Annotated in this window: 51 protein-coding genes and 1 pseudogene (1 of these 52 cut by a window edge); 28 read left to right on the plus strand and 24 right to left on the minus strand. The window is 53.7% G+C overall.

Annotated features, from left to right (window positions below):
• Positions 1-38, minus strand: partial view of an ATP-dependent DNA helicase gene (locus tag NTH01S_RS00475; RefSeq protein ID WP_068167690.1) — the start only. Its footprint begins 2905 nt before the window's first position; the window shows 38 of its 2943 coding nt (coding positions 1-38); the start codon lies at positions 36-38; the stop codon falls past the left edge of the window.
• Positions 39-216: 178 nt separating this feature from the next.
• Here NTH01S_RS00475 and NTH01S_RS00480 point away from each other — a divergent pair, with 178 nt between their 5' ends.
• From NTH01S_RS00480 to NTH01S_RS00490, 3 genes are read left to right on the plus strand one after another with little or no spacing between them, the layout of a single operon-like run.
• Entirely contained in the window at positions 217-1836 is a 1620-nt protein-coding gene (locus NTH01S_RS00480; RefSeq protein WP_068167691.1) for a lysine--tRNA ligase, read from the plus strand.
• Between the two features lie 5 nt (positions 1837-1841).
• Complete coding sequence (locus NTH01S_RS00485; RefSeq protein ID WP_068167694.1) at positions 1842-3950, plus strand: lysylphosphatidylglycerol synthase domain-containing protein; 2109 nt, start codon at positions 1842-1844, stop codon at positions 3948-3950.
• Positions 3947-4645, plus strand: a complete 699-nt coding sequence (locus NTH01S_RS00490) for a MarC family protein (RefSeq protein WP_068167696.1) — start codon at positions 3947-3949, stop codon at positions 4643-4645. Before NTH01S_RS00485 ends, NTH01S_RS00490 begins: the two co-directional genes overlap by 4 nt.
• A 20-nt stretch (positions 4646-4665) precedes the next feature.
• Here NTH01S_RS00490 and thpR read toward each other — a convergent pair whose 3' ends face one another.
• Entirely contained in the window at positions 4666-5232 is a 567-nt protein-coding gene (thpR, locus tag NTH01S_RS00495) for an RNA 2',3'-cyclic phosphodiesterase (protein ID WP_068167698.1), read from the minus strand.
• 167 nt (positions 5233-5399) lie between these two features.
• On the opposite strand from thpR, the gene NTH01S_RS00500 reads away from it, so the two are divergent.
• The 5 genes from NTH01S_RS00500 (at position 5400) to cyoD (ending at position 10528) form a co-directional block, all read left to right on the plus strand.
• A complete protein-coding gene (locus NTH01S_RS00500) occupies positions 5400-6170 on the plus strand; it encodes a Bax inhibitor-1/YccA family protein (RefSeq protein WP_068167699.1) in 771 nt (256 codons plus the stop codon).
• Positions 6171-6636: 466 nt separating this feature from the next.
• Positions 6637-7557, plus strand: coding sequence for a ubiquinol oxidase subunit II (cyoA, locus tag NTH01S_RS00505; protein WP_245642016.1), 921 nt, complete (start codon positions 6637-6639; stop codon positions 7555-7557).
• 5 nt (positions 7558-7562) lie between these two features.
• Entirely contained in the window at positions 7563-9554 is a 1992-nt protein-coding gene (gene cyoB, locus NTH01S_RS00510) for a cytochrome o ubiquinol oxidase subunit I (RefSeq protein WP_068167704.1), read from the plus strand.
• 18 nt (positions 9555-9572) lie between these two features.
• The gene (cyoC, locus tag NTH01S_RS00515) at positions 9573-10193 is read left to right on the plus strand and encodes a cytochrome o ubiquinol oxidase subunit III (RefSeq protein WP_068167706.1); all 621 of its coding nucleotides are present in this window, start codon (positions 9573-9575) and stop codon (positions 10191-10193) included.
• Complete coding sequence (gene cyoD, locus NTH01S_RS00520) at positions 10193-10528, plus strand: cytochrome o ubiquinol oxidase subunit IV (protein WP_068167707.1); 336 nt, start codon at positions 10193-10195, stop codon at positions 10526-10528. The genes cyoC and cyoD overlap by 1 nt, the downstream gene beginning before the upstream one ends.
• A gap of 142 nt (positions 10529-10670) precedes the next feature.
• Here the strand turns inward: cyoD and fdxA are convergent, their stop codons facing one another.
• From fdxA to NTH01S_RS00535, 3 genes are all read right to left on the minus strand, one after another.
• Positions 10671-11003, minus strand: coding sequence for a ferredoxin FdxA (gene fdxA / locus NTH01S_RS00525; protein WP_068167709.1), 333 nt, complete (start codon positions 11001-11003; stop codon positions 10671-10673).
• A gap of 79 nt (positions 11004-11082) precedes the next feature.
• On the minus strand, positions 11083-11379 hold the full coding sequence (locus NTH01S_RS00530) for an RNA-binding S4 domain-containing protein (RefSeq protein ID WP_068167712.1): 297 nt from the start codon (positions 11377-11379) through the stop codon (positions 11083-11085).
• 11 nt (positions 11380-11390) lie between these two features.
• Positions 11391-13991 carry a helicase-related protein gene (locus NTH01S_RS00535; RefSeq protein ID WP_084366826.1) on the minus strand — a complete coding sequence of 867 codons (2601 nt, stop codon included), beginning with the start codon at positions 13989-13991 and terminating at the stop codon, positions 11391-11393.
• Between the two features lie 77 nt (positions 13992-14068).
• Between NTH01S_RS00535 and NTH01S_RS00540 the strand changes: the two genes are divergently transcribed.
• Positions 14069-15442 (plus strand): leucyl aminopeptidase family protein, encoded by a 1374-nt coding sequence (locus tag NTH01S_RS00540; protein WP_068167714.1) that lies wholly within the window; start codon positions 14069-14071, stop codon positions 15440-15442.
• Positions 15443-15751: 309 nt separating this feature from the next.
• The gene (locus NTH01S_RS00545; RefSeq protein ID WP_068167716.1) at positions 15752-16153 is read left to right on the plus strand and encodes a MarR family transcriptional regulator; all 402 of its coding nucleotides are present in this window, start codon (positions 15752-15754) and stop codon (positions 16151-16153) included.
• Between the two features lie 72 nt (positions 16154-16225).
• On the opposite strand, the gene NTH01S_RS00550 is transcribed toward NTH01S_RS00545, so the two are convergent.
• On the minus strand, positions 16226-17191 hold the full coding sequence (locus NTH01S_RS00550; protein WP_068168116.1) for a glycosyltransferase family 4 protein: 966 nt from the start codon (positions 17189-17191) through the stop codon (positions 16226-16228).
• 145 nt (positions 17192-17336) lie between these two features.
• On the opposite strand from NTH01S_RS00550, the gene NTH01S_RS00555 reads away from it, so the two are divergent.
• The 3 genes from NTH01S_RS00555 to NTH01S_RS00565 are packed head-to-tail and all read left to right on the plus strand — an operon-like array spanning position 17337 to position 20840.
• Positions 17337-19259 carry a polysaccharide biosynthesis protein gene (locus NTH01S_RS00555; protein WP_245642035.1) on the plus strand — a complete coding sequence of 641 codons (1923 nt, stop codon included), beginning with the start codon at positions 17337-17339 and terminating at the stop codon, positions 19257-19259.
• Positions 19252-20397 (plus strand): DegT/DnrJ/EryC1/StrS family aminotransferase, encoded by a 1146-nt coding sequence (locus NTH01S_RS00560; RefSeq protein WP_068167718.1) that lies wholly within the window; start codon positions 19252-19254, stop codon positions 20395-20397. Before NTH01S_RS00555 ends, NTH01S_RS00560 begins: the two co-directional genes overlap by 8 nt.
• Positions 20394-20840 carry a hypothetical protein gene (locus NTH01S_RS00565; protein ID WP_174523591.1) on the plus strand — a complete coding sequence of 149 codons (447 nt, stop codon included), beginning with the start codon at positions 20394-20396 and terminating at the stop codon, positions 20838-20840. Before NTH01S_RS00560 ends, NTH01S_RS00565 begins: the two co-directional genes overlap by 4 nt.
• Here NTH01S_RS00565 and NTH01S_RS00570 read toward each other — a convergent pair.
• Both NTH01S_RS00570 and NTH01S_RS00575 read right to left on the minus strand, forming a co-directional pair.
• Positions 20788-21588, minus strand: a complete 801-nt coding sequence (locus NTH01S_RS00570; RefSeq protein WP_068167721.1) for a MerR family transcriptional regulator — start codon at positions 21586-21588, stop codon at positions 20788-20790. The genes NTH01S_RS00565 and NTH01S_RS00570 overlap by 53 nt on opposite strands.
• Positions 21589-21661: 73 nt before the next feature.
• A complete protein-coding gene (locus NTH01S_RS00575) occupies positions 21662-22786 on the minus strand; it encodes an AI-2E family transporter (RefSeq protein ID WP_157070807.1) in 1125 nt (374 codons plus the stop codon).
• A 115-nt stretch (positions 22787-22901) separates the two neighbouring features.
• Here NTH01S_RS00575 and NTH01S_RS00580 point away from each other — a divergent pair, with 115 nt between their 5' ends.
• Both NTH01S_RS00580 and NTH01S_RS00585 read left to right on the plus strand, forming a co-directional pair.
• Positions 22902-23234: a TfoX/Sxy family protein gene (locus NTH01S_RS00580; RefSeq protein ID WP_068167724.1), complete on the plus strand. Its 333-nt coding sequence runs from the start codon at positions 22902-22904 to the stop codon at positions 23232-23234.
• Between the two features lie 41 nt (positions 23235-23275).
• Positions 23276-23578 (plus strand): annotated as a pseudogene (locus NTH01S_RS00585) (VOC family protein); the annotation flags it as partial.
• A gap of 63 nt (positions 23579-23641) precedes the next feature.
• Here NTH01S_RS00585 and NTH01S_RS00590 read toward each other — a convergent pair.
• Entirely contained in the window at positions 23642-25564 is a 1923-nt protein-coding gene (locus NTH01S_RS00590) for an ABC-F family ATP-binding cassette domain-containing protein (RefSeq protein ID WP_068167725.1), read from the minus strand.
• Between the two features lie 126 nt (positions 25565-25690).
• Between NTH01S_RS00590 and ndk the strand changes: the two genes are divergently transcribed.
• Both ndk and NTH01S_RS00600 read left to right on the plus strand, forming a co-directional pair.
• The gene (gene ndk, locus NTH01S_RS00595; protein WP_068167727.1) at positions 25691-26113 is read left to right on the plus strand and encodes a nucleoside-diphosphate kinase; all 423 of its coding nucleotides are present in this window, start codon (positions 25691-25693) and stop codon (positions 26111-26113) included.
• 57 nt (positions 26114-26170) lie between these two features.
• Complete coding sequence (locus NTH01S_RS00600) at positions 26171-27571, plus strand: DUF2142 domain-containing protein (RefSeq protein ID WP_068167729.1); 1401 nt, start codon at positions 26171-26173, stop codon at positions 27569-27571.
• A gap of 190 nt (positions 27572-27761) precedes the next feature.
• Here NTH01S_RS00600 and NTH01S_RS00605 read toward each other — a convergent pair whose 3' ends face one another.
• From NTH01S_RS00605 to purM, 4 genes are all read right to left on the minus strand, one after another.
• Positions 27762-28430 (minus strand): DJ-1/PfpI family protein, encoded by a 669-nt coding sequence (locus tag NTH01S_RS00605; protein ID WP_068167731.1) that lies wholly within the window; start codon positions 28428-28430, stop codon positions 27762-27764.
• A gap of 86 nt (positions 28431-28516) precedes the next feature.
• Positions 28517-29947: a hypothetical protein gene (locus NTH01S_RS00610; protein ID WP_068167733.1), complete on the minus strand. Its 1431-nt coding sequence runs from the start codon at positions 29945-29947 to the stop codon at positions 28517-28519.
• Positions 29948-29974: 27 nt separating this feature from the next.
• A complete protein-coding gene (purN, locus tag NTH01S_RS00615; protein WP_068167735.1) occupies positions 29975-30550 on the minus strand; it encodes a phosphoribosylglycinamide formyltransferase in 576 nt (191 codons plus the stop codon).
• A complete protein-coding gene (gene purM / locus NTH01S_RS00620) occupies positions 30550-31632 on the minus strand; it encodes a phosphoribosylformylglycinamidine cyclo-ligase (RefSeq protein WP_068167737.1) in 1083 nt (360 codons plus the stop codon). Before purM ends, purN begins: the two co-directional genes overlap by 1 nt.
• Before the next feature lie 161 nt (positions 31633-31793).
• On the opposite strand from purM, the gene NTH01S_RS00625 reads away from it, so the two are divergent.
• From NTH01S_RS00625 to NTH01S_RS00635, 3 genes are all read left to right on the plus strand, one after another.
• Complete coding sequence (locus NTH01S_RS00625) at positions 31794-32495, plus strand: P-loop NTPase family protein (RefSeq protein WP_157070808.1); 702 nt, start codon at positions 31794-31796, stop codon at positions 32493-32495.
• Positions 32496-32623: 128 nt separating this feature from the next.
• Positions 32624-34939 carry an RNA degradosome polyphosphate kinase gene (locus NTH01S_RS00630; protein WP_084366790.1) on the plus strand — a complete coding sequence of 772 codons (2316 nt, stop codon included), beginning with the start codon at positions 32624-32626 and terminating at the stop codon, positions 34937-34939.
• 19 nt (positions 34940-34958) lie between these two features.
• Positions 34959-36437, plus strand: a complete 1479-nt coding sequence (locus NTH01S_RS00635) for a Ppx/GppA family phosphatase (RefSeq protein ID WP_068167741.1) — start codon at positions 34959-34961, stop codon at positions 36435-36437.
• Positions 36438-36488: 51 nt separating this feature from the next.
• Here NTH01S_RS00635 and NTH01S_RS00640 read toward each other — a convergent pair whose 3' ends face one another.
• From NTH01S_RS00640 to NTH01S_RS00650, 3 genes are all read right to left on the minus strand, one after another.
• The gene (locus NTH01S_RS00640) at positions 36489-37370 is read right to left on the minus strand and encodes a peptidylprolyl isomerase (protein ID WP_068167744.1); all 882 of its coding nucleotides are present in this window, start codon (positions 37368-37370) and stop codon (positions 36489-36491) included.
• Positions 37371-37519: 149 nt separating this feature from the next.
• Entirely contained in the window at positions 37520-38251 is a 732-nt protein-coding gene (locus NTH01S_RS00645) for an NADPH-dependent F420 reductase (RefSeq protein ID WP_157070809.1), read from the minus strand.
• Between the two features lie 6 nt (positions 38252-38257).
• Complete coding sequence (locus tag NTH01S_RS00650; protein ID WP_068167749.1) at positions 38258-38851, minus strand: cupin; 594 nt, start codon at positions 38849-38851, stop codon at positions 38258-38260.
• 176 nt (positions 38852-39027) lie between these two features.
• On the opposite strand from NTH01S_RS00650, the gene NTH01S_RS00655 reads away from it, so the two are divergent.
• The 3 genes from NTH01S_RS00655 (at position 39028) to NTH01S_RS00665 (ending at position 41233) form a co-directional block, all read left to right on the plus strand.
• Entirely contained in the window at positions 39028-39750 is a 723-nt protein-coding gene (locus NTH01S_RS00655) for an AzlC family ABC transporter permease (RefSeq protein WP_068167751.1), read from the plus strand.
• A complete protein-coding gene (locus tag NTH01S_RS00660) occupies positions 39750-40049 on the plus strand; it encodes an AzlD family protein (RefSeq protein WP_245642036.1) in 300 nt (99 codons plus the stop codon). Before NTH01S_RS00655 ends, NTH01S_RS00660 begins: the two co-directional genes overlap by 1 nt.
• Positions 40050-40135: 86 nt before the next feature.
• On the plus strand, positions 40136-41233 hold the full coding sequence (locus NTH01S_RS00665) for an oxidoreductase (RefSeq protein ID WP_068167755.1): 1098 nt from the start codon (positions 40136-40138) through the stop codon (positions 41231-41233).
• Positions 41234-41440: 207 nt separating this feature from the next.
• On the opposite strand, the gene NTH01S_RS00670 is transcribed toward NTH01S_RS00665, so the two are convergent.
• Together NTH01S_RS00670 and lysA are read right to left on the minus strand one after the other, a co-directional pair.
• On the minus strand, positions 41441-44191 hold the full coding sequence (locus tag NTH01S_RS00670) for a DUF4175 family protein (protein WP_068167756.1): 2751 nt from the start codon (positions 44189-44191) through the stop codon (positions 41441-41443).
• Positions 44192-44199: 8 nt separating this feature from the next.
• Entirely contained in the window at positions 44200-45546 is a 1347-nt protein-coding gene (gene lysA, locus NTH01S_RS00675) for a diaminopimelate decarboxylase (RefSeq protein WP_068167758.1), read from the minus strand.
• Positions 45547-45766: 220 nt separating this feature from the next.
• Here lysA and NTH01S_RS00680 point away from each other — a divergent pair, with 220 nt between their 5' ends.
• Entirely contained in the window at positions 45767-46162 is a 396-nt protein-coding gene (locus NTH01S_RS00680; RefSeq protein WP_068167760.1) for a cytidine deaminase, read from the plus strand.
• A gap of 49 nt (positions 46163-46211) precedes the next feature.
• Complete coding sequence (locus NTH01S_RS00685) at positions 46212-47639, plus strand: glycosyltransferase family 2 protein (RefSeq protein ID WP_169802025.1); 1428 nt, start codon at positions 46212-46214, stop codon at positions 47637-47639.
• A gap of 72 nt (positions 47640-47711) precedes the next feature.
• On the opposite strand, the gene infC is transcribed toward NTH01S_RS00685, so the two are convergent.
• From infC to NTH01S_RS00710, 5 genes are all read right to left on the minus strand, one after another.
• On the minus strand, positions 47712-48233 hold the full coding sequence (gene infC, locus NTH01S_RS00690; RefSeq protein ID WP_068167764.1) for a translation initiation factor IF-3: 522 nt from the start codon (positions 48231-48233) through the stop codon (positions 47712-47714).
• A 142-nt stretch (positions 48234-48375) separates the two neighbouring features.
• Positions 48376-50319 carry a threonine--tRNA ligase gene (gene thrS, locus NTH01S_RS00695; protein WP_068168128.1) on the minus strand — a complete coding sequence of 648 codons (1944 nt, stop codon included), beginning with the start codon at positions 50317-50319 and terminating at the stop codon, positions 48376-48378.
• A gap of 137 nt (positions 50320-50456) precedes the next feature.
• On the minus strand, positions 50457-51521 hold the full coding sequence (locus NTH01S_RS00700) for a glycosyltransferase family 2 protein (protein ID WP_068167767.1): 1065 nt from the start codon (positions 51519-51521) through the stop codon (positions 50457-50459).
• Positions 51518-52426, minus strand: a complete 909-nt coding sequence (locus tag NTH01S_RS00705; RefSeq protein ID WP_068167770.1) for a glycosyltransferase family 9 protein — start codon at positions 52424-52426, stop codon at positions 51518-51520. The genes NTH01S_RS00700 and NTH01S_RS00705 overlap by 4 nt, the downstream gene beginning before the upstream one ends.
• Positions 52427-52495: 69 nt before the next feature.
• The gene (locus NTH01S_RS00710) at positions 52496-53131 is read right to left on the minus strand and encodes a nucleotide exchange factor GrpE (RefSeq protein WP_068167772.1); all 636 of its coding nucleotides are present in this window, start codon (positions 53129-53131) and stop codon (positions 52496-52498) included.
• Positions 53132-53350: 219 nt separating this feature from the next.
• Here NTH01S_RS00710 and NTH01S_RS00715 point away from each other — a divergent pair, with 219 nt between their 5' ends.
• Both NTH01S_RS00715 and NTH01S_RS00720 read left to right on the plus strand, forming a co-directional pair.
• Positions 53351-54100, plus strand: coding sequence for a response regulator transcription factor (locus NTH01S_RS00715; RefSeq protein ID WP_068167779.1), 750 nt, complete (start codon positions 53351-53353; stop codon positions 54098-54100).
• Between the two features lie 180 nt (positions 54101-54280).
• Positions 54281-56050 (plus strand): stimulus-sensing domain-containing protein, encoded by a 1770-nt coding sequence (locus NTH01S_RS00720; protein ID WP_245642038.1) that lies wholly within the window; start codon positions 54281-54283, stop codon positions 56048-56050.
• Between the two features lie 27 nt (positions 56051-56077).
• Here NTH01S_RS00720 and NTH01S_RS00725 read toward each other — a convergent pair whose 3' ends face one another.
• Entirely contained in the window at positions 56078-56428 is a 351-nt protein-coding gene (locus tag NTH01S_RS00725) for a RidA family protein (protein WP_068167781.1), read from the minus strand.
• Between the two features lie 130 nt (positions 56429-56558).
• On the opposite strand from NTH01S_RS00725, the gene NTH01S_RS00730 reads away from it, so the two are divergent.
• On the plus strand, positions 56559-56990 hold the full coding sequence (locus NTH01S_RS00730) for an HPr kinase/phosphorylase (protein WP_084366796.1): 432 nt from the start codon (positions 56559-56561) through the stop codon (positions 56988-56990).
• Positions 56991-57056 lie beyond the last annotated feature (66 nt).

Here is a 57056-nt window from a genome sequence, read left to right on the forward strand (position 1 = left end):
AGATGAGCGGGCGGAGTATGGGAGACGGGCGTGGACATTGTTGGGAGTTTACCCTGAGGGGCAGAACACTGCGAGGGAAAAGCAGAACGGATCGTGAAAATGGTACGATTTGAGAAAAATGACGCGTTTTGATACCTTGGAAAGGGAACTAAATGCTGTGTTACTCTGCGTATTGCTTGACCGGAGAAACGTGGCTCCCTATTTTTTGGGGTAATCATGGAAAAGCAGAACTCTTCTACAACCCCCCGCCCCGCTGCGTCCGCGCCGCTCCCGAAAGCATGGCCTTTTGAGGAGGCCCGCAAGATTGCCGAGCATGTTGGCAAACGTGATGCGGATAAACCTGCATTGCTGGAGACGGGCTATGGCCCCTCTGGTTTGCCGCATATTGGTACGTTTGGCGAAGTTGCCCGTACGACATGGGTGCGTAAGGCCTATGAAGCGCTGACAGGTCGCCCGACGCGTCTTTTGGCATTTTCGGATGATATGGATGCCTTGCGTAAGGTGCCAACCAATGTGCCGCAGCAAGAGATGTTGGCGAAGCATTTGGGCTTACCGTTGACGCGGATTCCTGACCCATTTGGTGAGTATGATAGTTTTGCCGCGCATAATAACGCGCGTTTGCGTCAGTTCCTCGACAGCTTTGGTTTCCAATACGAATTTGCATCCGCCACAGATTACTACACGAATGGCACTTTTGATGCGGCGCTGCGCCGTATGCTGGAAGTGCATGATGAAGTCGTAGCCACCATTATCCCAACCCTAGGCCCAGACCGTCGGGCGACGTATTCTCCTGTTTTGCCGATCCACCCAGAAACAGGGCAGGTCATGCAGGTGCCCATTATTAAGGTGGACCCGGATGCGGGGACCGTGGTGTGGGATGATGAAAGCGGTAAGCGCTTTGAGACGTCTGTGCTTGGCGGTAATGCCAAGATGCAGTGGAAAGCGGATTGGGCTATGCGCTGGTATGCGCTGGGCGTTGATTATGAAATGTCCGGTAAGGACTTGATCGACAGCGTGCGTTTGTCGTCCAAAATATGCCGTATCTTGGGTAAAGAGCCGCCCGCTGGTTTGACTTATGAACTGTTCTTGGATGCACAAGGGCAGAAGATCAGTAAGTCTAAGGGCAATGGTTTGTCCGTTGAGGAATGGCTGCGTTACGGTACGCCGGAAAGCTTGGCGCAGTATATGTTCCAACAGCCGACCCGTGCGAAGCGTCTGTTCTTTGATGTCATTCCGCGAGCGACAGATGATTACCTGACCTTGGTGGGTAAGGCTGGGCAGCAAGAAGGCGATGACCTCAAGGCGAACCCGGTATGGTCGATCCATGGTGGGACTATTCGCCCGGAAGATACTAGCCCCGTCTCCTACACGGCGCTGTTGAACCTCGCGAATGTGGCGAATGCGCGTGATACGGACACGTTGTGGAAGTTCTTGCGCCGTTATGATCCGACCTTGTCGCCTGAGACGCATCCTTATGTGGATCGCTTGGTTGGCTGCGCGTTAACGTATTTCACTGAGCAAGTTTCACCGAATAAGACGTATCGTGATCCGACGGACCGCGAACGTCGTGGTCTTGAAGATTTGGCGGATGAGTTGGCCAAGTTGGATGTCTCTACACCGCCAGTGGCCGTGCAGGATGTCGTTTTTGAGGTGGGTAAGCGTTACTTTGAGAAGTCTGAACTGCGGTCGTGGTTTGGTTGCCTTTACGAGGTGCTTCTGGGCCAGAGCGAGGGGCCGCGTTTTGGTATTTTCGCGTCGTTGTTCGGCTTGAAAGAGACGGTTGAGTTGATCCGTACTGCGCTGGCGCGTCCGTCCAGCGAGGGTGAGCAGGGTTAAGGCCTATGAGCAAGTCCGCTGACGAGGCGTGGTCGGTGACGCCGGCAGCACCAGAGGAACCGGACTTGGTGTGTGAGGGGGAGGAATGTGTTGCCCCCCCTCGGTGGCGGCGCCTTTTGGCGCGGGCTCCGGCATTGGTTGGCGTGGTACTGCTTGTTGCCGCTGTGACGGTGATTTGGCGTGAGTTAAAGCACTTATCGCTGAAGGATATTGGTCATAGCCTTGCGGCAATACCGCACCATGCGTTGATGGCGGGGGCTGCTGCGACGTTTTTGTCGTATTTCGTGTTATCGTTTTATGATTATTTGGCCTGTGTTCATGTGCGGGCTGATGTGTCGTATCGGCGTTCGGCCTTTGCGGCATTTTGCTCTTATGTGCTTTCCCATAATTTAGGCTGTGCTGCGATTTCTGGGGCGGCGGTACGCTTTCGTTTATACCGTAGCTGGGGCGTTGCACCTGGGCAGATTGCGCAGATTATAGGCTTTTGTTCCGCGACGTATTTGCTCGGAACATGTGCGTTAATTGGCTCGATTTTTCTGCTTGAGCCGCATGCTGTGCCCTCCTTCATTCATATGCCGGCACCGATTTTACAGGCTATTGGTGTGGGATGCTGGCTGGTTTTGGGCGCGTATTTGATCTTGTCCCGTTTGGGGCGGGCCGTGACTATTCGCGGTCATGTGATTGAAGTGCCGCGTACGCGTATTGCTTTCTCTCAGATTGTTGTGAGTGCTGCGGATATGGCCGCGACCGCGCTGATTGCGTATGCGGTTTTGCCACATCTGCCGCCGCAAGCTCATTTCGGTTTTGGGACATTTTTGGCCATTTATATTGCTTCTTACACGGCAGGTTTGATGGCGAATGTACCCGGTGGGTTGGGTGTGTTCGATGGTGCGATGATTTTTGCGCTACGACCATATTTACCGGTTGCAGAGATTATGGGCGCCATTCTGGTATTCCGTTTGTTTTACTACATCATTCCGCTCGTGATGGCGGGTTTGATGTTCGCTGGGCATGAGCTGTTCTTGCGGGGTGAGCAAGCACTTGTTTCAGCCGGGCAAATTCGCCAGAGGATGCGGCCCAGTCAGGTGCTGTTGGAATCTGAGGCTGATTTCTCGGTAGCGGTTGCTTCTGGGGTGCAAGCGACCATTGGTGTCGTGTTGGTTGTCTATACCTTATGGGCGCGGTTGCCGCCGTTGCACGGGGTGTTTTGGGCGGCTGTTGTCCAATTGTCGGGTCTGTCGTTGACCGTGATGGGGGTTGCGCTTTTGGGGCTGGCCTTGGGGCTTCAACAGCGTGTGGCCTTGGCATGGAAAGTGTCCACAGGCGTTCTGTTGGCCTCTATTGTGTTATTGCTGTTACGTGGCGCGCCTGTACTGGCTGTACTGGGGCCAATTATGGCGTTGGTTTTGTTGCTGCCGTTCCGAAATTGTTATTATCGGCGTGCTCATTTGCTCTCTGCGCCGTTGACGCCTTTTATGCTCGCGCCGGTCACATTGTGGGTGTTGGGCCTTGTGGGTGTTGCATGGGTGGCGATGGAGCGTCATTTGGGGCCAATCTGGTGGCGTGCCATGATTTATGATGCGCATACGGCTGTTGGGCGTTGGTTTTTGGCATTGTCGGCTGTGTGTGGTCTGGTGGCGCTGCGGGTTGGGATGCGCCGTGCGCGGATACGTTTTGAAGACTGGACGCAAGATAACGAGGCTCTTTATCGTAATTTGCCACGTGCCTTGCAGGAGTTCACGCCGCGTCGTCCTAATGGTCTATTATTGGATGAAGCTGGGAAAGCGGCCATTCCTTTCCTGCGGGCAGGTCAATTTATTATTGGTTTAGGGGACCCTGCCGGTGCAGAGCGGAATGCGATTGCTGCCATTTGGCGTTTGCGGGATTTTGCGCTGCAAGAAGGCAAGCATTTGGCTTTCGTACAAGTCGGTCCTTCTCTGGTGGCCGTTTATAATGATTTGGGTTTGACGGTTTGCCCCTCAGGGGAGCGCGGTGCTATATGTTGCCTTACCGAGGACTACCGCCGTGTTAAAGCTTTTCTCATGGGAGAAGAGCGTTTGGCACGCCGTCGAGCCGCTCGGTCGGATGATTTTGCGCGCGCGGTTCAATCGTGACTTTGTCTTCTAGTTTTGCAGATGCGGTAACAGCTTGGCTCATCGCATTCCCTGCGTTGTTTTCGATCATTAACCCTTTTGGGGCGTCCATGATCTTCGCGCAGGCGACAGAAGGCCGAGAGCGGCGGGATGTGCTGGTTTTAGCCCGCTCAGTTGCTCTCAACTCGCTCATTATTTTGTTGGTATCATTATGGGGGGGAGGCTGGATCCTCCATTTTTTTGGTATCAGCATGGATGCTCTGCGTGTAACGGGCGGCTTGGTTGTTGTGGCGCGTGCATGGGTGATGTTGCAGCAGCCTAAAGCAAATGAAGAGCGGAAAGAACGTCAAGCCTTGCAAGGTGGGCGGACGGCATCAGCCTTGGATTTGCAGGAACACGCTTTTTTCCCATTGGCGATGCCTTTTACGGTGGGGCCGGGGAGTATTTCCGTTGCAATTGCACTGAGTACATCACGGCCCGATGCCATGCCTGAGATGCATTATCTCATCGGTATTTCTGTGGCGGCAACGGCCATGGCGTTGTTGATAGCCGTTTTATACTCGTATGCTGAGCGCGTTGTGTCGTTCTTAGGTGTGACGGGGGCGCGTATTGTGAGCCGTTTGGCGGCTTTGATCTTGCTGGCGATTGGTGTGCAGATTCTCGCCTCTGGCGTTTCTGGATTCGTGACGGCTGCGGTGCGTCAGGCGTTGCATTAGGCGCCTGACGCTTAGGGGTATTAGTCTTCGTATTCTGGGACAAGTGGCATATCTGGGCACCAAGCATACTCGGCTTGTGGGACATAGGTGTGCTGGCCAAAGCCTTTGAGGCTCTCAAAGAGCGTGACGTGCTGCACATTCATGGGAGCGCTGCGGAAGAGATTATGCGCTTGGACCCAGCGTGCTGCTTCTTCGCGGCGTGAAGAACTGAGGTGACCAAGGGCAATCTCGGGGTGAAAGCGTTTACGTAGGGTTGTGCATCCTGCGCGGCGAAGGTGCCTTTCAATGTTGGTTTGAAGGTTGGTCAGTGCCTCGCTGCGCTCTACGTGAATTGTGAGCGTGTCGTTGGTTGTATTCTCGCGCAGTCCCGCACCGAGAAGAGAAAGGTCAAACGGTTCCCATGATAAGCGTGAGAGGGCGAGGTCTATGTCTTCTTGGTCTGCGCGTGAGGAGACTTCACCGATGAATCGTAGGGTGAGGTGATAATTCTCTTTAGGAATCCACTGAACATTGGGGAGTGATCCACGGAGGAGGGCGAGTTCCTCACGCAGGGCGTCGGAAAGGTCGAGGGCGACGAAAAGTCTCACTGTGGCGCTCCCTAAAAAGGCTATAACCGCAAAAAGACGGTTTATGGATGCAGGATTTCTTGACGAGGATCAGAAAAACCCCACATTCATAGAGTGTACCGGCGAGCCAGCAGGGTTCGTCAAGCGCCCTTGTGTTACGATAGGGCCCAACTGGAAAATAAGGTGTCATGGCGTTTAATACCAATTTCGGCAGAGCTGGCGTTCAAGCCGGGGTCGGCAATCTTGATGAAGGTCTGCGGGCCTATATGTGTCGCGTGTTTAACTGGATGGCCCTTGGCCTCGTGATAACGGGGGCTGTCGCTTATGCAGTTGCGGAGACGGCGCTGAAAGCGTTGTTTTTTCATGGCGTGGCGTTGCCGAACGGTTTGGTCGTGCAGCGCCCGACACTGCTGGGTGATCTTGCGATCTTTGCGCCGATGGTTTTTGTGTTTGTGATGTCATTTGGGATCAATCGTTTGTCCCGGCCGGCCGTGCAGGCGCTTTTTCTCGTGTTCAGCGCAACGATGGGGGCGAGTCTCTCAAATATCTTGTTGAGTTACACGGGTGTTTCGGTCGCGCGGACTTTTTTCATTAGTGCAACCATGTTCGCGGCGATGGCGTTGTGGGGTTATACCACATGTACGAGCTTGGCGCGTCTTGGTTCGTTTTTATTGATGGGGCTGATTGGCCTTGTGGTGGCGTCTTTAGTGAATATGTTCCTGCATAGCTCAGGCCTGAGCATGTTGTCGTCTGTTGTGGGGGTTGGTGTATTCACGTTGTTGGCGGCTTATGACACGCAGCGTATTAAGGTTAGTTATCAAAATATGGCCTTTAATTATGATGCGGAGACTGTTTCACGCCTCAGCATTTATGATGCCTTGTCTATGTATCTAAACTTTATCAATCTATTTCAGTATATGCTTCAGTTCTTTGGAGTTCGTTCAGGAAATAATGACTAATAAAAATTTCACGAATAATTGATTTGTATCAAAAGCGCCCTGAATAGGGTGCTTTTTTTTATGTATCATGGACTAAAATAGTCTTAATTATTTAATTAGATCTAGTTTAGTACACATTAAAAAAATGTAATGTAAAAATACGAAGTTGTGAGCATATTTCCTTAAATGTGGCTAAAAACTGCCATTTATAAGGCGGTTGTTTTCTGAAATAGAGAAAAGTCTCTGCATAAAGCAAGGCGCAAAAAACCTTGTGTTTCAGCCAATTCAGGCGGAAATAAACGGAGACGAGAGACCTGTGTGCCTCTGTTGTTTGTTATGCAGGAACCGAAAGATCGGGGCCTGACGCTAATTTGGAGAAGGGGATAGCCAAGGTGTTGGAGTGTTCGAGTGTTTTTGGAGCACCCTATACGCCATCGCTCTTTCTATTCTTTGCTCACTGCCGGAACGGAAGATGAAAGCAGGACCGATGAAGAAATCCTGGCGATATCTCCCAGCGTTGCCAGCGCTGATGCTTTCGGGCTGTACGGTTGATCTGCTTCAACCTGCGGGTCCGATTGCAGAAATGGACAGTAAGGTCATGATCCTTGAGTTCGTGATCATGCTGCTGATCGTAATTCCAACTATTATTGCGACACTGGTTTTTGCTTGGAAGTATCGTGCTTCCAATAAACAAGCAGAATACCTTCCCACATGGGACCACTCGACGAAGATTGAAATTTTTGTATGGGGTATCCCTGCGATTATTATCCTCGTTTTGGGGGCTATTTCTTGGTGGAGTACGCATGCGTATGACCCATATCGCCCACTGCAAACGACTGGAAACGTTAAGCCCTTGAATATTCAGGTTGTTTCTCTCGACTGGAAATGGCTGTTTATCTATCCGGATCAAGGGATTGCAACGATTAATCAATTGGCTGTCCCGACCAATACGCCACTGAATTTTGAAATGACGTCTGACACGGTGATGACCTCGTTCTTCATTCCGCGTCTTGGTTCTATGATTTACGTCATGCCGGGTCAGCAAACGCAGCTGCATCTTCTGGCCAGTGAAGCGGGCAATTATCTGGGCGAGGCATCCCACTATAGTGGTCGTGGCTTCTCAGATATGAATTTCCGTACTTTGGCGATGGATAAAGCGGGTTTTGATGCATGGGTAGAGAAGGTGAAGTCGAGCTCAGATGGGCTGGATGCAGCGTCTTACCCCAGCTATGCCGCTCCGCAAGAGGCTGCGCCGGTTCATTATTTCTCTCATGTCCAGCCTGAGCTCTTTGATGGGATTGTGGCTAAATACAACAATGGCATGATGGTTGAGAAAACGACCGGTAAGGTCATCCACATGCCGGCTGCTGGCGCAGGCAGCATGTCTGACATGAATATGAAGGAATAAGACGGATGCTCGGAAAGCTTTCGCTCTCTGCCATTCCTGTCGATGTGCCGATTCTCGTCGGAACATTTGCTGGTGTGGCCATCATTGGTCTTGTTGTGCTTGCAGCAGTGACCTATTTCGGCAAATGGGGTTATCTCTGGCGTGAATGGTTGACGACTGTTGACCATAAGCGTCTTGCCGTCATGTATATTATTCTGGCGATTGTGATGCTGTTCCGTGGTTTTGCGGATGCGGTCATGATGCGTAGCCAGCTTGCCCTCGCCTATAACGGCAACCCCGGTTACCTGCCGCCGCACCATTATGATCAGATTTTTACCGCGCATGGTACGATCATGATCTTCTTCATGGCGATGGCATTTATGACAGGGCTTTTGAACCTTGTTGTGCCGTTGCAAATTGGTGCGCGTGACGTTGCGTTCCCGTTCCTGAACTCCTTCAGCTTCTACATGACTCTGATTGGTGCGCTGCTGATCAACATCTCGTTGTTTATCGGTGAGTTTGCTCAGACGGGTTGGTTGGTTTACCCACCGCTGTCTGAAATGCAGTTCAGCCCCGGCGTTGGTGTGGATTACTACATCTGGGCCGTGCAGATTTCGGGTGTTGGTACGCTGCTGACGGGTGTGAACTTCTTCACGACCATCGTTAAGATGCGCGCTCCGGGTATGACATGGATGAAGCTGCCAGTCTTTACGTGGACAGCGCTTTGTACCACCGTTCTGATCCTCATGTCCTTCCCGATCCTGACGGTGACGCTTGGGATGCTGAGCTTGGACCGTTACCTGGGCATGCACTTCTTTACGAATGATGCTGGCGGTAACGTCATGCTGTACCTGAACCTTATTTGGGCTTGGGGACATCCAGAAGTTTATATTCTGGTCATACCAGCATTTGGTGTTTTCTCAGAAGTTACGGCAACATTCTCCCGTAAGCCGCTCTTTGGCTACAGCACCATGGTGTATGCAACATGTTCGATCATGGTGCTGGCAATGGTTGTGTGGGTCCATCACTTCTTCACGATGGGCGCGGGTGCAGACGTTAATACATTCTTCGGTATCGCCACGATGGTGATTGCTGTGCCGACGGGTGTGAAGATCTTTAACTGGCTCTTCACCATGTATAAGGGGCGTATTGAGTTCACGTCTCCGATGTACTGGACCGTTGGCTTCATGGTGACCTTCTCGATCGGTGGTATGACCGGTGTGATGATGGCGATGCCTGCTGCTGACTGGATCGTGCATAACTCCTTGTTCCTGATTGCTCACTTCCATAACGTGATTATCGGCGGTGTGTATTTCGGTTATATTGCGGGTCTGAACTACTGGTTCCCGAAAGCATTTGGCTTCAAGCTTAATGAAAAATTGGGAAAATGTTCGTTCTGGTGCTGGTTCATTGGGTTCTATGTGGCCTTCATACCGCTTTATATCCTCGGCCTTGAGGGCATGACGCGTCGTGTGAACCATTATAACAACCCAGATTGGTACCCTTGGGAGCTGGTTGCTGCCGGTGGCGCCGCGATTATTGCGCTGGGTGTGGTTTTCCAAGTACTGCAAATTTACGTCTCTATCCGTGATCGTAACTTGCCAGAAAACCGTGACTTGACGGGTGACGCATGGGGTACAGGTCGTACGTTGGAATGGGCTATTTCTTCACCACCACCGGCTTATAACTTTGCTGTTATTCCGAAGGTTTATGGTCTGGACACGTTCCATATCGAGAAAGAAATGGGCCGTCCGGCACATGGTCAGGCTCTTGCGCCGATCCATATGCCCAAGAACACGTCTGCTGGTGTGTTTATTGGGGCGTTCACATTCATCTTCGGTTTCGCGGCGGTGTGGTACATTTGGTGGCTGGCAGGCTTGGGCCTGTTGGGTATCCTGGTAACCTGGATCCTGCGTAGCGCGAATGAGGACATTGATTATTATGTCCCTGTCAGCGAAGTGGAACATGACGAGGAAGTTTATTCCCGTCGTCTTGCAGCCGCACAGGCTGCGGAATAAGGGGGGCGTAAGCTGATTATGGCTCACGAAGCAACAATGTCGCCTGCGGCACATGCAGATCATCACGATGGGGAACATCATCACGAGACTCCCAATGTGTTTGGTTTCTGGGTGTACCTGATGACGGACTGCGTCCTGTTCGGCACCATCTTTGCTGTATTCGCAGTGATGCGAAATCAGTTTGCAGGTGGTCCGACGGGCAAAGAACTGTTTGACCTTCAGAATGTTGGTATTGAGACAGCAATTTTGCTGTTCTCATCCATCACCTACGGTTTTGCATCGATTAATGCGCATGCGCAGAAGAAAGGGGCAGTTCTCCTTTGGCTTGCTGTGACGTTTCTTCTCGGTGCGTCTTTCGTAGGACTTGAGGTTAACGAATTCCATCACATGATTGCGGAGGGCAATGGCCCTGACCGTTCAGCATTCTTGTCAGCGTTTTTCACGTTGGTTGGTACGCACGGTCTGCACGTAACGTGCGGTTTGATCTGGATGGTGGTTCTGATGGTTCAGATGTTGGGCCGACAAGGGCTGAAGCCACGGATGATGGACAAGCTCGCTTGCCTCAGCCTCTTCTGGCACTTTTTGGACATCGTTTGGATCTGCGTTTTCTCCTTTGTCTATCTTGCGAGTACGCTCTAATGGCCCAAGCTTCTCACTCATCCGGGGCGAGCAATAGCCACGGATCTTACTCCGCTTATCTGATTGGTTTTGTACTGGCTGTTATCCTGACGGTGGCGTCTTTCGCTGCGGTCATGGCTCATGCCTTGTCTCCGGGCATGGCGATTGTGGTTCTGTCAGTCTTGGCCGTGGTTCAGATTTTTGTGCATTTGGTGTTCTTCCTGCATATGAACGGTAGTTCTGAGCAGTATTGGAACTTGTTGTGCTTCTTGGTCGCAGTAGCGACGGTGGTCATCGTTATCGGTGGTACGCTGTTCATTATGCACGATACGGCCATGAACATGATGTCACGCTAAACGTTTCTTGAAACGTTGAATGTGTTGAGCCGGTGGGGGAAACCTCACCGGCTTTTTTTTGTATGATCATGAAGGCGTACAAAAAAAAGCCCGACACGAAGATGTGTCGGGCTTTTTCGTGATCCTCGCAGGAGAGCGGGGATTAGTCTTTGTGCGGTGCTTCGGAGAGAAGGCCAGCTTTGTCTGGCTTATCTTTCCATTCTTCAGCATCAGCAGGTTGTTCACCTTTGCGCGTGATGTTTGGCCATTGTGCGGCGAGGCGTGAGTTTGTCTCAATCCATGCTTCAGCGCGGCCATCACTATCTGGGAAGATCGCTTCTGCAGGGCATTCTGGTTCACAGACGCCGCAGTCAATGCATTCGTCAGGATTGATCACTAGGAAGTTTTCGCCGGCATAGAAACAGTCTACGGGGCAAACTTCGACGCAATCCATGAACTTGCAGCGGATGCAGTTCTCGGTGACCACATAGGCCATAGATGTCTCCAATCTGTCTTGGTGGCTTGGTTTAGCACCGGTCTTTCATTGATGACGGATGATATGCGAGTGTTTTTGGTCAGACGCAAGCGTCTTCACTGTGTGTTGTGACGTTCTCATAAAGCAGTGTGGCTTCTGAAGCAGGGCCACGGCGTGTGCCTAAGGCGCGAATAATCCAGACATGGACATCATCTTGAGGGTACCGTGGTGGGAGTGTCACGGTATCGCCAATGCGGAGTTTGGCGTGTGGTTTGTTGGTTGGCTGGCCATTAATGCGGGCAAATCCACGTGTAATATAGGCAGCGCTGATGCTGCGTGTTTTTGCGAAACGTGCGTAATAAAGCCAAAGATCAAAGCGTTGAAAATCAGTCGACATCGGGTGTGTGCTTATAGCGCGGGTTTGCGTTTGTGTGTGTGTTTACGAGGCTTGCGTTGTTGAGGGGGGTGGTGTGTTGCCGGGCGTAAGGCCGCGAGGGCTGCAAAAGGGCTGTTCGCATTATGAATAGGTTTTGTGCGTACTGTGTGTGGGCGTCGCTTATGTGCTTGTGTGCCCGGTGGTAGCAGCAAAAGCGGCGTAGCGGGGCCGAAGACACGGGCATCTAACACTGTCGGGGGCTGGTGGCGTATGCCAAGAGCGGCCAGAATTTGGGGGAGCTGTGCTGCTCGAATGCCAAACCATGATGGTAAGTCTCTAGGGGCCAGGCAGGGGGCGTGGGTGATGAGGCGTTTGAGATCATGGAAGCGGCGCTCAATAATATCGAGGCGCACCCCGACATCCCCTGCGGGAATCCATCCTGGCCGCCCAGAGATTTCTGGGAGAGGATAGGAGATACGACCCGGCGGCGGCGGCGTGAGGGGGCTGGAGTGGCCCGTATGAATATGGGCAAGGAGGGCGCGCATATGCAGAGTATGGGGACGCATAAGCGCAGGCATAAAGAGCGCGAAGTGTCCGATGATAATACCGTGTTTTTTGAGCAGGCGTCGGTCGTTGTGTGGGATTGTATAATCTGCCGGGAGAGGGGGGGTTATACCACCATCTTCTACCAAGCGGTGCACGACGCCGCGCAAGGCAGGGTGTGTTTCGGCAGCGTGTTGCAGAGCGAATAGGACACTAAAGTCTCTTTGGATAAGAGATTGCACAAAGGTGATGAGGCGTTTTTCGACCTGTGTGCGCTGTTGTGTGTCAGCGAAGTCATCATGGAAGAGACGTATATGCGGCTGGAGGACGGTTTTCCCGGCACTTAGGCGGCCGAGGGGCACTCCGTTCCATGAGAGGATGGCGGTTTCGGTGTTTAGTGCCAGATCAGCATCGGGGGCGTGGGTGAATTGATGGATCCGGCGAGGGATTTCTTGCTGGAGTGCACGTCGTCCTGCGCGGAGCACTAGGGCGCGTTCCGAGTCTTCAATGGGGCCAAGATTGAGGGAGAAACCTTCAATTTTTCCGATCTCATGACCTTCAACAACCACGGTGCCGTCTTGTGTGACGGCAGAGAGGAGGGGGTGGTCTTGTGCGTCATCAAGGCGGCGTAACAATGTGGCGGCCCGACGGTCGACAAAACGTGCGGTGAGGCGGTCATGCAAAGCATCTGATAAGCGCTCCTCAACCTCACGCGTGCGCTTTTGCCATGTGTTTGCGTGGCGACTCCATTCATTGCGAGAAGCAATATAGGCACAGACGCGGATACCGGTGAGACGTTGCATCAGGGTATCGATATCGCCTTCGGGTTTATCGAGTCCGCGAAGATGGCCGTCCATCCAGTTCGGCGGGATGGTCCCGTCTTTGAGCAAGTGCATGTACAGATTGCTGCACAAGCGGGCGTGGCTGTCGTCCCCTAATTTACGGAAATCGGGGATTTGGCAGACGTCCCATAGCAGCGCTGTTGCGTCTCGTCCTCGTGCTGTTTTTTGGATGTCTGGGTCAAGAAGGAGGCTTTCTAGTGTGGTGACATCTGAGGCGATGCGACCGGGGACGAGGCCTTTTTGAGGGGGGGACACCGTGAGGCTGGCTAATAAGGCGCGGGGGTTGGTGAAATCTAAGCGGCTATTGCGCCAAGAAAGGCGTTTAATTGGCTCGAAACGATGGTGTTCGATGGTTTCGGCTAGTGTTTCAGAGAGCGCAGGAGCGTCTGCTGTGGTGCCAAAGGTGCCGTCGCGTATGCCGCGCCCAGCACGGCCTGCGATTTGGGCGATTTCTTGTGGGTAAAGAGGGCGTGGGGTGGTGCCGTCAAACTTGCTTAACTGGGCGAGGGCCACATGGTCCACATCCATATTGAGGCCCATGCCGATGGCATCGGTTGCGACGAGATAATCGACTTCCCGGTTTTGGTAGAGTTCGATTTGGGCATTACGGGTGCGGGGGCTGAGTTGCCCCATGATAACGGCGCAACCACCACGCCGCCGTCGGACGACTTCAGCCAATGTGTACACTTCGGCCATAGAGAACGCGACGATGGCGGAGCGTGGTGGGAGTTTTGAGAGCTTGGTTGCGCCGGTATAGACAAGGCTGGACAGGCGGTGTCGTGTATCGATCTCGATGTTTGGGATCAGGCGTTTGATGAGGGGGCGGATGGTTTCAGCCCCAAGAAAGAGTGTTTCGACCGTACCACGGGCATTGAGGAGGCGGTCTGTGAAGACATGGCCGCGGTCGGGGTCTGCGGCGAGTTGAATTTCATCAACCGCGATGAATTCGACTTTACGGTCCAGCGGCATCGCCTCGACGGTACAGGAAAACCATTTTGCGCCATGTGGTATGATTTTCTCTTCGCCTGTAATGAGGGCGACAAAGCGTGCGCCTTTGGCTTTGACGAGGCGTTCATAGTTTTCACGTGCGAGCAGGCGCAGGGGAAAGCCTATAATGCCGGTGGCATGGGCCATCATGCGGGTGAGCGCATAATGGGTTTTCCCCGTATTTGTGGGGCCAAGGGCGGCACGAACGGCGCTTGGCATGGTATGAGCGGTCGAGAAGGTTCTTTGAACTGCGCTGGGCATAGGTGAATGGTCGGGTTTGTGCGCGATAAAAGCAAGCACCTGATACAATGAACCTGTTTAATTTTGGAATAAGATGGATGATTTCTGTGCAAACACTTCCTTTCATTGCGGCCTCTGCTCTGAATGCAGAAGATGGAAGCGTGAAAACGCTGCATATTGTCGCTCCGTCTCACTGTGCGGCTTTTGAAGAACGCTATGAGGCGTGGCTGAAGGCGCAGGCGTTTCAGGCGAAAGCGGGACAGTATGCACGACTGCCAGAGGGGGCCGCTCTTTTTGTTGTGTCTCCTGAGAAAGCTGAGGATCCGTCCGTATATGGTGTGCTCGGTACGGCCTTGGATGCTGGAGATTGGCGCATAGCATGTGACGGCGTGGCGGAAGAATCCCGTTCTGCTGTGGTTTTGGGGTTTGCGATGGGGGCGTATCGTTACCATGTGCGTGGCCGTGACGCATTTGTAGCGCGGCTGGTGGTGGATGAGCGCGATGCTGGTGCCTTGGCTTTTGCAGAAGCGAACCGTTTAGGGCGTGATTTGATTAATACGCCAGCGAATTTACTGGGGCCGGTTGAGTTGGCTGCGCAGGCTCGTGAGGCTTTAGTCGCGCGGGGTGCGGCCGTTGACATTGTGCAGGGTGAGGCGCTGCGTACTGCCTATCCGTGCTTGGCGGCTGTTGGTGAGGGATCAGACCGTCCGTCCCAAGTGGTGATTGGGCGTTGGCAGAAGCGTGAGGGAGCACCGCTCGTCTCGTTGGTTGGGAAGGGGGTGTGTTTCGATACCGGAGGGTATGACCTCAAGCCGCCCGCAGGCATGCTGCGGATGAAGAAAGACATGGGTGGGGCCGCGTTGGCGCTGGCTGTGGCCTGTACCGTGATTGATCTGGGATTGGATGTGTCGTTGGAGGTCCGCCTAGGGTGTGTTGAGAATAGTGTTTCTGGGCATGCGATGCGGCCCGGTGATGTTCTCATGACGCGGAGTGGCAAAACTGTTGAAGTGGGCAATACGGATGCAGAGGGTCGGTTGGTCATGTGTGATTTGCTGACGGAAGCGTCTGAACATGCGCCTGCTTGGTTGTTGGATATGGCAACTTTGACGGGCGCGGCCCGCGTGGCACTGGGGCCGGATTTGCCAGCGTTGTTCACGAATGATGATAACGTTGCTGAAATCTTCTGCGAATCAGCAAAAACGAGTGCAGATCCCCTGTGGAGAATGCCACTCTGGCATGGTTATGACGCATGGCTCGATAGTAAGATTGCGGACATGGGTAATATAACGGCCAAGCCAATGGCAGGAGCGATTACGGCGGCATTATATCTTCAACGCTTCGTGCCGAAGGGCCAAAAATGGTGCCATATCGACACTTATGCTTGGAATGATGCTTCCACGCCGGGTCGCCCAGAAGGTGGAGAGACGCTGGGGCTACGTGCGATTGTTGGTGCGATAGCAAAACTTTGTTAGAAAAAGAGAAATGGAAGAGGGGGTTAGCACCCTCTCTTTTTTGCATCGTAACATAATTGTCTTTGAGAAAGGGGTGTCTTTTCGAAGGCGTTTCGGCTTATTCCTCCGTTCACTAAAGGGCTGCCTATTATGCTCACCAGTGTTGTGCAGGACACGTTTTTCAACTGTTCTCGTGGACACTCAGGTGTGGATAGAGAGAGTGGCTAGAACTTATAACGAAACGGAACGTTTCGGATGCAATATCGCCCTCGGTGATGCAAAGTTCGGTTGGGCATTGCAGAGAGGGTAAGAAGCGTGAGGAGTACAGTTATGGCGCAGGCTAAGAATGATCAGTTGTTAAATCTTCTCTGCGGTACGGTTGTAACGCTGGTACGTCGTGATGGGCCGGATCTTTCGGCGCGTCAGTTGGCTGTTTTCTTGACGTGCTATTTGAATGATGGCGCGCATACGGTTCGTGGTTTGGCGGCAGCGCTGAATGTGTCCAAGCCTGCTATTACGCGTGCGTTGGATCGGTTGCGCGTTCTTGGTTTGGCAGAGCGTAAGCCAGATCCGTTGGACCGCCGCTCCGTGCTCGTACGTCACACGCCGAAGGGTCAAGCATTCTTGCGTGAGATGCGTGCGATTATGGCAGAAGCTTCTGGCTCACAAGCGGACCGTGATGACCGTGCAATTGGTCAGGTCGAGCGTTTGAGTGTCCGCCGCGCAGGCTAACGCTTAACGTTTGGTGACGGCGTGATCATGAAAAAACCGTTACGGGTTCCGTAGCGGTTTTTTTTGTTCCTTTTACCAGGCATCAGAAATGTATTTACGGGCGCGGTAGCAGATAAAGGCGGTCCAGCCGCATTGCGGGGCAAGAATGAGGGCAATGGCGGTGTATATGTGGGCGGTTAAGTTAAGTACGATGGCTCCCCAAAGAACAAAAGCCCAGTAAAGAAGGGTAATGAAAAACGCCGATAGGCCAGAGCGCGTGGCTAACTGGTAAAGATGCCCGCGATGTGCGGTCATAAGATGGTTGCCCGCGCATAAGCGGCGGATGAGTGTGAACAACACATCCCATAAAATACCCGACAAAAGTGCGAGTACTAAGGTGGGTTCAGTATGGATGGGCTGTATGGCGCACCATGCCATCACGAGTGCTGCGGCTTGGCTACCGACATCCCCCATGAAGATACGGGCTTTGGGGAAATTAAAGGGTAAAAAAGTTAAGAGGGCGAGGGCAAGGGGGAGTAGAATTTCGGGGTGTAATCCTGTGGCGGCTAGAAGCAGAGAGGCGATGGCCATGCTGCCAGCAGCCAGTCCGTTGATACCATCAATAAAATTGAGTGCATTGGTCATAAAGACGACGAGACACACATCCCCCGCAAGGGAAAGAGGATTCGACGTGACCGGCAAGGCTACCAAAAAGGCAGCCAAGCACTGTGCAGCGAGTTTATACCAAGCCTTAAAAGAATATATATCATCCGCCCATGAGACAGTGGCGAGAAAGAAAACGCCGACCAGCAAGCTCGTAATGGGTGCTATGTGCGTTTGTGGGTGCATGTATAGTGCAAGTGGGACAGTCACCAGAAAACTGCCAATAATGCCTATGCCGCCGCCTTTGGGAGTGGGGCGTATATGCGCACTCCGGGAGACGGGATGATCTAAGACGCCGATACGGATCATAATCTGTATTAACAGGGCGCAGAGAACCGGCACAGCATAACATGCAAGAGTAAGGCCCGAAAACAGAGATGTTACAGAAAACAGCATAATGCAAAGCATAGGGTATTGTGTATTTTAGCGCTATAAGCAGGATGTGACGAGTATGACGCATTCTGAAGCCCCCGTTCCCCCCTCTTATGAGGGTGTTGCTCCCGTGACCGACCGTAGATTACGTCGAGGGGGGTGGTGTCTTATGGCTCGTTCTCGCCGAATTGCGTTGAATGTTCTTTTGGACGGAAGTGTTTCGGCTGTAGCGGCGCCTTTGGCGCGTTGGTTGGCCGCCCCTGAGGGGGGCATGCTGCACCCATTGTGGTTCATTGCTGGGGGAGGGGTTACGCTGCTCGTATCGGGGCTGCCCTTTCGTATGCCGCAGCAATACTGGCGGTTTTCGGGCCTGAGTGATTTAATTGGTATTGCTGGGGCCTCGGTCGTGAGTGCGGGCCTCTTTATGGCGTTACTGGTTCTGTCTGGCTTCGGGTTGCCAACGCCCACCTTTCCCCTCATCCATGCTTTGGTTTTGTTGGTGCTGTTGGGGGCCATCCGTATGGTCTGGCGCATTTGTACGCGTCGCCAGCCATGGGGGAGGGTGCGTGAGCGCGTGCTTTTGATTGGCGCGGATTTTGAAGCAGACCTTTTCATCCGAGCGATGGAACGGAATCAGGTGAGCAGCCAAAAAGTTGTTGGCGTCGTTACGTTAAGTGAGCAACAGGCCGGGCGGCGTATTCATAGCGCGCCGATTTTGGGGGCTTTGGATGAGTTTGCTGAGCTGTTGCGGCGGCTTGTGGTGTCAGGGCGCAGGCCGGGGAAAATCGTTGTGACATCCCCTGAATTGCGTGGTGCGGCCTTGTCTCAGGTGCTGGACATCGCACGGGTGTTTGAGGTTGATGTTTTTCGCACGCCTTCACTGACGGCTTTGCAGCCTGCGGCGCATATTGATTTGCAGCCCATTGCCATTGAAGATTTGCTCAATCGTGCGCCCGTTGCGTTAGATGGACGTGGGATACAGCAGCTACTTTCTGGGCGCGTCGTAGCTGTGACGGGGGCGGGCGGTAGTATTGGTTCTGAGCTGGTACGCCAGATTGCGGCGTATCAACCAGCGACGTTGTTACTGATTGAGCAAAATGAATATGCGTTATGGCAAATTCATTTGGATTTATCGGAGCGGTTTCCGGCGCTATCGTGTGTGCAGGTTATTGCTGATGTTCGAGATCGGGAGCGGATGGCGGATGTGTTTCGCCAGTATCCGCCAGAGATTGTTTTTCATGCTGCGGCTTTGAAGCATGTTCCGTTAGTGGAAAATAATCCGATTGAGGGTGTCCGTACAAATGTGTTGGGCACTCGGGTGGTTCTGGACACGGCACAAGCGGCTGGTGCGCGTGCAACGGTTTTGGTGTCGACAGATAAAGCGGTTAATCCATCGAGTTTGATGGGGGCGAGTAAGCGTTGCGCGGAGATTTATGGGCAGGCTTTGGATATGCGTGCGCGTAATGAAGAAAGCTCCATGCGTTGTGTAACCGTACGTTTTGGGAATGTTTTGGGGTCTACTGGGTCGGTTGTGCCTTTGTTCCGCCGCCAGTTGCAGCAAGGTGGGCCACTGACGGTGACGCACCCGAACATGACACGGTATTTTATGACGATTCCAGAGGCTGTAGGGCTTGTGCTGCAAGCGGCGGCTCGTGGCACCTGTGACCGTGGCGGAGAGGCGGTGACGGAGCAGCGTTTGCGAGAGGGGGGGATATTCGTGCTGGATATGGGCGAGCCAGTGTTGATCATGGACCTCGCATGCCAGATGATCCGTTTGGCGCGTTTACGCCCGCATGATGATGTTGAGATTAAAATTACGGGTCTGCGGCCGGGGGAAAAGCTCTTTGAAGAGCTATTCCATGGCCGTGAAGCACCTGTGCCGACAGATGCTGCGGGGTTGCGGATTGCAACGCCACGCACTGTTGATTTCGAGCTTGTAAGTCAGGCTTTAGATTCTTTGGATGCCGCATGCCACCGGGGGGACTTGGTGGAGGTGATGCGTATTCTGCAAGATCTGGTGCCGGAGTTCAGGCATAATACGGGCGCCTTGGCGCTCGAACCTGTGGCAGATGGGATGTCTCCCCATGAATAAATCAATCGCTTTTCTTGATCTCCCACGTCAACAAGCGCGTTTGGGCGCGGCGTTGAAGCAGCGTGTGGATGCTGTGTTTCAGCATTGTCGGTTTGTGATGGGGCCGGAAGTGGCGGAGCTGGAGGAAAGGCTCGCAGCGTTTGGTGGAGCCAAAGAGGCGATTGGTGTTTCCTCCGGTACAGATGCGCTGTTAATGATCCTGATGGCGGAGAATATCGGGCCGGGCGATGCGGTGTTTTTACCCGCGTTTACGTATACGGCTACGGCAGAGGTTGTGCTGTTGCTCGGGGCTGTTCCGGTCTTTGTGGATGTTACGCCGGATACGTTCCAGATTGATTTGGTATCATTAGCGCAGCGCGTTGCGGCGGTGCGTCAGGCTGGGGCGTTGACGCCGCGCGCCGTGATCGGCGTGGATTTGTTTGGGCAGGCAGCACCGTGGGATGAACTGAATGCGTATGCAAAGGCGGAAAATCTTCTGCTCTTTGCAGATTGTGCACAGTCTTTTGGGGCGTCCTATAAGGGGCGTCGTTTAGGGCGTGAAGCATTGGCGACGACGCTGTCCTTCTTTCCGTCTAAGCCGTTGGGCGGCTATGGGGATGGTGGGGCCATTTTGACGGATGACCCAGAGCGGGCCGCTTTGTATCGGTCTTTGCGTTCTCATGGCGAAGGCAAGACGCGCTATGCAGTGGAGCGTATTGGCCTGAATGGGCGCTTGGACACGATTCAGGCGGCTGTATTGCTTGCGAAACTGGATGCATTCCCGGAGGAATTGGCGCGCCGTGATGCCATTGCCTGTGCATATGATCAGGGTATGCCGTGCGGCATCAATGCGCCAGTGCGTGTGGCGGACAGTGAGAGTGCGTGGGCTGTTTATTGTGTGCTGTTGGCGGATGCGGCGCAGCGTGATGCGCTACAAGAGCATCTGAAGGCAGAAGGCGTGCCGACGGCGGTGTATTACCCGAAGCCGCTCCATCATCAGCCTGCTTATGCTGCGGCTCATGATGGTGTGTCTCTGCCGGTTTCAGAAGCGTTGGGCGGGCGCGTTTTGGCCCTGCCTATTCATCCAGAATTGACGGATGCAGAAGTGGCGCATGTTGTGGCAGCGCTTCAATCTGGTATGGCAAAGGTGGGGTCATGACCCGCGAGAAGAAGCTCTTACTCGCGTTTATTGCTGTGGTGGGTGTGCCGGTCGTTGTGATTTGGACCGTATGCTGGCCATTGCTGCGCCCTTGGGCTTTACCGCATGTGATTGGGGGACAATTAGAGATCCCTCATGCACGTGTTTTAACAGCGCTTGAGGCGCAGGGTTTGGACCAGTGGATGCAGGCGCACCGCACGGGGTGGGGGCCACCTGGAGAGGTTCCGCCCCATGTGGGGGATGTTGTGTTCCATTTGGATGCGTCGCAGGGGCGTTCTTTATGGGTGTCTGTCTGGCGGCACCCGCATACGCCAGACGATGTTGGTATTCAGACGCAAAAGAACGGTCCGTATCGGATGAACAGTTTTTCTGAGGAGGTGCTGAAAGGGATTATCCCACAGGATGTTCCACCGCCTTCAGATGGTCCGAAGCTGCCTGAATAAAGCTTAAAGTTTCCGCGGAAAACAGGGCCTTTTGCGCTTGGAGAGAGTTATATAGGTCTTGGTAGAGTGCTGCGGTTTTGCTCCATAAATCGCGGCCTAAAGCGGTTTGTAGGGGTTCTTGTAAGGCAAGCCATTCTTTCACAAAAGCAGCAGCTTCGGGGGAGTCGTGGCGTATTCCGCAAAGGCGTGCCTGATCAATGCGTTTGATGAGGTTTTCCCATTTCAGAGCATAAAAATCACGCTCTTCATTCGGGAAGTGTGTATCTGCTGTAGCTTCCCAATGTTGTTTTTCGGCCTGTGTGACATGTCTGTTGAGAAGGGGCTCTAAGGCTTTTTTGTCCAGTGTATGTGTGGTCTGACGCAGTAACTGACACAAATCTTGGATGGTTATAGCGGTCCCATCAGAAGATTTTTCACGCTGTGTGTGCAAGCTTCGGAGCGTATCGAGGGCGTTTTCGGTTGCTCTTTGCTGGTTTTCCAGAAGGGTTATCTGGGTTTTTAGGATGCTATCTGGTTCAAGAGGCTGCTCAAGAAACTTTTGAATTTCCCGTAGAGTAAAACCAGCCTTTTTCAGCGTTATAATGTGCGAAAATGCTGTAATCGCCTGCTTATCATACAGGCGGCGTCCATTCTCCGCACGTTTGGAGCGGAGAAGGCCTAAGGCTTCAAAATGGCGCAATGTGCGCGGGGTGGTGCTGGCGGCTTTGGTAAATTCACCAATGGTCAGTAAGGCGTTGTGTGTTGGCATGATATCCTCCTGACGGTGAGAGTGTTTGATGACGTTACGTCAGGAGCAAGTGCAAAATGATGCTGTGTGTTTTTTAGGTTGAGCTCTTTTCGTCCTCAAGTTCTTGGCGGGTTTGAATATGCTTTTCCAGAGGTGGCGTGGCTTTATCCATGACGGCAAGTAAAGCTGCTGTGAGGGGGGATGCGAGGATAAGGCCCGGGACACCAAGGATGGTGCTGAACACAGTTTGGGATAAAATAGCGATGGCGGGCGGCATATGCACAGCACGACGTTGGATCATGGGGGCCATGACGTTGCCTTCAAAGAATTGAATGACGCCGTACAGAATAATGACCAAGAGTGCTTCTTGGCGGCCCATAGAGAGCGCGAGTAAGATAGCCGGAACGGCGCCCATAATAGCGCCAATATAAGGAATGAAGTTACACAAACCGGCTACGACCCCGAGGGCGAGTGACAACGGCACCCCGATGAAGAACAAGCCAAGACCAGACAGCAGGCCGACTACTAGCATGTCGAGCGCTTGCCCTGCGGTCCACGCCCAGAGTGTTGCGCCGGCTGTGAGCATGAGCTCACGCACCGTGCTGCGCTGAGCGGGGGGGATAAGCCGCAAAACGCCGTCAATATATTGAGAGGGGGAGAGCGCAAAATACAATCCCGCGATGAGTACAACCGCGAGGGTGCCCACAACCCCAAAGGCGCTGCTTAATAAGCCTGTGACGGAGCCTGCAAGGCCCGAACTCAAACTGCTCAAACTGCCGGGGGTATTGGCATTACCGCCGAGGGATGTGGGCAGATAATCCAGTATCATACGCCCCAGAGCGGAATCAGAAAGCTGTGCTTTCAGCCCGCCGGATTGGGTGATGAGGGCTTGTTTTAGGCGCAGGAATTGATCCCCAATAGCGGGGCCACTGCTCCAGCCTAAGCCGATAAGGAGTGAGAGTAGGATCAGCGTCACGAGTGCGACGGCGGCGGTATAGCTCAAAAAAGGCACAAAGCGGCGCAGAGTGCGGCCCAAGCCGTGCAACACGATGGACACTAACGTCGCGGCAAACACAACGGTCAAGACATCACCCATCAGCCATACGGCCAGCATGACCACGGCGCCAGCAAGGGTAATGCGCATAATGGTGGCAATGCGCTGAAGTTCCTGCGCACGTGGCTCGGTTTGTGGTGTGGGGTTGGAGAAAGGAAGCTGCATGGTTGGGCCTTAGGTGGTGGTGGCGTGTGAAGTATCAGCAAAAATCAAAAATGATGCAAAGAGCCGTTATTCTCTGCATAGGCTGATATGCGAACCGTAAAGCAGTGTGGTGCTTATGTATGATCCGGTGCAATTGCAAAAAGTCTTGAAAGAAGAGCTTTTTGCTGAATGTGAGATAACGTTTAAGCCGATGTTTGGTGGTATCATGGCTTACTCTTTTGAGAGAGTGTTTGCATCATTGTCTAATGTTGGTTTGGCTTTGAAGTTTAATGGCAAAGACCATCAAGAGTTTTTGTCGGTTCCTGGCTCTAAAATGCTTCAATACGAGCCAGACAGTGCGCCGAGTAAATCATACATTGTTGTTCCGGAAAGTATGTTGTCCAACCCGGATATATTAAAGCTATGGGTTGTGCGTTGTTTGTCAAAACTGCCTTCTAAAAAGAAGTAGGATATTCGTATGGCACGCATTAATTTGTAGAGCTTCCTGCGGCTCACTTTGGAACGGCTAAAGCTTTTTATGAAAAGGTTTTTGGTTGGACGTTAACGGATTTTGGTTCCAGTTATGCCTGCACGATGAATGGTGAAACGGATGTGGGCCTTCAAGGGGATATGAGTGAGGCAACAACTGCGCCTTTGCCTGTTGTTTTGGTTGATGACCTCGAAAAAGCTTATGCGGATGTATGTGCGGCCGGGGGGATGATTACAAAGCCGACGTTTGGCTTTCCGGGTGGGCGTAGATTCCATTTTTCTGACCCGAGCGGGATGGAACTAGCCATTATGCAGGCTGAATAACGAGCATGCGCTACCAGCCCTGTCTGCTTCATTATAATGAAGCAGACAGGGCGTTCTAAGCGTTTAAGTAGAAGCTTCTTCAAGCTCGGCTTGTGCTTCGAGCCAGATTTCTTCGATTTCGGCTTGCTTGGCCTCCAGCCCGGCACGATGCGCGTTGAGGGAGGCGATGTCAGCCGGGTTGCCGGATTGGTAGAGGTTTGGGTCCGCTAATTTTGTCTCAATGCTGGCGAGTTCTTTGGCAATTTGCGCGAGTTTGGTTTCGGCATCCTTAATTTTGCGCCGTAAGGGGGCGAGGGCGCGGGTGAGTTCTTTGCGGTCTGCGCGGCGTTGTGAGGCGGAAGGCGCAGGGTCTTTATCAGTGCTGTCTGTTGTGCGCTGGGTGCTGCGTGCGCGTTCGTTATTTTCGGAGCGTGCTTTGCGTGCGCGTTCAATGAGCCATGTTTTATATTCGGCCATATCCCCGTCAAACGGCGTAATGGTGCCGTCTTCTACCAGCCAGAACCGATCTGCGACGGATTCAACCAAATGGCTATCATGGCTGATCAAAATCACTGCGCCTTCAAAAGCCGCTAGAGCACGGATCAAGGCGTCACGCGCATCAAGGTCAAGATGGTTGGTTGGTTCGTCGAGCAGCAGAAGGTGGGGGGCTTCACGCGTGGCCAGGGCGAGGAGCAGGCGGGCTTTTTCACCCCCTGATAGTTCCCCAACGCGGGTTTCAGCGCGTTGGGCATCCAGCCCGAAGCGGTCAAGCTGGGCGCGCACGGCAACGGGTTTTGCGTCTGGCATGGCGCGGGTCATGTGATCAATTGGTGTGTCAGACAAAACGAGTTCGTCGGACTGATGCTGCGCGAAATACCCGATGCGGAGTTTTGGGGAGTGTTTGACGGAGCCTTCTAGCGGGGCGAGGCGTCCTGCGAGGATTTTGGCAAAGGTGGATTTGCCGCGTCCATTCTGACCTAGAAGTGCAATCCGGTCTTCCATATCAAGGCGCTGGTTGAGGCCGCTCAGCACGATATGATCGCCGTAGCCTGCGGTGACGTGATCGAGCGTCAGCATTGGTGGGGGCAGTTGGGCGGGCTCTGGGAAGTTGAAGCGTGTGGGGCTGTCTTCAACGACGGAGTCAATTTGCGGTAATTTTTCGAGAGCTTTGATACGGGCTTGCGCTTGGCGGGCTTTGGTCGCTTGGGCGCGGAAGCGGTCTACGAAGGATTGCATATGTGCGCGTTGGGTTGCGACGCGTTCTGCCATACGGTTTTGTTGTAGGGCTTGCTCAGTGCGGATGCGGATGAAGTTGTCATAACCGCCGGGGGTGAGGTTGAGAGTGCCGCGATCCAGATGTGCGATGGCATCGACAGTATTATCGAGCAAGGAGCGGTCATGGCTGACGATGATGGCAGCGCCGGAGAATTTGGCGAGCCATGATTCCAGCCAGAGTACGGCTTCAATATCCAGATGGTTGGTCGGCTCATCGAGTAAGAGCAAATCAGGGTTGAGGAACAGGGCGGTAGCGAGGGATACGCGCATACGCCAGCCGCCCGAAAAATCGGACACAGAGCGGAGTTGGGCGTCTTGGTCAAAGCCGAGGCCGGAGAGAATCGCGCCGGCACGGGCCGGTGCGGTGTAGGCATCAATGGCGATGAGCCGTTCATGCACATCGGCGATGCGGGTGGGATCTGTTTCTGTTTCGGCGGCGTGTAGGAGGCGCGTCCGTTCGAGGTCCCCTTCCAAAACGGTATCAATGAGGGATGTATCCCCCGAGGGGGTTTCCTGTTTGACGCGGCCCATTGTCGCACGATTGGCGAGGGTAATCGTGCCGCCATCGGCGGTGATATCACCTGCAATAGCGGCGAGGAGTGTTGATTTCCCTGCGCCGTTACGGCCGACGAGGCCAATCTTGCGGCCGGGGTCCACATTCAGAGAGGCACTGTCCAGAAGGGTGCGTCCGGCGATGCGGAGGGTCAGATCGGAAATGGTCAAAAGGCTCAAAGCAGGACTCGCGCAGCAGAGGAAAGTGGATATTATGCTAAAAAATTATGTCAGACCTATCAGGAACGCAGATTTTGCTCTAGTGGACTGACGAGTTTTACCTTTTGCTTCATTAGGAGAAGACAAATGGCTCTTGAGCGCACGCTTTCCATCATTAAGCCCGACGCAACGAAGCGTAACCTGACCGGCAAGATCAATGCTGTGTTCGAAGACGCTGGCCTGCGTATCGTTGCTCAAAAGCGCATTCAGCTGAGCGAAAAGCAAGCTGGCGCATTCTACGCTGTGCATGCTGCACGTCCTTTCTACGGTAGCCTCGTTGCTTCCATGATTGCTGAGCCAGTTGTTGTTCAGGTTCTGCAAGCTGAGAACGCTGTTGCTAAGCACCGTGAAGTGATGGGCGCAACGAACCCAAGCGACGCAGCAGAAGGCACAGTCCGTAAGCTGTTTGCTGAAAGCATCGAAGCAAACTCCGTACACGGTTCTGACAGCCTGGAAAATGCGAAGAACGAAATCGCATTCTTCTTTGCTGAAACAGAAATCCTGCCGTAATTTCACGGTTGGTTTCCCGACTGGCTTCGGCCAGTCGGGGACTGTATTGGAGGCAGTATGTACCGTAGGTTTTTGGCTGCGGTCTTGTCTGATGAGGCCGCCTTTAGGCGGTTTTTTGCGTTTTTATGGGCGCTTATCATCGGGCCGGTTCTGGTGGGAATGGTGTTTTTAACGCCGCCGATTCAGGTTCCTGATGAAGAACATCATTTTCTACGGGCCGCCCAAATTGGTGAAGGTCATATCTTTGGGGATCGTTTGACCCCGTGGAGCAGTGGTGGCGTATTGCCGCATGGTGCGGTGCATTTTGCTTATCGTTTTAATGATCTCTTTTTTCATTATGACCACAAAATCACGGTGGCGCAGATTTTGGCTGCGCGGGAAGATCATTGGGATACGCCGCGTGAGCAGGCAGCGTTTCCGAATACCGTTATTTATGCGCCGTTTTTTTATATCCCGCAGGCCTTGGGCATTGATCTGGGGCGTGTGACGCATCGTTCAGTGCTGGTGTCGTTTTATATGGGGCGCTTGGCGTCTGTTCTTTGTTGTGTTGTCGTAGCCGCTTTGGCGCTGGCTGTAACGCGGCGCGGGCGCGTTTTGATGGCTGTGGTGCTCTCGCTACCAATGACGCTCTCTTTATATGCTTCATGCTCACAAGATGGGCTGTTTATTGCAAGCTGTGCGCTGTGTGTGGCGCTATTGACCCATATACGGGGGTCTTGGGCGGAGCCGCGCTGGTATTGGGCTGTGCTTGCTGTGCTATTGGGTGCGCTTTTAGCGTCGAAGCCGCCGTATGTGATGATGGCGTTTCTGCCGTTGCTGGTTGCTGTGCGTGAGCACCGTCTCCGTGCGGTGTGTGTGGCTCTGGTTGCGCTGGCTGTAATGGGGGTGTGGAGCGTTTATGGCATGCATCCGGTGGATATTACGACGGGCGGCAGTGGTGCGGTGAATGGGAAACGTCAGGCTTTAAGGTTATTTCATCACCCGTGGGTAGCCGTGGTGTTGGTGATCCGAACCGTGCAGGCCTTTGGTGCAGGCCTTTATCAGCAATATGTTGGTGTTTTGGGGTGGTTAGACGCCCCGGTTGTCACGTGGTTTAGCCCTATTGCTGCAATGGCAGCCCTTTACGGTCTGATCTCGGCTGTGCTGCAAGCAAGGTTCCGGCGGAGTGTGCACGCATGGGGGCAATGTCTGGGTACATTGGCGATTATTGCTGCTACGTTCTGCGGTGTGAGCCTTGCGCTTTATATGATTTGGACGCCGGTGGGGCAGTCTCTGATCTTAGGTTTGCAAGGGCGCTATTATTTGGGTTGGTCGTTGTTTTTAGTGTTGCTCTTGCCGGAGGTGCCACGCTCTTGGCGTGTACGGGTGTGGCGCGGCGGAGATGCTATGGTGATGTTTGCTGTGCTCTGTGTGTCCGTTTTGGCAACGTATGAGACGTTGGTGCTGCGCTACTGGTAGCAGCGGTAGGCCGATGGGTATTGGTGTGAACAGCAGATAATGATCTTGCGTGTTTTGGGCGCGAGATCATGCTGAAATATTTTTTTACCCTGCCTTCTGCGACCGCTCGGGTTGCCGATAGGGGGGGTGTTCAAGTCGCAGAGAGCAGGGTTTGATGATAGCGGTAGAACTCCCGGGTTTGCAGAATGGTTTATGTATCGCCATGAAGAATGGTATGGCGCTCTAGCCGTGCGGCTTCCATACGCTGCCGTGCAGAATCGATGATGGTGGGCCGAGCCTGTGACGGTAGACCTGCACTGAAGGGAGGTGCAGGGGCATATTCAAGAGCAAGCTGGATTGTTTCCGCTTCTTCTTGGCTTAATAATTCTGCGACAAGGGTTAAAGCGAAATCGATCCCAGATGTGATGCCGCCGGCGGTGATGATATTGTCGTCTTGCACGACCCGCTCTTTGACGATGCTGGCGCCAAAATGAGGTAAGAAATCAAGCGCATTCCAATGTGTTGTTGCACGTTTTCCGGATAAAAGGCCGGCTTGGCCGAGGACTAGAGCGCCCGTGCAGACGGATGTTACATAACGGGCTTTGGAAGCTTTATTGCGTATGAAAGATAAAATTTCTGTGTCGGTTAGTAAGGCGTTGGTTCCGGCGCCTCCGGGAATACATAAGACATCGAAATCGGGTGCATCAGTAAGAGTTGTATCAGGGGTAAGTATTAGGCCAGTTGCTGAGCGGATCGGCTGAAGATCTTTCCAGAGAAGGTGTGTGCTGGAATTAGGTACGGATGCAAAGACCTCGTACGGCCCGGTGAGGTCCAATTGCTGTACCCCGGGAAAGCAAAGAAGGCCAAAAGTCAGTGACATTGTGATTCAGTCTCTTCTTCTTAGGGAAGGCATGCATTATGCGCGAAATGAGGCATTGAGCAAGTTTTACGGGCGTTGTTCTGGTTTTAATGTGTGCGTGTGGGGATGCTCACGGGGTGTGGCGGTAGAACGGTGAGGTGTGTTTTGTTGAAGAACTTCATCATAGATTGAACGTCCCAGCCTGTTCCGCCAGACATGTAGTGGCCCGGTTCCCATGGCCAGTAATAAAACAGTGCCGAGTTTGTGCCTTGTGACATGGTCATCATAGGGCCGGGAGATATGCCGGACTGCCATGTGGCTATGCGTGCTTGGGCTTCCAGTGGGCGGGAGCGTAGGAAAAGAGCCATATCAGCATAGCGCCAACGTGCGGTGTCTAAAGTAAACATGATCAGGCAGGCGCAGGCGATAAGCTGGAGTTTGGGCTGTGTGATGCGTATGTGGGGCAATGTGCGTGCTGCATATCCTCCGGCTAACATGGCGAGCAGCAGGCTGACATCAAGGCGCAGGGTTTCGTGGCGCTGGCAGCAGAGGAAGCCAAACTCGTAATAAGCACTGGCAATGATCAGTGCATTGCAGGCGAGAAAAGAAACGCTGAGTACCATCAGGCTGCGTAAAGACGGGCGGATATTGGCGGCGCGTAGGGCTGTAAAGCTGCTGAATGCGATGAGTGTTTTGAGCAGTAAGCCGTGTAGAGTTGTGCCGCCTTCGCGCCCACCCGCGCTGATATCCATAGGTTGGAGCATGGCGAGGTTATGTACAAAGGGAAGGAGGCTGCTGCGGAGGCTTTGAAGGATGGCGCCTTGTGTGGGGGTGTTGTGCGGGTGTGGGAGGCCAATGCGTCCGGCGAGTAGACGCCATAGTACAAAAAGACACAGGGCCGCGGGGACCCAGAGCATTTTAAGAGGTTGTCGGGGCTGAGCAGGTTTCACCAAGGTCAAGAAGGCGGTGAGGCTAAGATACGCGCCGGAAAAGAAAAACCCAGCTTCGCTGGAGATTGCCGCAACGCTAAGGCATAGGGCCGTGAGCCAGGGGCGTTCAGTGTGGGTGAGGGTGCTTAAGGTCAGGCAGAACGCGGCGGCTAAGACGGGTAGATGGGCGGCAGTTGCCATGGGCCAGAACATCAGATCCGCGATGGGGTGGCCAAGGAAAACAATAATGCTGCTCAACGCAATGAGAAAGAGGCGTGTATTTTGTGGAAGGGCGCGGCACAGGATTGTCGGCAGAAAAGCGAGTGCGGCGCAGAGTACCCAGATGGTGCTGAGCATAGGGCCGATGAGCGGGGCGTGTAGCTGGGCGACGCAAAGGCCATAAAGGGCAATGATGGCCTCAGAAAGTGGGCGTGGACTCCAAAAAAGGAGGCGATGCCAGAAGAAGCTGCTGCCTGTGTGGGATTGGTTATAGAAATAGTCATACTCGTCGCCCTGCCAGAGCGCATAGGGCAGGGCTGAGGCATGAAGGGCGATGACCGTACCGGCCAAGATGAGGCAGAGACCTAGGGCAAGGCGTGCTGCAAGCATGGACGGTATCGGCTTTCTTAAGAGTTTTTAGGTCAAAAACGTCTTGAGGACGTTCGGGTATAGTGTGTGTTCTTGTTCCAGTACGCGGGCAGCTAGGCTGTCTGGCGTATCATTTTGGAGAACGGGCACGCGTGCTTGGCCAAGAATAGGGCCTTCATCTACGCCAGCCGTGACAAGGTGGACAGTACATCCATGTTCGGCTTCACCTTCGGCAATAGCGCGCTCATGGGTGTGTAGCCCCGGAAATTTTGGCAGAAGAGAAGGGTGGATGTTGAGCATCTTCCCTTCCCAGGCTGTGACCAAAAAGGGCGTCAGGACGCGCATATAGCCCGCAAGACAAATGACGTGGATGCCTGCTTTTTGAAGCGCGTCATGGACGGCGCGTTCATGCGCTTCACGATCTTTCCCAAAAGGTTTGTGATCAATCTCAAGGGTTTCGAGGCCAGCTTCCGCTGCGACTTGTAACCCCGGAGCATCCGGTCGGTTGCTGAGGACGAGAGCGATACGGGCTGGAAAATCGGGGCGAGCGCACGCCTCAATCAGGGCGCGCATGTTACTGCCGCGCCCACTGATCAAGATTGCAATGGGGGTTTTGGCCGTCATCAGTCGAAGGAGACCGGTGCTGTGAGGCTGTATTCGGTTTCGCTTTCGACAATTTTGCCCATGACGAAGCCTGTTTCGCCGCGTTCTGCCAGTTGAGCGAGGACCTTTTCAGGTTCTGGCGTGACGAGAACCATGCCAACGCCACAGTTAAAGACGCGGAGCATTTCGTCCGTAGCGACCTTGCCGGTTTGTGCCAGCCACTGGAAGACAGGTGGGATGGCCCATGCGCTGCCATCGACCTCTACGCCCAGACCTTTTGGGAGAACGCGCGGTAGGTTGCCTGGCAGGCCGCCGCCTGTGATATGGGCGCAACCATGCAGAAGGTTTGCAGCATGCAGGTCCAGAACCGTGCGGACATAGAGCTTGGTTGGCGTGAGAAGCGCTTCAGCTAAGGTCTTTCCTTCAGCGAAGGGTGCTGGTGCATCCCATGCGAGGCCAGACATGCGTACCACTTCGCGGACTAATGAGAAGCCGTTGGAGTGTACGCCAGATGAGGGCAGGCCGATCAGCGTATCACCTGCGCGGATACCTGCGGGCAGAAGTGCATCACGCTCGGCCGCACCGACGCTGAACCCGGCGAGGTCATAATGGCCGGGAGCATACATGCCCGGCATTTCAGCCGTTTCACCGCCGACGAGGGCGCAGCCTGATTCGGAGCAGGCACGGGCAATGCCACGAACGACGGTTGCTGCATCAGGAACCGCCAGCTTTCCTGTCGCCAGATAATCAAGGAAGAAGAGCGGCGTAGCCCCTTGGACGACGAGGTCATTGACGCACATTGCGACGAGATCTACGCCGACATCGGCATGCTGGCCTGTTTCAATGGCGACCATGAGTTTGGTGCCAACGCCGTCAGTGCAGCTGACGAGAACGGGATCTTTAAAACCAGCGGCTTTCAGGTCGAACAGAGCGCCAAAACCACCCAAGCCCCCCATTGTGCCGGGGCGGTTCGTTGCTTTTGCATCAGCCTTGATTTCGTCAACAAAAGCATCACCAGCAGCGATGTCCACCCCAGCCTGAGCGTAGCTGGCTCCTTGTGTGGTGGTGTGTTCAGGCGAGTTTGGGGTGGACTGGTCGGTCATGAAAGCACTCCGAGGGTCAAGAACGTGGGGCCCTTCTAGCATTGCTTTGCGGCGGTGTAACGCGCAACACGCATGAGGACATTACACTTCCGGCAAAATGGGTGCTAAGACCATCAAATGATGGTGCAATTGCAACAATTCTGCAGGACCGAGGAGCAAGAGTGAGCAGGTCTGGACAAGCAGATGGGAGGGGCGAGCAGTTAGCGTTCTCGCTAGCGCGCCATAGTGCATTAACGGCAGAGCGGTTTATCCCGGCACCTTCCAATGTTGCAGCGCGTGCGTGGTTGGCGCGTCCTAAATGGCCAGATGGCCGGTTATGGCTTTGGGGTGCACCCGGTACTGGAAAAACGCATTTATTGACGATGTGGGCTGCCCAACATTCGGCGACGATTTTGAATGCCCGTGATTTTACCGCGGAAGCGAAAAACGAGCGGGTGCGTGTGGCTGGGCACGTTGCTATTGATAATGCTGACCAAGCGGGTGATGAAGCCACATTATTACATCTTCTGAATGATGCTTTGGCTTTTGGTGATCGTGTGTTGATGGTGGGGCGTTTGCCGCCTTCACGAACAGTGTGTGTATTACCTGATTTGGCAAGCCGTTTGCGCGCGACCGCGACAACGGCGACTTCTGAGCCGGAAGATGAGTTGCGCGCGCGTTTATTATTATCGCTTTTGGCGGGGCGCCAGTTGGTTGTGTCCCAGCAAGTGACAGATTGGTTATGGCGGCATTTGCCGCGGACGGGAGACGCACTCGTAGAAGCGGTGCAACGCTTGGATGACGCCGCCCTGGCAAAAGGCGTGCCGATTACGCGGGCATTGGCGCTATCTGTATTGCCGGATCTTCTGCAACCCGATGAGTAAAAATTTAAGGGGTTGATGCTTGGAGGGCAGGGAATATTGTGTGACACGAAACCTACGTTTGACAACATCGGTATATATTGAGCAGCTTTTGCAGTGCCGTTCCTTCAGGTCCCGGGAAAGATTTTAACGTGACGACAGATGATAAAAAGCCCGCTCCGCGCCGTACGCGTAGTCGTACAACGTCAACGAGCACTAAGCCTGCAACGACACCCCGGACGCGCGGGGCATCAACGCGGACGACCCGGAGGCGGACCAGCCCTAAGACTGTACAGGATTATGCTGCAATGCGGACGTCTCCAGAACGCTTTTTAAACCGTGAATTGTCGTGGTTGGATTTTAACCAACGTGTGATTGAAGAAGCGGAGAGCCTCAAGAACCCGTTGCTTGAGCGGGTCCGCTTCCTATCGATCAGCGCTAGTAATCTGGATGAGTTTTATTCCGTACGTGTTGCGGGTTTGGTTGGGCAGGTCCGTGAGGGCATGGTGGTACGCAGCCCTGATGGTCTGGCACCGGCCCAGCAACTCGCGGCGATTCGGAAAAAAGCCCGCTTCCTGATGGAAGAACAGCAGCGTGTTTGGGGTATTCTGGAAGCGGAGTTGAAAGAAACGGGGATTAGCATCCTCTCTCCGGACACGTTAGATGAAGCGGATTATGCGCAGCTTTCAACGATTTTTGACGAGCGGGTTTTCCCTGTTCTGACGCCTTTGGCCGTTGATCCTTCGCATCCTTTGCCGTTTATCCCTAATATGGGTCTCGCCTTGGTTCTTCGTCTGAAAGATGAAGCAACTGGTGGGCCTGTGATGGATGGTTTGGTGCTCCTGCCGACGCAATTGCCGCGTCTGGTACGCCTGCCTGCTCGACTTGATGCAGAAGGCAAAGCGACCAGCGAAATTCGTTTCATTCTTTTGGAAGATTTGATTCGTCTGTTTGCGAGCCGTTTGTTCCCCGGGTTGAACATCGGTGAAGCTGGCGTATTGCGCATTATCCGCGATACGGATGTTGAGTTCGAAGATGAAGCGGAAGATTTGGTCCGCTCTTATGAGACGGCTCTGAAGCAGCGCCGCCGTGGTGTGGGCATTCATTTGGCTTTGGACCGCCGTTTGCCAGAAGATCTGGGCCGTGAACTGGGCGAAGAACTCGGTGTTGGCGATGAAGATGTGATGGTTTTGCCCGGCTTTGTCGGTGTGGTTGACCTGAAGCAATTGATTGTGGATGACCGTTCAGACTTGGTGTTCCCATCCTATACGCCGCGTTTCCCAGAGCGGATTTTGGATTATGATGGGGATTGCTTCGCGGCAATTCGTGCGAAAGACATCGTCGTTCATCACCCGTTTGAGAGTTTTGATGTGGTGGTGCAGTTCTTGCGTCAGGCTGCGCGGGACCCGAATGTTCTGTCCATTAAGCAAACATTGTACCGTACGTCTCGTGACAGCCCGATTGTGCAGGCCCTGATTGAGGCTGCGGAATCTGGTAAGTCCGTCACGGCAATGGTGGAATTGCGGGCGCGTTTTGATGAAGAAGCCAATATCCGCTTGTCCCGTGCGTTGGAAGCCGCAGGGGTACAGGTTGTCTTCGGGTTCACACATCTGAAAACGCATGCCAAGTTGAGCTTGGTGGTCCGCCGCGAAGGTAATAACCTCCGCTCCTACGCGCATTTTGGTACGGGTAATTACCACCCGATTACCGCTCGGATTTACACGGACCTTTCCTTTTTTACGTGTGATCGTACCTTGGCATCTGACTCGGCACGCTTGTTCAATTATATGACGGGCTACGCAACGCCGGAGAAGATGGATGCGTTGGCTTTCTCTCCGATGACGACACGTTCAACCTTGGAAGTGTTGATTCGTGAAGAAATCGAGCATGCAAAAGCGGGTCGTCCGGCCAAAATTTGGCTGAAGATGAACAGCCTTGTTGATGCTGAGTTGATTGATATTCTGTATGAAGCATCTCAGGCTGGCGTGAAGGTTGTTGGCGTTATCCGTGGCATTTGCTGCTTGCGACCGGGTGTGCCGGGTCTATCGGAAAACATTGAGATCAAGTCCATTGTGGGCCGTTTTCTTGAGCATTCTCGTATTTATGCGTTCGGTAATGGCCATCGTATGCCATCGCATCAGGCGAAGGTTTATATCTCATCTGCGGATTGGATGGTGCGTAACATGGATTGGCGCGTAGAAACGCTGGTGCCCATTACGAACACAACCGTTCATGCGCAGATTTTGGGGCAGATTATGACGGTTAATCTGAAAGACACGCTGCAAAGCTGGACACTGTCGAAAGATGGGAGTTGGTATCGTGTTGCGCCAGGGAGTAAGCCTTTCTCGGCACATGACTATTTTATGCATAACCCTTCACTGTCTGGGCGTGGTTCTGCTGCACGGCAAAAGGCTTTGCCAGAAAGCCGTTTGCCGCGTGAACGACAAGACCGTGTTCTCGAAGGTTGAACTGTAAAGACTGACGATCATGCCTCCTTTCACTCAGCGTTCAGCAATTGTTGACCTCGGTTCGAACTCGGTGCGTCTTGTTGTTTTTGAGGGCGTGGTGCGTAATCCGCTCCCCATTTTTAACGAGAAAGTGACGCTTAAGCTTGGTCGCGGACTGGACGCGAGTGGCCGCCTCAATGAAGAGGGCGTCGCTCTTGCGATGGACGTTCTTGGACGGTTCCATACTGTGGCGCGGGCCATGGGTGCGGAGCCGTTTGAGGTTGTCGCAACGGCGGCTGTGCGTGATGCGAGCAATGGTCCGGACTTTGTTTCGGCCATTCGTGCGCGTATGCCGGGTGTGACCATTCGGGTTCTCGAAGGCACTGAGGAGGCAGATTATGCTGCCCGTGGTGTGCTGTGTTCGCTACCAACGGCCAATGGCTTGGTAGCGGATATTGGCGGTGGTTCTTTGGAACTCATCCACGTGGCAGATAGTCAGTATCATGAAGCGGTGACGACAAAGCTCGGCGTTATTCGGTTGCAGGACCGGGCGCAGGGTAGTGTGGAGCGTGCGCGTGAAATTGCGGAGGAAATGCTCGCGGAAGTGAATTGGTTGCCCGGGATGGCGGGACGACCTCTTTATCTCGTTGGTGGGGCTTTCCGTGCTTTGGCGCGCTTGCAGATTGCACGCACGCGTTATCCCTTGAGTCTTGTGCATCTCTTTACCATGTCTGAGGGTGAATGCCGGGAGATGGTGGATTGGGTTGTGGGTGCCCCTCGGCGTACGCTCGAAAAATTGCCGAATACACCGCGCAAACGTTTGGCAGATGCACCCTTTGCGGCGACGGTGTTGCGAAGCTTGATGGAGCGTGTACGGCCCTCTAAGGTGGTCTTCAGCATCGATGGCCTGCGTGAAGGCTGGTACATGAAACATGTGGCGTCATCTGTTGTGGGTGATGACCCGATGACGGCTCTGGTAGACGAAATGGCGGGGCGGTTGGCGCGTAACCCGGCTTTGTCTCAGGAATTAGTGGGGTGGACGGCTCCGCTCTTCCCCGGGGAGACGCCGGCGCAGAAACGTTTGCGGACTTTGGCGTGTGCGCTGTCTGATATTGGATCGTATGACCATCCAGAGTATCGCGCTGAGCAGACCTATCAGCGTGTGATGCATTGTTATGGTGTTGGTTTTGAGCATAGCGCACGGGCTTTTATCGGGCTTACGCTGGCGGTACGTTATGAAGCCGCGACCGATTCAGCGCTTATTGAACCGTCTCGTTATTTGCTCTCCCGGACGGAAATAGAACGTGCGACCCGTTTAGGGCAGGTGCTGCGTTTGGCATATGCGCTCTGTGCAGGCACGAGCGCTTTGCTTGAAGAGTGCCGTATCTTGGTGGAAGAAGAGACACTTGTGTTGATTCTCGGTGCGCGCTCTGTGCGGGCTGCGGGTAGTAATGTGCGGCGTCGTTTAGAGCGCTTGGCTCATATTATGGGTCTGAAGGCGGAAATGCGGGAAGAGTAATATGTGCTGGCCCTCATGCCATAGTGATGAATGGTATGAGGGGGTGCCCGCTTAGCGTGTGGGCATTTCTCGTGATGGGATGGGGACGTTGCATAACGTGACCCCATGTGCGGCATGCACAAAAAATGCGTCGGTTCGTGCTGCCCGTGCGGTGATATAGTCGTTAAAACTAGGGCTATCCGTGCGCATGACTTGCATAGATGGGCGTCGTTCTGCTGGTAAGTCTGAGACGAGCGTTACGCTTTTGAGCCGTACGTTTTGGTGTGGATTGGTATAAAACCCTAATGGCCCTGTGCCGCGTGGTAGGGCATTGAGGTATTCCATACCGGTGAGGACGCGCCCTATCACGGCGAGGTTCCGGTCAAGCTGCCGTGGTGCTTCACCGTTGACGACGTAAAGTTCCTTGCCGTTGCCCGTATCAGGTGGCATGCCGCGTGCCACGCCGATGGTTCCGTAGCATTGTGCGGGCCAAATGTTCGTGCCGTCGGTTCCGACGGCCCATTCATGGGCAAAACCTGCTTGTGGAGCATAGGCGTCTGGCATGTTCAGTGCTTTAAAAGAAAGACCTGCGAGGGGGCGTTCATATTCGGCAGGTGGGTGCTCTATAAATGGCTTGGGTGATGGTGTTTGTTCATGGCGCACACGCCATTGCACGACGTAATTTTCTTGTGTGCGTATAATCGCTCCTGAATCCCATGCGTGAGCGCGTGTAAGGTGGATAACATTGGCGACATGTATGGGGGCAAAATCAGGTGCAAGGGCGATGATGATGTGTTGTCCGTTACTCATCGTCATCAGGAGGAGCTGCTCAGGTGGGATTGTCCGCCATGCACTGTCGGGTGCATGAGAGATGATGTCCGCAGGGCTAGCGGCAACGGCATGGGCGGTGACGCTGGATAATAAGAAGGCTGTAAAAAGAGAGAGCAAGCGCATGTTCAGAAGGGTGCATCATTTTGCTCTCTGCGGATAGAGAATTTTGTTTTGTATAGGGTACAAATTGTATTCTTGTGTTGCGCATCTGGAAAATAAGGTTGCGCCGCAAGACGGGAGTGGTGAAGTTGCGGCGCTTTGCGTGAGGCTTATTATTGCAGGCCGAGAGCGCGTTTTAATCCCGTAGCATCGTCTTTCACTTCAAAGCCGGGGTGCCCAGATTGGAAGAGTGTAGCAGTGGCAAGACCGCCGGTGATGACGGGGTCAAAGCCCATTTGTGTAGCGAGGTTCTGGACTGTGCTGACAGCCGCCGCGTTGTCTCCCGCGATGGGTACGGCGAGGCGTGGGGCGGGCCGGGCGGCTTCGGAGCGTAAAACGGCCATATCAATGGAATTAAAGGCGCGTATTAAGGACGCACCGGGAAAATAGCTTTGGCTTAGCAGGCCAATACCTTGTGCATTGGCTTTTTGAGCAAGGCTGCCATCGCGGAACCAATAGGCATTTGTTGCATCAATAAGTGTTTTTCCGCGCAAGAGGGGGGCGAGTGCCTGTCCGACCGAGGGTATTGCTTTATAGGGTACAGCGAGGATGACGACATCACCAAAGCGAGCGGCCTCGGTGGGGGTTCCGGCTGAGGCAAGTGTGCCAAGTTCTGCTGCGGTGGACTGTGCCTCTTGGAAATTACGCGCTGAGAACATAACGGGGTGTCCCGCTTTCAGCAGAAGGCCACCAAGGGTTTGCGCGACTTCACCAGCACCAATAATGCCAATTTTCAGGGTGTTTGATGCGCCTGCGGCTTTTATGGGAGCGGGTAATGCCGCGCAGGCTGCACCCGTTACGGCGGAGAGGATGGCTGTGTGTAGGAAGGTACGGCGTTTCAGCATGGTCATTCACCCGTAATGCCAATTATGTGGAACAGGTCCATCTGGCCCGCAAACCGGGTCCGTGGTGGGAAAAGGGAGTGAGGCGAGGCGCTGCAATTGGGCGCTGCTGGGGGCTTGCCGGACGATGTCAAAGCTTTGGTCCGGTGGGTAAGCACCGACGACTCCGAAGGCGTTATCTGCCGAGATTTTCATATGGCCGGTACCTGCAGGTAGGAGAATAATATCTCCAGCATGGACATCGACTTTTCGGGCGGAAGGGCCGCCGATCATGAGTTGCGCGGAGCCGCCATAGATGCCCAAAACCTCATGCCCCTCTGTGTGGTAGTGATGGAACGGATAAACCCCATTGCGCCATTGCGGTGGCCAGCCATTGGTTTGGAAGAGGTTTTCAAACGTGCTGGCGGGGTCTTCTGCTGTGGTGCTGAGGGCATTGCGGTAGAGAATGACGGGTAGTTTTTGGTTATTTGGGACCCAGCCATTGGTGGTTAAGAGGAAGCTTTCGGTGCTGACAGGCGTGCCTTTGGCGATGGCGCGTACCACATGCCCATTGAGGGAGAGGCCAAGCCCAGCAAGTATGGCGTTAAAGAGGCGTCTATGCATGCCATTCTCCTTGTTGGGCGGCGCTCTCATGTGAGAGGCGTGCAGATGAAGCTTAAGGCGAGGGAGTTGCACCCTCTCATGAGAGCCATGCGGCCTCTATTAAAAAAAAAGGTAAGAATTTCGGGGCAGCGTGGGTTTGGCTTGCTGAAAGGTCTGGAGCCGATATACACACGGGCATGTCTGAGAGTGCTGCACCATGCTTGGCCCGGAATGGGGGCTTTTGGCCGGAATTTGTAAGGGGGATGCGTGCCTCCATTCCGGTGATGATTGGGTTTATTCCTTTTGGTCTTTTGTTGGGGCGGCAAGCGGTCCAGCAGGGAGTTGGCGTGTTCAGCGTGCCGTTGATGACGGGGCTGAATTATGGTGGCGGCTCTGAATTTGCGGCAGTTCATTTATGGGCGATTCCGTTACCCGTTGCGTTGATTATTGGTGTGACGTTGCTGATTAATTGCCGGCATGTGTTGATGGGGGCGGCGTTAGCGCCGTGGTTGAGAGAGGTGCCCCGGCGTAAGGCGCTGCTGTGGCTGTTTTTGATGTGTGATGAGACATGGGCCTTATCGCTATCTGATGCGCAAAAGCGCCAAAAATTTAGTGTTGGATATTATTTTGGTGTGGGTTGGTGCCTGTATGGCACATGGGTTGGTAGTACGTTTTTTGGGGCATATCTGGGGGCAAAAATTGGGGATTTGACGCGCTACGGGTTTGATATGGCATTCCCTGCGGTCTTTCTCGTGATTTTGCGCGGCATGTGGAAAGACCACCGCATGTCTTTGCCGTGGGTTGTAAGTCTTTTGGTCGGGGTGCTGGTGTATCGGTTGTATCCGGGGGCATGGTGCGTGCCGGTGGGTACAGTGGCAGGTGCTGTAACGGCAGCATGTGTTGTGCGGAGGGTCGGGTGATGCATTGGGACTCGACTCTGACCATCTTAGGGATGGGTATAACGACTTATATGACGCGTATTGGTGGCTATCTCCTCTTGGGGGGAAGGACGTTATCTCCGCGCGCAACGGCAATGATGGATATTATTCCGGGTTGTGTGTTGATTTCTGTTTTGGCGCCGAGCTTTGCATCTGGGCGACCAACGGATTTGGCGGGGCTTGCTATTACGGTTTTTGCGGCAACGCGTTTGGCGCTTTTGCCGACAATGGCCATTGGTATTGTGAGTACGGGTGTATTGCGGGCGGTCTTTTCATCTTAGAAGAAGGTGTGGTTCGGTGGTTGCCTCTTTGTGAACATGACATTGTGCGAAACTACCCTCATGAGCTGATTGAGTGAGGGGGATGTATGCAGAAGAGAGCAGGGCCGTTGCGCGTGGCGCTTATTGGCTATGGATATGTTGGGCAGACTTTTCATGGGCCGTTGATTGCGGCGGAGAAAGGACTGGTTCTTCAACGTGTTGCCTCGCGTAAAGAAGATGTGGTGCAAACGCATTTCCCACATGTGATGGTGGATGCAGACCCTTGGCTCTGTCTTGCTGCGGATGATGTGGATGTTGTGGTGATCGCCTCGCCTAATGACACACACGCGCCTTTGGCTTTAGCGGCGCTGAAAGCGGGTAAGCATGTTGTAGTGGATAAACCGTTCACGCTGAATGTGGAGACGGCGCGTGAGGTGGTTGCGCAGGCGCAGCATAGCGAGCGTGTGTTGTCGGTCTTTCATAATCGGCGTTGGGATAGTGATTTTCTGAGCATTAAGGGGTTGGTTGAGGCGGGTGCGATAGGAGAGGTGGTGCATTTTGAATCGCACTTTGACCGGTTTCGTCCGCATGTGCGTGACCGTTGGAGAGAAGGCGCCGGCCCGGGGAGTGGGGTGTGGTTTGACCTTGGGCCGCATCTGATCGATCAGGCGCTTATGTTATTTGGTATGCCTGAGCGGGTGAGTGCGTCTTTGGGGACATTACGCCCCAGGGCTTTAGCGGCGGATTGGGCACATGTGGTGCTGGAATATGCACGGAGGCGTGTGGTGTTACAGGCAAGTATGCTTGTGGCGGGTGGTTCATCGCGTTTCACGGTGCATGGTATGCGTGGGAGTGTGGTGAAGCAGCGTGCCGATCAGCAAGAGGCGCAGCTTTTAGCAGGGATGTCACCCGGTGCAGATGGGTGGGGCCATGATGATGAAGCTCTGTCTCTCTATGATGGTGAAGGGCATATGACGCAGCATGTGGCACAGGCGGGTGACCAGCGAAAATTTTATGAGGGTTTTGTCGCGGCTGTTCATGGTGATGCGCCCAATCCCGTGCCGCCGTTGCAGGCGGTGGGGGTGATGGCGGTTCTGGAGGCGGCTTTGGTCGCGGCGAGGACGGGGCATAGTATCGCGCCGGATGTAACGCCGGATGAGCGCGGGGCGTGGGTTTCAGGTGAGCGCTATCGTGTGGGCGGATGATGGCTGTGGTTGAACGATGAGAGGTTTCGCTCTTTCAGCAGCATATTACGTTGTGTGCTGAACGCGTCCGGGGGGGGTACTTTCTTTGTGGGCCAGTTTCCCTCTGCTAGCCCCATGTTCAGGGCTGAGTATCAGGGGGACGCGTTGCAGGCGTAGGATACGTTTCTGCTCTTTTTGTGGCGCCTGAGGTAGAGAGCGAGGGTACTGTCAGAAAGATTTTAAGAGGCGTTGTAGGTAATCGAGCTCGCTTTGTGGGCGGGTGCGGTCAGCAGCGCGGCGGCGCAATTCACGTTCTATCTCTCTCGCCCGGTCACGGGTGTTTTGGTCTGGGATATGGGCATCACTATCTTGGCCGTTATGGCCTTCGCCCATATCGCGGCCTAGAGGATCTTGGTTTTTGTCAGCAGAAGATCCTCCTTTGGAACCGTTGGAGGTCGCGTTATTGTCAGAGTCGTCATCATCATCGCTGTCGTCGTCTGAGGGGGGATTTTGATCGCCTTTTTGAGATTGGGACGTGCCGTGATGTGGAGAGGGTGTTTGGCGTGCAGGGGGAATGAAGCTGAGGCTGCCCTGACCTTGGCCAGAGGATGATTTTTGGTTTTTCTGCATGGTTTGGTTGGCTTGGTTGAGGTCATCCAGCACTTTTTGTTCCGCCGCAGCCGCTTCAGGGTCATGGCGCTCAGCGAGAGCATGGCGTGCCGCGATCATGTCCGTTTTCGCGGTGTCGAAGGCCTCCACTTTTTTGCCAGTATTGGCTTGGGTGCGCTGCCCAAGGACGATGTCGAGTTGGGTTAGGGCGCGTTGAAGGGCGTGGTCGTCTCGGCGTTGTGGGGCTTGCTCCCGCACGGTCGTATCGTCCAACGGTGCCTGTGGTGGGGGCTGGGTTGGGGCATTGGTTGGACCATTGTTTACAGGGGGCTGCATGCCCAATTGCTTCAGCAAATCATTGGTCGACATTTGACTGACGTCAGGCTGGGCTTCATCGTCCATCGGTTGTGCTGCTTTGCGCGCTGCTGAGAGGCGCAGTTGAGCATGGTCCAGAAGTTCCGTTTCTCGGCGGATGAGATCACGCAAGGCTGAGCGTTCCATGCGGGCTTCTTCTTGGGCTTGCATGGTGTGTGCAAGGGCCTGCATGTCTTGCGGGCCAGCTTGGCGCATATGCTCCGCCATATCTTCCATGTCTTGCAACGTTTGCAGTGCGCTTTCAGTCTGACCTTGCATGGCTTGGGAGCGGAGCTTCTCCATAGGTGTGGAGAATGGGTCGTGATCACTGGCGCCTGCGCTCGGCATGACAATGCCGCTTTGGGCGGCGCGCTGAAAGAGAAGCGCCATACGGTGAGCGAGTGCTTGTTTGAGCGTTTCGGTCAGGTCGTGGAGTTTTTGTTGTTCGGTCAGGTGGGTGCTGCTGTCCTGCCCGGCCATATCTTCTATGTGCTGCCGGACGGCCTTTTCTGCCGCGCGGACCGCAGCAGAAGCATCGGCCGTGGCGGGGTCGGTGGTTTTGCGGTCTTCAAGATAAAGTGCGAAATCCCATAAGGCATCCGTGACAGGGATCAGGCGTGTAGGCTCTGAAGCTGGCTCGGTTGGTAAGCGACTGGCGAGGAGTGTCAGTGTACTGAGGAGGGGGCGGTCCTTGGTGGCTTCGGTTAACAAAAGTAGTTCTTGTGTGGCATCTTGTGGTGTTTCTTGAGCCAGTAGAAGCCGGGCGCGGAGTGCTATGATGGCGCGGGCAAGCGGGTCTGTAAAATGGCGTGCGCCAAGGCGGAAATGTACTGTTTTGCTCTGACCATATTGGCCAGAAACGCTGCGCGCATGCAGTGTTCCGGTGACATCCGTTCCGGCGAGTGGGTCATCGGAGAGATCGGGGTGTGCAATGCCGTGAGCGGAGGTTGGATGGCGGTTCAGGGGAATATGGACGTGGCGGAGTGGGCTGTGCTTATCGGGGGCACTGATCTCCGCTTCGAGTGACTCCACGCCGTAAGGCTGTTCGACGCTCCAAGGCAGTGCTGTGCGCCATGATGGCGTCTCAGATGAGGGATCATTGAAAGGTCCGGGCTTGCCGTTCCATTGCACTTGTGGGGCGGGGTTAGGGGCAATGATAATGGGCCATGCGCTGATGGTACGGCCTCTGACGGTCAGGCGCACGGTATGTGTGATGGTAAGAGAGGTTTGTATGCGCCAGCTATGGGCATCCAGCTTTTGTAGGCTGATGAGTGGGGCACCATGCAGGTGGGGTGTGCCGCGTGCATCGCTGACAACAGCCGTCAGCATTGAGCCATCGGCCAATGGGGTTGGTGGGGCTTGATTGGTCTTAAGGAAGAGCGGCGCCCCGGGTGCATAAGAGGGTGGATCAATCCACGCTTGGAGCATTGGGAGTGGGGCGTCTTGATCGTCCTGTCCGGGTATGAGGCCAGCCCATAGGCGTGATGGTGTGTGTGTGCCGGAGAAGAAGATGCCGATCAGCAGAAAGGCGGAGAGGCTGAGCGTGCACCAGAGTGTTTGGCGGTGGACCTGCGGCAGGGGGAAGCCTGAGCGTAGTGGCCCGATGCTTTCGATGGTGCGCTGGATGTGTTGCGCCCAGAGAGTGTTCTCTTCTGCTGAGTGAGAAGTCGTGGCGGGTTGGTCTTGCAGTGTGAGAAGGGGTTGGTGTGGGAGAGAGGAGGCTGTTTCAATGCGGCGATCAATCTCTTCTTTTGTCGCCGGAGGAATGTGACGTAGGCTACGCCATGCTAGCCAGAATGCTGTGCCAAGCACGATCAGCTCTAAGGTTGTATGCAGCGCGTCTGGGAGAGATTGTGGGATGCGCAATAAGCACGCAAGCGCGTAAGCGCATAGTAGCCCTACAGGGTAGATCAGATGCTCGAACGCGCGCTCAACCCAGAGTACGCGCGCAGTGCGGCGGCGTATGCGGTGAAGGTGATGCAAGGGCAGTATTCTGGAGGGCGTGCGTTTGGGCATAGGGGCGGTTAGAGCCAGTTCGGAAGGGTTTCGGCGGCGATCAATTCTTCCACTGTTTGTCGTGTGCGTGTGCAGGCCCAACGGCCGTTATCGACCATGGCTTGGGCTGCAAAAGGGCGCGAGTTATAGGTGGAACTCATAACGGCGCCGTAGGCACCGGCGTCAAGAAAGGCCAGCATATCGCCACGTTGTAGGTTCGCAGGTAAGGGGCGGTTGCGTGCGAAGACATCGCTGCTCTCACAGACGGGGCCAACGACATGCCAAGGTTTGAGTGGGCTGTGCAGAGTAGTTGGAGAGACGGGGATAATACCATGCCATGAATCATACATGGCCGGGCGGGCGAGATCGTTCATGCCGCCATCGACAATAAGAAAATCAGGTATGCCGCGCGCGGGGTTTCCGGCTTTTGTTTCAATGATGGTAGTCACAAATAGGCTTGTTGGGGCTGCAAGCCAACGGCCCGGCTCAAGGCCGAGGGAGACATCAAGATCGCCCAATGTTTCGGCAATGACGCCGGCGAGCATCTCTGGGGCGGGGGCGACTTCATCGCGGTAAGAAATTCCTAAGCCGCCACCACAATCGACGGTTTCAACGGGGTATCCTTGGCTGCGCAGCGCGCGTACCATATCGGCTAGGCGCTGGTAGCCTTTACGGAAGGGTTCTGCGGCCAGCATTTGGCTGCCAAGATGGACAGCAAGGCCGATGACGCGCAATGAAGAAAGGCGTTGAGCCTCAGCATAGAGTGTGAGTGCTTGGTCATAAGCAATGCCGAATTTATCATCGGCGCGCCCGGTGGTGATTTTGTCATGCGTTTGGGCGTCAACGTCTGGATTAACGCGGAGAGTGACGCGGACACGAAAATTATCCGCATTGGGCAGGGCGTCCGCTAATGCTGCTAAGCGGTATAGTTCTTCGGCGCTTTCGACGTTGATTTGACCGATTCGTGCGGTAATCGCTGCGCGGAGTTCGTCATCACTTTTGCCAACGCCTGAGAACACAATGGCCTCTGGTGGTATGCCGGCCGTGAGGGCGCGCGTCATCTCACCGCCACTTACAATATCCACTCCGTACCCGCAGTCCTTCAAGAGACGTAAGGTTGCTTGATGGTCTTGTGCTTTCACTGCGAAATGAAAGCTCATGGGCAGTTTTCGGGCGGTAAACGCGGCTTTAAGATCTGCTGCGCGGCGGCGCAGGGTGCCTGCGCCTGTAATCCAGCAGGGGGAGCCAAGGGCCTGTGCAATCTGGTACACAGGAACATCTTCAAACAACAAGCCGTCACGTGCATCCATACGCAGAGATGGGCGGCTTGCGAGAAGAGCGTCAGGGGTGGGGTCGGTATAAGGGAAGCTTGTCATGACATGGTGAGGGTATCGCACAGTGCGGTGGCTTCCAAGCCATCACGTGGTGAATTGCGGTTAAAGGGCTGTTTCTCCTGATGATTGAAAACTCTAATCGGCCTGTTATGGTTAGGGTGTATAGTCCAATGATCACTTTTTCTCGGCTATGATGTGGGAAAAAGAGTGTTATGCGCGGTGGTTAGGGGATGTTCTCGTCACGAGAAAAGGATTTTTTATAATGAGCGTGTTACCGTTACTGATCGATGAAGCGATTAAAGCGCGTTCTAAAGCCTATGCACCGTATTCCCGTTTTTCTGTAGGGGCAGCCTTGTCTTGTGAGGGGGGCGTTTACAGTGGGTGCAATGTCGAAAATGCAGCGTATCCCTTGGGAAGCTGCGCAGAGGCTGGCGCGATTTCTGCAATGATTATGGCCGGTATGCGCAAAATTGATGCAGTTGTGGTTGTGGGGGGAGATATGCCGTGCACGCCCTGTGGCGGTTGCAGACAAAAATTACGCGAATTCTCTCAGCCTAATATGAAAGTTTATATGGTTAATCCTCAAGGAGAGGTCTTGTTGGTTCGTACGTTAGAAGAGCTATTGCCAGATTCATTTGGACCGGACCATTTAGTATAGTATTCATTCGTTGCTTTTTTATTTTCTGTCCCAATAGAGGATGTGTGGTATGCTCGATAAATACTATGAAGAAATTTCCTCTTATAGTTTGATGCCGGAGCTGGTCGCACAGAATTCTGGCGTATGGCCTGCGCCAAAATACAAAGTATCTCTAGTCGCTTGTGCTCGTTGGGAGACGCGCTATATCAGTGAGTGGCTCTCTTATCATAGGTCTATTGGGATAGATCACGTTTATTTATATTGTAATGATGACGATCCTATAGAATTTTATACACAAATAATGCCATTTTTGGAGGGTGAAGACCCGTTTGTTACGTTTATACACTACCCTAAAAAGGGACTTCAATTTCAAATGTATTTTCATTTTAATAGGAAATACATGCCAGAAACAGAGTGGTTTATGTTTCTGGATATAGATGAGTTTTTTTGTATTCGCTCTTTTGAGGGCGTACATTCATTCTTGGGGACCTTCCCAGAAGATATGGACGCATTATATATTAATTGGTGTAGCTTTGGGCATAATGGTCATAAAACTCGCCCTGACGGCAGCGTTCTTTTGAATTATACGCGCCGAGAAGACGGTGTTACGCCTTTTACTAAAATTATAGTGAAGTCAAAGTCTTTCCCGTATAGAGAATTTTTTTGGAGTTCTGTTCATGCTATTCAGCATGATTGTAATAGCTTAAAAAAAATGAAAATCTATAATGTTTTGGGTGAAAATATAGAGAATTATTACGCATCGTTCCCGGAGAGTGCATGGTCATTTTTGCATCAAGAGAATCGTCGGCAAACGCTTCTAAATAAAGCGTTCATAGCGCATTATAACATTAAATCAGATGAAGATTTTGACTTGCGTGTTCGCAGAGGGCTGGCAGGTGATTATGCAGCTGAAAAAATGTGGGGTGAAAAAACAGAAGAAGAACGCGCCATTCACCATAAATATACGAATGCGGTAGAAGATTTCTGTCTGTATAATTACTGGAAAGACTATTTAACAAAAAAGGCTTGGAGTGCATCGCCTTTCCCACCGACGCGCTGGCCACTGATTTCATCAGGTTGTTCCGTTACTCAAAGCTCGACGGTGCATCACTGTACGCCAGAAGAAGATGCCGCAAAGCTTATAAACCAGTCCCCGAGAGGTCATTCTCAGGCTCATACCGATTATGAGGAACGTCCTTGGTGGCGGATTGATTTTGGAGAATCAAAAGTTATTCACGAAATTCGTTTGTTTAACCGTATGGATGGTCTCTATGAGCGCATGAAGCATTTTGCGTTTCTGGGGTCACAGGATGGTCATACACATCATGAATTTTTTGTACGGACGTCTGATGAGATTTTTGGCGGTCTAGATGGTTCGCCCTTTATTTGGGTGTCAGAAGAGGGAGTGTCCACGCGTATGTTGTCTATTGAACTGCGTGGGGAGAAAAATTATTTCAATCTTGATCAGGTTGAAATTTATGGGACGACTATAGGCTGATCGTTCATTGGATACAAAAAAGCCCCGTACTGCTCGTGCAATACGGGGCTTTTTTAGCATTTATGACGATGATTAGCGGGGTGCCATCACCATCAGCATTTGCCGGTTTTCAAGGCGCGGCATTTGCTCAATCTTAGCTTTTTCTTCGACTTCGATGCGGATACGCTCCATCATCTTGATGCCGAGTTCTTGGTGAGCCATTTCACGGCCTTTAAAGCGCAGTGAAACCTTTACCTTGTCACCAGCATCCAAGAAGGAGTGAATAGCTTTGAGCTTCGTTTGGAAGTCATGTTCGCCCGTACCGGGGCGGACCTTAACTTCCTTGATCTCAATAACTTTTTGCTTCTTGCGTGCTTCGTTCTTCTTTTTCTGCTGTTCGTATTTGAACTTGCCGTAGTCAAGAATTTTGACCACTGGCGGTACAGCAGTTGGGCTAATTTCAAGAAGGTCGAGACCTGATGAGAACGCGCGCGTCAGAGCGTCGCGCGTCGACATGATCCCTTGCATTTCCCCCTCCTCATCGATGAGGCGGACTTGAGGTACGCGGATCTCTTCGTTTACACGCGGTCCTTCACGCGTGGGCGCACTCTGCATCGGCGGTCTAGCTATGGTCAGCTCCTGTCGTCAGTTTCATCTTATGTAGTCCGTGCACGTTTCTCAAAGAGAAGCCCTTGAGGAAGTGCACGGGAAATTACCTCTCAGCACATAGTCTCGTGTAACGATCCGTGCAAGAGGATTACGCTTGTTTGATGGACAAACGTGCGAGATCAGGTGGCGTTGCCTCGGTTGAGAGGGCTGAGAGCGCTTCATCCAGTGTAAGAATGGTCTGTTGTGCTCCGCCGAGGCGGCGCATGGCCACTTTACGCTCTTCTGCCTCACGTCGACCGACAACCAGAATCACTGGAACGCGGGCAAGGCTATGCTCGCGAATCTTGGCATTGATTTTGTCGTTACGCGTATCGGCTTCAGCTTGGATACCGCGGGCTTTAAGTGCGGTGACAACTTCATGTGCATAGTCGGCGGCATCAGACACAATGCTCGCGACGACGACTTGTGTTGGAGCCAGCCACAGCGGGAATTTGCCCGCATATTGTTCGATCAGAATGCCTAAGAAGCGCTCAAAGCTACCAAGGATAGCACGATGCAGCATCACGGGACGGTGACGTTGGCTGTCTTCTCCAATGTAGGATGCGTCTAAACGTTCTGGCAGGACGTAATCTACTTGCAGGGTGCCACACTGCCAGTCACGGCCGATCGCGTCGGTCAGGACGAACTCAAGCTTAGGGCCGTAGAATGCACCTTCGCCGGGGTTTAATTCATAGTTCACGCCTACCAGATCGCAGGCTTTTTTCAGAGCCCCTTCGGCACGGTCCCATGTTGCATCATCACCGGCGCGGCTTTCAGGGCGGTCTGAGAACTTAATACGGAAGTTTTCAAAGCCGAGGTCTTGGTACACTTCGGCCAGCATACGTACGAACTTGGCGGTTTCATCTGCAATTTGATCTTCTGTACAGAAGATATGAGCATCATCTTGTGTGAAGCCACGAACGCGCATGATGCCATGCAGGGAGCCGGACGGCTCGTAGCGGTGGCAAGCGCCGAATTCGGCCATGCGCAATGGGAGTTCACGGTAAGAGCGCAGGCCATGGCGGAAAATCTGTACATGGCAGGGGCAGTTCATAGGCTTCAGCGCGAGGGTTTTATCTTCATCTTCCACTTGGGCGATGAACATATTCTCGCGGTATTTATCCCAGTGGCCGGAGGCTTCCCATAGGGCGCGGTCTACCAGTTGTGGGGTGCGGACTTCTTCATAGCCGTTCCGCTCTTGAGAGCGGCGCATGTAGTCTTGCAGCACATTATACAAGCGCCACCCTTTACGGTGCCAGAAAATCTGGCCCACGGCTTCTTCTTGAATGTGGAACAGGTCCATTTCACGGCCGATGCGGCGGTGATCACGCTTCTCTGCTTCTTCAAGGCGCAGAAGATAGGCGTTGAGTTCTTTCTTGTCGCGCCATGCGGTGCCGTAAATACGGGTTAGCATGGGGTTGCGATGGTCCCCGCGCCAGTAAGCGCCTGCAACGCGCATCAGCTTGAAGGCGTTGCCAATATCAGCTGTGCCGCGCAAATGCGGGCCACGGCAGAGGTCTAGCCACTCACCTTGGCGATAGATCGAAATATCTTCGCTTTCGGGAAGGTCACGGATGAGTTCGGCTTTGAAGTTTTCCCCACGATCTTCGAAGAACTGGATGGCTTCATCACGGTCCCAGACTTCGCGCGTGAAGGGAGCATTGGCCGTGATGATTTCATGCATCTTGGCTTCGATGGCTTCGAAATCATCAGGAGTAAATGGCTTGTCGCGGGCGAAGTCGTAGTAGAAGCCGTCTTTAATGCTTGGGCCAATGGTGACTTGTGTTTCTGGCCAGAGCGACTGCACAGCCTCCGCGAGAACATGCGCAGCATCATGGCGGATCATCTCCAGAACGACGTCGTCTTTCTTGGTGATGAAGCGGATGCTGGAATCGTGTTCAATCGGGGTGGCGAGATCAAGTTGCTGACCATTAATTTCCATGGCGAGAGCAGCTTTAGCGAGGCCCGGGCCGATGGAAGCCGCGACTGTCGTGCCCGTCACGGTCCCGTCGAAGGTGCGGACGCTTCCGTCGGGTAGTGTGATGGCGGGCATGATGTGCTCCTTTGAGAAAACAAGGCATTTAAACGCAAGGCTGCGCTTAATGGCATAAATGTGGAATGGGCTAAATGGCCTCATTCTGTCTTATGTCGCAAGACCTACGCAGCGGAAAATCAACGAGAAAGATGCGTTTAATGTTGTGTTGTGAAGATGAGAGGAGGGATTCCTTCAGGATTGGGGGCTCGTCCTTCATGCCAGCCAGCATCCATAAAGTGTATGAGAGGCCAGATTCCATAATAGGCATCAGCGGCGACGTCTTGGTTGTTATGGGCGTAGGCTAGGGCATCAAACAGTACGTATTCGTGAGTTTGACCTTGATCATGGCGGCGATGTGCCATGAAGCCTTGGGGGGCATGGATTGGAAATTGAGGGCAAAGTGCTGCGCCGAAAAGGGGGGTGGGATCAATTCCAAGGGTCTGAAAGCGCGTGATGATGCTGGGTGCGTAAATATCAGGATGGTTTTGGTAGTCTTCGAGAAAGGCTGCCTGATCGCGTTGAAAAAAATGAAATAGATGGTGCCCGGCCTGCGTGTGGGGGTGCTGGTGGGTTAACTGTTCGGGTGTTGCACCGTCCGGCGTATTGAGTTTCTGGCGGGCGAAGCGTTTGATTGCTTCATAATCTGGGCGGTTGTGCAGATGGAGATATACGAAAGGGGTACGGACGCAGCGCTCGTGGTATCGACTGATGGGTGAGTGTAAGCCCCGGTCGAGCCCTTCAATTGTCTGGGCGTGGAAAAGGGCGCGGGGTATGTTTTGTGGCCGAAAATAACCGGGTGCGTTGGGCACATTCAGTAGGATTCGGTCTGTAACCAGTGTCGCGCGTTCATTTTTGAGATTAGCAAATTCCGCCAAAATATCATCGGGCTGAACGGAGAGTCGGTCGAGAAAAACAGCGATGAATTCGTCACAGTCCATAGGGAGTGCAAAGTCGTAATTACTTTCTTGGTCCCATTTTTGAATGACTTCTTGGAATATGGCGCCTTTATTTAAGAAATCATCATACGTTTTATAGTGATTGATAACCGTCACGCCGCGTTTTTTGTATCGGTTTTGAATGCGTTTGACGTTTGGCTCGGTAGAGCCGTTATCGATGACTGTGAGGTTTTCAAATCCAAAGAGTGCTCCGTGCCACAGCAACCATGGTTCTAAAAGATCGGCTTCGTTCTTTTGCATGGTGATGCAGCGAATTCGGGTCATGGCGGGAGCAGAGCCTCCAAGCGGTCTGGGTGGATCGTTGCTAAATCAGCAGCAGAGATGATGTGCGTCCGTCCAGGGGTAATGGTGAGTGGGGCAGCTAGGCGTGGGTCACTATCCTGACTGAACAAGGTTATGATGTGTGTGTCCATAGCTGCTGCGAGGTGCAGAGGGCCCGTATCATTGCCAATGACATAGTGCGCACGGTGCAACACGCCAGCGAGCTCTGGTAGGCTGGTTTGTCCTGTGAGGTCTACGGCATGGGGGCAGGCGGTTTGTATGGAGGTAGCTAAATATTTTTCGGCTGATGTGCCGACGATTACGGGCAAAACTCCGCGTTGGGTAATGCGTTGTGCCACATCACAAAAGCGTTCAACGGGCCATCGCTTTTGCGGGCGATGTGCGGCAGCGCCGGGTACGAGTACGGCGTAAGGTTTTGGGATGTGTGGGCCCTGTTCTGTCAGCCAACTGGGGACTTGCCGGGGGAGTGGTGTGATATGTGCCGCGCGTAGCTGATCATCCAATCGGGCGAGAGTGTGCATGTCGTTACGGTGCGGATTCGCGTGGGGCATGCTGCAACGAGGAGCAATGCCGGACCATTGTGTTCCGCGCGTGACAAACTGATGGTAGCGGGATGAACGGCTAGAGGTTTGTAAATCAAAGACGACGTTTTGAGCGCGAAAAAGGCGGGCTAATGTTAAAAGGCCGCGTGGGCGCTTGAGAGACGGACGTGGGTCCAGAGCGATCTCATCAAACCAAGGGCAGCTTTGCGCAAGAGCGACAAAAGGAGCCGTGGTGAGCAATGTGATATGTGCCGTTGGGAAGGCTGCTCTGATGGAGGAAAAAGCTCCAAAAGCTTGCACAAAATCGCCAAGGGCGCCGAGTTTAATGATGAGAAGACGCATGATTTTGGTAGCACGATGTGGCTCTGCTCACATGTCATAATGACCATGTGAGCAGAGAACACAGCGTTCTAATTACGCAGACGTATCAAGGCCGGTTGTGGCCTTTTCTGCGTTTGGTGTGCTTTTAGCAACGATAACCATAGCAGCCTTCAGGAGGCGACCTTTGAGCAGCCATGCTGGCGTCCATGCTTGCATGACATGGCCTGGCTCGTGCTCGTCCGATGGCTGTTCAGCCATGGCTTGGTGCAGGTTCGCGTCGAACGGCTTGCCCGTTGGGTCTTCACGGGTGATGCCGTTACGTTCCAAAATGCCGAGGAATGAGCGCTCAGTGCTCTCAAAGCCTTCGCGCAGTTTGGCAACGAGCGAATCTTCACCTTCTGCCTTTGCCGGAAGAGAGGCAATGCCGCGCTGAATGTTGTCAGCGGCTTCCACTACGTCTTTCGCAAATTTCTGAATAGCGTATTGACGTGCATCGTCCACATCGCGTTTTGCGCGGTTGCGGATGTTTTGTGCTTCCGCTTCTGAACGGACCCAGCGGTCTTTGAGTTCAGCAACTTCAGCTTCTAGTGCAGCGATACGTGCTTCAGGAGACGTATCTTCCACTTCGTGTTCACCAGCAATCGTGGTGTCTTCATGGGTTCCGTTGGTCTCAACGCCCTGTTCAGGCACGTCGTGGGCCGTTTCCGGATTCTGGTTTTGGTCTGTCATGTCACGACCTTTCTCTGTGGGACGGGCCGACAAGCGGCCCCGTTCTCCACAAGGACATAACGCCGATTGCTCCGAAGGCAAGGGGTAAGCAGCGAAAGAGGGCTTGCAACTGGCGTGGATGTCATTGAAATGCCTTTTTATAGGCCCGAAATAGGGTGTGACTATCCGTGATACGGATGCAACGTTCTTTTCTTTATCTTCAGGAGACGGATCTCTTTCATGGAGAGCACTCGCCCTTTCTCGTCCTCACCGCCGCCGTCACCGGCAGCGCCTATCATCGCTCTGGTGGATGATGATCGTAACATTTTAGCCTCGGTGCAGATGACCCTCGAAGCGGAAGGGTTCATCGTTCATACCTATACGGATGGAGAGAGTGCGCTGCAGGGGATGATGTCCCGCCCGGTTAGCTTGGCTGTGCTGGATGTGAAAATGCCGCGTATGGACGGCATGGAACTCCTTCAGCGTTTGCGTGCGCGCTCGACGTTACCTGTGATTTTTCTGACGTCTAAAGATGAAGAATTGGACCAATTGATGGGTCTGCGTCTTGGGGCGGATGATTACATCACTAAGCCTTTCTCCCAGCGTTTGTTGATTGAACGCATTCGTGCGCTATTGCGCCGACAGGATGCGAGCCGGGCCGAAGCAACAGGGACTACCACGCGCGGGGCGGCCTTGGTGCGTGGGCAATTATCGCTCGATGAAACCCGCCATCAGTGTTTATGGAATGGTCAGGATATCGCTTTGACCGTGACCGAATTTTTGCTGGTGAAAGCCTTGGCGTTTCGTCCGGGTATGGTGAAGTCGCGGGATCAACTTATTGATGCGGCGTATGGCGATAATATTTATGTCGATGACCGTACCATTGACAGCCATATCAAGCGTGTACGGAAGAAGTTCCGGCAGGTTGATGATAACTTCAATTATATCGAAACCCTTTACGGGATTGGGTATCGCTACCGCGACGAGTGATGTCAGTTTTGCGATCCAGGTCTTACGACGATTGAAGGTATTAGGAGAGCATGTGTGAGTGACGGGTCATTGTCGCCGATGCGTGATGAAGAACGGCGAGAACAAGGGCAGGCCCGTCGTCATGTTCTGGAGGCGCGCCGCCGCCCCGGTATGGTGCGGCGTTTTTTCCATATTGGTGCGATGAAGCGGCGGATGATGCATGCTCTGCCTAAACGTCGTGCGATGACGCCGCTTTTGGTCCGGATTTTACTGCTTAATATCTTGCCGTTAGCTTTGCTGGCTGTAACGTTGTTGTTTCTGGATCAGTTCCAGAACTCTTTGCTGGAAACAGACGTGAATGCTTTGCGGGAGCAGGCGCATATTTATGCCGGTGCTGTAGGGCAGTTCGCGGCAAAGCCAGCTCCGCGTGGGGTGCGGAGTTTACCGGGTGAAGATTATGTTTTGGACGCAGCTTTGGCGCGTTCATTTTTGACACGACTGACTGAGCCAAGCCCGAATGCGACAGCGCGTTTATTCGATCCAGACGGAAAGCTGGTGGCGGATAGTCGTGAAGATCGTCGTATTCATTCTGTGGTGCGCTCGGAACGTGGGACGACATCATCTCCTGCGGTGCAGCATGAGGCGCATACGGATGGAGCGATACCACCGTTAGTCAGTGATGGTGGGGGGGATGCTCATGCGTCAACGGGGCGTTCTGTTGAGGCTTTTTATGACTGGCTTGTGTCGTTATTGCCGTTGACGTCCAGTGAAGGGATTGTCACGCTCGACACGCCTGACCCGATCCCTGAGACGCCAGTGAGTGGTCATGCGAATGAGGCTGTGCAGGTTGCCCCGCGTCAAGCGGAGCTACCCCCTTATATTCGCCGCCTGCCTGACCATCAATTGGCTATTACTGTTGTTGAACCGGTCATTCATGATGGTTTGACGGTGGGGATTATTCAACTGACACGGCAAGCGCCAGAAGTGGATCGCTCACTCTTTGAGGTGCGTTCATCGATCCTTTCTTTGTTTTTGGGCGCATTGATGGTGACGGTTCTGCTCTCTTGGTATCTGTCTCGTACAATTGCGCGTCCGTTATTGAGTTTGGCGCGTGCATCGCGGGAGATGAGAGAGTCGGATGGGCGCCGTGATGTGGTGCCAGAGCAATTGCTCATACGGCGTGATGAGATCGGTGTTTTGGCGCGGTCATTGCGGGGCAGTGCCTTAGCATTATGGGCGCGGATGGATGATATTGAGCGTTTTGCGGCTGATGTGAGTCATGAAATTAAAAACCCGCTTTCGTCTATTCGGTCGGCTGTGGAGACATTGCCGCGCATTGCGTTGGCGGATCGGCGTGAGCGGCTGTTGTCTATTATGACCAGTGACGTGAAACGACTGGATCGTTTAATCACGGATATTTCTGATGCAAGCCGTATTGATGCAGAATTGTCACGTGCGCGGTTGGAGCCTGTTTCGGTGGTGGCACTCTTGTCCATTTTGGTGGAAATGCACCAGACGACCCGCAAAGATGATGATCCGATCTTGCGGCTAGATGTGCCAGAGAATGGGCCAGCACTGCGTGCTCTGGCGGTGGAAGATCGCTTGGTACAGGTGCTGCGGAACTTGATTGGGAATGCCATTTCCTTCTCTCCGCCGCGCGGGGTGATTGCGCTGCATGCGAGCTGTCGTGATGTGGCGGGAACAGGGCCGGGGACGGGGAGTGTTATTGAGATTGCGGTGAGCGATCAGGGGCCGGGTATACCTGCTGGGAAACTGGAGAATATCTTTGATCGGTTTTATTCGGAGCGTCCCCAATCTGAGCATTTTGGGCAACATTCCGGGCTTGGTCTGGCCATTAGTCGGCAGATTATCAATGCGCTGCGCGGGCGTTTATTCGCAGAAAACGTAGTGGGGCCAACAGGGGAGGTACGGGGTGCATGTTTTGTGGTGCGCTTGCCGAGTGCCGGCTAACACCCACCTTGTCGTGAGGGAGAAATGTTATGCGGGATAAGAGGCTACGACACTGAGAGCAATGCGCTGCTCAGGGTTAGGGAACCGTGGCACAATGCGGAGCGTCATAGCTGGATGTGTGGCGGTGAGGGCGGTTTCGATAATGTGCTGGCAGTGTGTGTAATCTTCCCCAGCGCGCAGCATGGCAATGAGATGGCGCGTATCGCGCAGGGTGAGGTCGTGGGTGTCTAGGGCGTCAGCAATGGCGTTGAGTGCTTGGCGGCATTCTTCTGCAAGATGGGGGGGGCGTTCTCCCTCAGGGTTCAAGCCATTGAAATCTGAGCAAGCGACGTTGTCGCCATAGAGCGTTATGTCATGGTGTAGGCGTATATTCAGCATGAGAAAACAGTAAAATCCACTGTAGTGACAGGGGGAAGGCGGCGACCAGAGGTGATGGCCGTACCTAGGAAGAGAGATCCGTTCATACCGCCTGTGTCAAGTTGAGGTAAACCGTAAAAGGCGAAAAGAGATGGCTCGACAGATGCTCCATGCCAGTTGTGTGGCACTAAATGGCGCTGGAATTTTGATTTATGGGCCACCGGGTAGTGGGAAATCATTAATGGCGCTCGCGCTCATACAGGATGGTTTTACACTCGTTGCGGATGATTGTGTTGTGCTGGATGGAGCGGTGGCGACGGCCCCGGAAACGATTCGAGGGCATCTTGAAGTGCGCGGGGTAGGAATTTTGGCCATGCAGGTGGTGGAGAATGTCCCTGTGCGACTGTCGGTGCTTTTAGGTGCGCGGGGGGAGCGTTTGCCTGCGTTGGAACGAGATGTTGTGACGGGGAGTGTTCTCTTGCGTTTAAAGGGGGATGATCTGGGCGATATGTGGCGTGTGAAAGCTGCTTTTGGAGCATGCCAAGGGGATTATGAGTGGGTTGTAGGGGCAGGGAAAGCGTGATGATTGGGCGCTTCTCTAAAGTTTGAGATGGAAAAGCTTTTTTTCTACATCAGAAAATGGCTATTT

Origin of the sequence: Neokomagataea thailandica NBRC 106555, from assembly GCF_001598495.1 — a bacterium.
Lineage (GTDB): Bacteria > Pseudomonadota > Alphaproteobacteria > Acetobacterales > Acetobacteraceae > Gluconobacter > Gluconobacter thailandicus_A.

What these genes read in the sequence shown, in the direction of transcription:
- NTH01S_RS00580 (WP_068167724.1), top strand. Translation starts at nt 22,902, where the DNA reads ATGTATGATCCGGTGCAATTGCAAAAAGTCTTGAAAGAAGAGCTTTTT.
- purN (WP_068167735.1), bottom strand. Translation starts at nt 30,550, where the DNA reads ATGACGGCCAAAACCCCCATTGCAATCTTGATCAGTGGGCGCGGCAGT.
- NTH01S_RS00500 (WP_068167699.1), top strand. Translation starts at nt 5,400, where the DNA reads ATGGCGTTTAATACCAATTTCGGCAGAGCTGGCGTTCAAGCCGGGGTC.
- NTH01S_RS00545 (WP_068167716.1), top strand. Translation starts at nt 15,752, where the DNA reads ATGGCGCAGGCTAAGAATGATCAGTTGTTAAATCTTCTCTGCGGTACG.
- NTH01S_RS00610 (WP_068167733.1), bottom strand. Translation starts at nt 29,947, where the DNA reads ATGCTTGCAGCACGCCTTGCCCTAGGTCTCTGCCTCATCTTGGCCGGT.
- NTH01S_RS00570 (WP_068167721.1), bottom strand. Translation starts at nt 21,588, where the DNA reads ATGCCAACACACAACGCCTTACTGACCATTGGTGAATTTACCAAAGCC.
- NTH01S_RS00605 (WP_068167731.1), bottom strand. Translation starts at nt 28,430, where the DNA reads ATGTCACTGACTTTTGGCCTTCTTTGCTTTCCCGGGGTACAGCAATTG.
- NTH01S_RS00730 (WP_084366796.1), top strand. Translation starts at nt 56,559, where the DNA reads ATGGCTCGACAGATGCTCCATGCCAGTTGTGTGGCACTAAATGGCGCT.
- NTH01S_RS00485 (WP_068167694.1), top strand. Translation starts at nt 1,842, where the DNA reads ATGAGCAAGTCCGCTGACGAGGCGTGGTCGGTGACGCCGGCAGCACCA.
- NTH01S_RS00670 (WP_068167756.1), bottom strand. Translation starts at nt 44,191, where the DNA reads ATGCCCAAACGCACGCCCTCCAGAATACTGCCCTTGCATCACCTTCAC.
- NTH01S_RS00700 (WP_068167767.1), bottom strand. Translation starts at nt 51,521, where the DNA reads ATGACCCGAATTCGCTGCATCACCATGCAAAAGAACGAAGCCGATCTT.
- NTH01S_RS00600 (WP_068167729.1), top strand. Translation starts at nt 26,171, where the DNA reads ATGTACCGTAGGTTTTTGGCTGCGGTCTTGTCTGATGAGGCCGCCTTT.
- NTH01S_RS00660 (WP_245642036.1), top strand. Translation starts at nt 39,750, where the DNA reads ATGCATTGGGACTCGACTCTGACCATCTTAGGGATGGGTATAACGACT.
- lysA (WP_068167758.1), bottom strand. Translation starts at nt 45,546, where the DNA reads ATGACAAGCTTCCCTTATACCGACCCCACCCCTGACGCTCTTCTCGCA.
- NTH01S_RS00480 (WP_068167691.1), top strand. Translation starts at nt 217, where the DNA reads ATGGAAAAGCAGAACTCTTCTACAACCCCCCGCCCCGCTGCGTCCGCG.
- NTH01S_RS00685 (WP_169802025.1), top strand. Translation starts at nt 46,212, where the DNA reads ATGCTCGATAAATACTATGAAGAAATTTCCTCTTATAGTTTGATGCCG.
- NTH01S_RS00635 (WP_068167741.1), top strand. Translation starts at nt 34,959, where the DNA reads ATGCCTCCTTTCACTCAGCGTTCAGCAATTGTTGACCTCGGTTCGAAC.
- NTH01S_RS00540 (WP_068167714.1), top strand. Translation starts at nt 14,069, where the DNA reads ATGATTTCTGTGCAAACACTTCCTTTCATTGCGGCCTCTGCTCTGAAT.
- NTH01S_RS00555 (WP_245642035.1), top strand. Translation starts at nt 17,337, where the DNA reads ATGGCTCGTTCTCGCCGAATTGCGTTGAATGTTCTTTTGGACGGAAGT.
- NTH01S_RS00530 (WP_068167712.1), bottom strand. Translation starts at nt 11,379, where the DNA reads ATGTCGACTGATTTTCAACGCTTTGATCTTTGGCTTTATTACGCACGT.
- NTH01S_RS00560 (WP_068167718.1), top strand. Translation starts at nt 19,252, where the DNA reads ATGAATAAATCAATCGCTTTTCTTGATCTCCCACGTCAACAAGCGCGT.
- cyoB (WP_068167704.1), top strand. Translation starts at nt 7,563, where the DNA reads ATGCTCGGAAAGCTTTCGCTCTCTGCCATTCCTGTCGATGTGCCGATT.
- cyoD (WP_068167707.1), top strand. Translation starts at nt 10,193, where the DNA reads ATGGCCCAAGCTTCTCACTCATCCGGGGCGAGCAATAGCCACGGATCT.
- ndk (WP_068167727.1), top strand. Translation starts at nt 25,691, where the DNA reads ATGGCTCTTGAGCGCACGCTTTCCATCATTAAGCCCGACGCAACGAAG.
- NTH01S_RS00640 (WP_068167744.1), bottom strand. Translation starts at nt 37,370, where the DNA reads ATGCGCTTGCTCTCTCTTTTTACAGCCTTCTTATTATCCAGCGTCACC.
- fdxA (WP_068167709.1), bottom strand. Translation starts at nt 11,003, where the DNA reads ATGGCCTATGTGGTCACCGAGAACTGCATCCGCTGCAAGTTCATGGAT.
- infC (WP_068167764.1), bottom strand. Translation starts at nt 48,233, where the DNA reads ATGCAGAGTGCGCCCACGCGTGAAGGACCGCGTGTAAACGAAGAGATC.
- NTH01S_RS00575 (WP_157070807.1), bottom strand. Translation starts at nt 22,786, where the DNA reads ATGCAGCTTCCTTTCTCCAACCCCACACCACAAACCGAGCCACGTGCG.
- cyoA (WP_245642016.1), top strand. Translation starts at nt 6,637, where the DNA reads ATGAAGAAATCCTGGCGATATCTCCCAGCGTTGCCAGCGCTGATGCTT.
- NTH01S_RS00715 (WP_068167779.1), top strand. Translation starts at nt 53,351, where the DNA reads ATGGAGAGCACTCGCCCTTTCTCGTCCTCACCGCCGCCGTCACCGGCA.
- NTH01S_RS00650 (WP_068167749.1), bottom strand. Translation starts at nt 38,851, where the DNA reads ATGCATAGACGCCTCTTTAACGCCATACTTGCTGGGCTTGGCCTCTCC.
- NTH01S_RS00725 (WP_068167781.1), bottom strand. Translation starts at nt 56,428, where the DNA reads ATGCTGAATATACGCCTACACCATGACATAACGCTCTATGGCGACAAC.
- NTH01S_RS00550 (WP_068168116.1), bottom strand. Translation starts at nt 17,191, where the DNA reads ATGCTGTTTTCTGTAACATCTCTGTTTTCGGGCCTTACTCTTGCATGT.
- NTH01S_RS00655 (WP_068167751.1), top strand. Translation starts at nt 39,028, where the DNA reads ATGTCTGAGAGTGCTGCACCATGCTTGGCCCGGAATGGGGGCTTTTGG.
- NTH01S_RS00645 (WP_157070809.1), bottom strand. Translation starts at nt 38,251, where the DNA reads ATGCTGAAACGCCGTACCTTCCTACACACAGCCATCCTCTCCGCCGTA.
- NTH01S_RS00535 (WP_084366826.1), bottom strand. Translation starts at nt 13,991, where the DNA reads ATGCCCAGCGCAGTTCAAAGAACCTTCTCGACCGCTCATACCATGCCA.
- NTH01S_RS00710 (WP_068167772.1), bottom strand. Translation starts at nt 53,131, where the DNA reads ATGACAGACCAAAACCAGAATCCGGAAACGGCCCACGACGTGCCTGAA.
- NTH01S_RS00720 (WP_245642038.1), top strand. Translation starts at nt 54,281, where the DNA reads ATGAAGCGGCGGATGATGCATGCTCTGCCTAAACGTCGTGCGATGACG.
- purM (WP_068167737.1), bottom strand. Translation starts at nt 31,632, where the DNA reads ATGACCGACCAGTCCACCCCAAACTCGCCTGAACACACCACCACACAA.
- thrS (WP_068168128.1), bottom strand. Translation starts at nt 50,319, where the DNA reads ATGCCCGCCATCACACTACCCGACGGAAGCGTCCGCACCTTCGACGGG.
- NTH01S_RS00565 (WP_174523591.1), top strand. Translation starts at nt 20,394, where the DNA reads ATGACCCGCGAGAAGAAGCTCTTACTCGCGTTTATTGCTGTGGTGGGT.
- NTH01S_RS00665 (WP_068167755.1), top strand. Translation starts at nt 40,136, where the DNA reads ATGCAGAAGAGAGCAGGGCCGTTGCGCGTGGCGCTTATTGGCTATGGA.
- cyoC (WP_068167706.1), top strand. Translation starts at nt 9,573, where the DNA reads ATGGCTCACGAAGCAACAATGTCGCCTGCGGCACATGCAGATCATCAC.
- NTH01S_RS00680 (WP_068167760.1), top strand. Translation starts at nt 45,767, where the DNA reads ATGAGCGTGTTACCGTTACTGATCGATGAAGCGATTAAAGCGCGTTCT.